Consider the following 42,469-nt stretch of genomic DNA (forward strand, 5'->3'; position numbering starts at 1 on the left):
ATAATGGTTATTGTATTAAGTAACTGATACATAAATACAAAATAAAAAGGGGTTGACTTAACATAATAATAGACTTTTTTATATATAAATATTTTGAAAATATTTAAGAAATTATTTGAAGTTTTTTAAGAAAAATGAAGATTTTTGTTATGTAAAATTTATAAAGTTTACTATATAATTGTATGAGGAGGTTGATATGAAAAATTTTTTTAACAAAATAAAGTCGTGGATTACAAGAAGTAAAAAGAATAAAATAATTTCTATATTAATTTTGATTTTAATTTTATTCGGAATTTTTAAACTGATTTCATCTTTATCTCATAAAAATGATTCAAATTTAGTATCTAATAATCAAATTGTGGAATTAAAAAAGGGAGATGTCACAAATTCTGTAACAGAAAAAGGTGAAGTTGTTCCTTCGAATTCTGTTGAGGTTTTTGCGGAAAAATCTCTTCCAGTTACTAATGTAAATGTAAAGGTTGGAGATAAAGTGAAAAAAGGAGATGTGCTTTGCGAGCTTGATTCATCTTCTTTGGAACAACAAATAAAATCAAGAAAAGCGCAAAAGTCTGCCACAGATAAAAGTGTTTCTGCACAAATTTCTGCTGCCAAAAAAAGGCTTTCTGAAGCTATTAGTGGAAGAGATTCTGGTAAAAATTCTGCAATAGTTGCAGCGGAAACTTCCCTTACTCAAGCTATGGATCAATATCTTGCTGCACAAAAAGCTTATGATGATTTCAAAAGAAGTATTGATGAGAGGTATAATGAAGGGATTGTCGCAGAGAGAAATACTAGAGAAAATTTGGCATATCAAGAAAAGACAAATGATTTAAAATACAAACAACTGAAGGAAGACATGAATAGAAATATAGAAAAGATTTCTGAGAATAGATCTCTTGCTAGTGAAAGTGCAAGAGATAAAAATTACTTACAAGATAAATTAGATGATTTAAAAAGAGAACTTACTGAAATTGGACTTGAAATTGGTAAGGAGCAAAATGAGATAGCAGATTTGCAAAGCTCTTTAGTTTCTACTTCTGAAACTGAACATAGAATTAATAGTGATAGTGGCGTTGATACTGAGGATAAAAAGAATGAAACATCAGATAATAAGGAAAAAAGAGATAAGGTTAATGAAAAAATAAAAAAATCTAGGAAAAGGATAGATGATTTAACCAGAAATCAAAATGAGATAGAATTGGAAATTTCCAATGTTACAGAAGAACTTGGAAATGCAAGATCAGATGAAGAAAAGTATAAGTCAGAAGCTGATGCAATTGAAAAGGAACTCGAAGAACAAAATAAACAAGTTGAAGGTACAAAACTTGAAGTTGAAAAAACTAAAGATGATATTTATCAAGACGCAGACAAAGTTTTAAAAGCACAAAAGGCACGAGATGATCAGTTGAAGACTCTTGAACAAAATGTGGAAACTGCAAAAAATAATTATGATGATGCAAAGAAAAATCTAGAGTCTACAAAGGTTCAAGTTGAAAATGAAATTTCGAGTCTTTCAGACAACTTAAAAACTGCTAAGGCAAGTGCAAATAATGTGGATAATGTGGAAATAGAAAATTTGACAGAAGAACTTGAAAAGGTTTTAATAAAAGCACCAGCAGATGGGACAGTTACTAAAGTTGAAGCAAAAGAAGGTCAAGTTCCTACGGCTTCAGTTGCAAAAATTGAAACTATTGATACTTTGAGAATTGAATCACAGGTAAAAGAATATGACAAAAATAACATTAAAGTTGGCACAGAGGTTGAAATAACTTCTGATTCTGCAATGGGAGAAACTTTTAAAGGAAAAGTAATTTCTATTGACCCTGTTCCAAAAGAGGAATCGCCTGAAAGCAAGTCCACAGAAGTGTATTATAAAACTGTGATAGAAATAGATGAAAATAGTTCAGAAAAATTTTCGCCAGGTATGACACTTAGAGTAAAATATATTTTAAGTCAAAAGAAAGACACTTTTAAAGTTCCAACTGATGCAATTTTTGAAAGAGATGGAAAAGATTATATTCTTGTACTAAAAGATGCAGGAAAAGATAATTACGAAATTCAAAAAATTCAGGTAAAAAAAGGTATTGCTAATGATGTTGAAACTGCAATTACTTCTGATAAATTAAAAGATGGAATTAAAGTATTGTCAAATGCTGGAGGTTATGGAGAAGGAAGTATTATAAAGATAGATGACACTCCACAAGAAGAGGCTTCAGATGAAAAGTAATCTTATAAAAATGGAAGGGATAAAAAAGTCTTTTAATATTGGGAAAGAAAATGAACTTGAGATTTTACATGGAATAGATTTTGATGTAAGGGAGGGGGAATTTGTTTCAGTAGTTGGTCAGTCCGGTTCGGGCAAATCAACTCTTATGAATATAATTGGACTTTTGGACAGACAGACTTCTGGTTTTTATGAATTAAATGGTGTGGATATTTCAAAATTAAAAGATAGTGAGCTTTCCACTTATAGATCTAAAAAAATTGGTTTTGTATTTCAAAATTTTAATTTAATACCTAGATCTAATGCCCTAAAAAATGTTGAACTTCCAATGACCTATGCAGGAGTAGAAAAGAAGGAAAGAACGGAGCGTGCTGAGAAACTTCTTGAAATTGTGGAAATGAAAGATAGAATGAATCACCTTCCAAATGAACTTTCTGGTGGACAAAAACAGAGGGTTGCGATAGCAAGGAGCATGGCAAATAATCCTGATATTATTTTGGCTGATGAACCAACGGGAGCTCTCGATTCAAAGACTGGCAGAAATGTAATGGATCTTTTTCACAAGTTAAATGAAGTTGAAAAAAGGACCATTGTAATTATTACACACAATCTTGAACTTGCAGAAGAAGCCACAAGAATTTACAAAATGACTGATGGAAGAGTGGAGGAGATTTAATGGATTTGTCTGAAACTATAAAACTTTCTTTAGAAGGATTGAAAGCAAATAAACTTAGATCTTTTCTCACAATGCTTGGGATAATTATCGGAATAGGTTCTGTAATTGGAATAACGACTATTGGGGATTCTCTTACAAAATCTGTAAATAAAGCTTTTGACATGATAGCAAATACTGCTGTTCAATTGTATGTGACGCCAAGGGATTCTGATTATGACACAGGGGAATTAAGTGAGCGTGATTATTTTACAGAAAATATTATAAATTATTGTGAATCGCAAAAGGGAAATAGAATTGAAAAACTTTTGTATCATGGTGCAAGTGGTCAAGGATATGTTAAAGAAGGTAGAGAAAAGGAAAGAGTTGAAGTAAACTCAACTTCGGAAGATGAAAAATCTATTTTTAAAATTAATATGATTGCAGGTAGATTTTTAAATGATGAAGATGTGGCAAGAGGTAAATCTGTTGCAGTAATATCTGATAAAGTTTTGGAAAAAATCTATAAAGTTCCTGCACCACAGGTCTTAGGTCGAGAGGTTAACATTGAGATGGGCGATAAGCTCATGGTTGCTACAATAATTGGAGTGTATGAGTACGAAGAAATGCAAGTTATGGGTAAGTCTTTAAATGGAAGCACAACTTCTTTATATATTCCAAGGACAACTGGGGACAGAGAACTTCTAAGTGAACCAAGAGTTTGCTATTATGATATGGCAATAACACTTAAAAATCCAGATACAATAGAAGAAGATGCACAAGCCTTATGTGACGAGTTAAATCAAAAGTTTTATTCAGATAATCCTCGTGCAGAAGTAAAATATTATTCAGCAAAGAGCGAAATTAGTAGTATGAATAATGCAATGAGTTCAATTCAAGTTGCAATTGGAGCAATTGCTGCAATTTCACTATTAGTTGGTGGAATTGGTGTAATGAATATTCTCCTTGTATCTGTAACTGAAAGGACGAAGGAAATAGGAATAAGAAAGGCACTTGGGGCAACGAGAAGTGATATACGAAAGCAATTTATAATTGAATCTATTATAATTTGTATAATCGGAGGATTTTTTGGAATAGTTTTGGGAACAGTTATAGGTTTAATTGGTTCAAATCTTTTGAATGCTATGACGCTACCTTCTGTAAAATCAATAATTATTGCAGTAGGATTTTCTATGCTAATAGGAATTTTCTTTGGATATTATCCTGCAAATAAAGCTGCAAAAATGAATCCAATAGATGCCCTTAGGTATGAATAAAATAAAAATTAAAAAATGTAGATAAGAGATGCAAGATTAGTGTAAGGATAACTTGCATCTTTTTTTTATAAAAGTGATTGGATAATAAATCTTACTTTACATTAAATATATATAAAATTTACTTTTGAATGCAATAATTTTGCAGAAGGAGTGAAAGGATGAGTAAAAAAATAAAATATATTTGTAACGGGGCGTTAATTTTAATTTTAATTTTTATTTTTATTTTTTGGAAAGATGTAGACTTTGGAGATACAGTTATAGTTCAAAACGCAGTTTCTTATGAGAAGGGTAAGGTTATAAAAGTTTTAGATGAAGATACAGTTGAGAGTTATCCAAATTTAAAGACTGGATCCCAAAAAGTTTTGGTTGAAATGAAAAATAAAAGGTTTGATAAACCAATAACTATAGAAAATAATTTATTTTCGGAACATTCTGTGTACTTAAAGGAAGGTTCTAAGGTAATAGTTTATGTGGACGAACCAAAGGGGATTGAGCCATATTATACAATTTATAATTACGACAGGTCTGTCCCAATAGCTATTATGTTAATTTTATTTTTAATAATGTTATATGCAATTGGAAAGTCAAAGGGGATAAAATCTGCGGCATCACTTTTTATAAGTTTATATTTAATGTTTTGTTTTATGATCCCTCTAATATATTTGGGACATTCGCCAGTATGGGTTACAATATTAACCTGTGTCTTGGGAAGTATTTATTCGGTTGTAATACTTCAAGGTTACACATTAATTGGACTTGTAAACTTAATAAGTGTGTCAGTTGGATTTATATCTGCTGCAATATGTTTTTATATTTCATCTTATTTCACGCATTTAAGCGGATATAATTTAGCTGATGTAGAAGGACTTTTACTTATAAATTCAAAAACAGGATTACAAATATATCCTCTTATGTTTGCAGGTGTTGCCATAGCAGCCTATGGAGCTTGTAAGGACGTTTCCGTTTCAATATCTTCCGCACTTCATGAGATATATGTAAAAAATCCTAAAATAACAAAAATAGAACTTTTTAAATCTGGGATGGTAATAGGAAAGGATATTATAGGTACTATGGTCGATACTTTGGTATTTGCATTTTTGGGAAGCTCCATAGCTACAGTTTTAGTTTTAATATCCTATGGAGTTGATTTTAATCAATTAGTTAGTTCAGATTTTTTTGCTGTTGAACTTGTCAATTCGCTCATAGGTACAGCAGTAGTAATTATAATGGTTCCAGTTAGTGCTTATCTATCAGGAGTAATCTATAAAAAAGAAAAAATCAAATTAAAAAGAAGATAAATTTACAAAATCTTTAAGAATACATTACAGATTATATTCTTTGACTTTACAATATTGTGAAATAATAATTCTAACTGAAGAGGAGGTATATAATGAAAAGGAGATTCAGTTTATTTTTAGCTATACTAATGTTAGTTTCAGTATTTTCACCATTAGGATTGGGATTTGAAGGTAATGAAATTAGATTTAGTACAAATGTCGTAGAAGCGGCAGAAGATGATGCTCAATCAAATGAAGCAACACCAAAAGAAGAAGTTAATAATGCATCAGAGGAAGTGACACCAGATGTGGACAATGGAACACCTTCTACAGAGGATAAAGATGTACAACCAGAAGTAGATCTAAAAGATCAAAATATTATTTTAACAAATGATATATTGACTATAGGAAAAGATGGCACAGAAAGAAACTTCACATGGTATGCAAATACAAAAGAAAAAGGAAAATTTGAGTTTGCAAAACTAAATGCAGAAAAAGATTTTAAAGATGCAACAGTTCTTGATGCAACAGTTATTGAAGAAACAAATAAGGACGGTTTTTCAAGTAATTCAGTTACACTTGAAGGATTAAAACCAGACACTGAATATATGTATAGATTCTCTAATGGAGATACAGTTTCTGAAGTTAAAACTTTTAAAACTGGTGGAAAAGGAGATTTTAGTTTCTTTGCAGCAGGAGACCCTCAAATAGGGGCTGGTTTTGAAGACGAAGATGAAAAAGGTTGGGACAAAACACTAAAGCTTTTACCAGAATTAGATCCTAGTGCATCATTCTTACTCTCACTTGGAGATCAAGTAAATATTTCAGACAATGAAAGACAATATGATGCTTACATTAATAGAGATGGATTCAATGGATTAACTCTTGCACCAATAATAGGAAACCATGATTCAGGAAATCATGCTTACACAGAACATTTTAAAGTTCCAAACGTGCAAGATGAAGGGACAACAAAGGCGGGAAGCAATTATTATTATGTATATAACAATACACTTTTTATTTGCTTAAATACAAACAAAGCTGATTTTGCTGAACACAAGGCTACAATTGAAAAAGCAATTGCAGAAAATCCGAATGTAAAATGGAGAGTAGTGACATTCCACCAACCACCATATACAGTGGCAACACATGCTTTAGATAAAGATGTTTTAAACATTAGAGCAAATTTAGTTCCAATCTTAAAAGAAAATAAAATTGACCTTGTATTAAATGGACATGACCACGTTTATACAAGAACTCATGTAATGGATGGAACAAAACCAATAATTGAATGGGAAAATGGAGAAGAAGGAAAAGCACCAAGTGAATATGTAAATCCAAAGGGAATTATATATGTTACAACAAACTCTGCATCAGGTTCTAAATTTTATAATATAAAGAATGAAGATTTTGAATATTCAGCAGTAAAGAACCAAGAAAAAATTCCAAACATTTCAAATGTAAAAGTTACAGATAATTCAATTGAAGTTACAACTTATAGAACTAGCGACAAATCTGTTGTAGATAGTTTTAAAATTGTAAAAGAAGATAAAAAAGAAAATCAAGACAAACCAGTTATTCCAACACCAGTTGAACCTGAAAAAGACAATAAAGATGACAAAGAAGAATCATCTTCAAATGTAAGAAGACACAGAAGCCACAGCCATACAAAAACATACCCTGTATATACGTCAAAGTCTAGTAATTTTACAAAGGAAGATGCCTTGAAGAAAGGTGAAGAAATTGCAAATAAAAATTTAGCAAAGAATTCTGGAAAAGCTACTGATATTGATGGACATTGGGCTAAAGATTCAATAAATTACGCACTTGAAAATAATTTAATTGACTTAATAGGAAATGAATTTAAACCAAATAAAAATGCTACAAGATATAATGTAGTAAAGGCATTGGGAAGATTCAAAAAAATTGATGTGGAAAAATATAAAGGCAAGTCTTTGAAAGATGTTGATGCAAATTCAGAAGAATCTGCTTATGTAAATTGGGCAATCGAAAATGGTATTATAGTAGGCTATGAAGATAATACTTTTGGAGGAGATAGAGAGATAACTCGTGAAGAAATTGCGAGAATACTAAATTTATTTGCTGAAAAATTTGATATAAAAGTAAAGAATCTAGAAGCTCCTAAATTTAAGGATCAAAATAAGATTTCTGACTGGGCATCAAAAGATGTAAAAGAAGCAACAGAAAAGGGTCTATTAGTTGGACGTGATGATGGAACTTTTGGACCTAAAGATAATTTAACTAGGGCAGAAGTCGCTCAAATGATTGTAAACATGATTAAGTAAAATCATAAGTTAAAGTAAATCTCAGTGTAAGAGCTGAGGTTTATTTTTATCTAATTTTTTATTGAAAAACAATAAAAAATTATTGAAAATCATTAAATGAAGTTTTATAATTAAGGCAAAAGGAGGTTCTTATGAAAAATTTTAGAGTAAAATTTATTGGTACGCTTTTAATTGTTGCTGTGATTGTTTTATCCTTTGCATCTTATGGAATTTTTAAATTTTCAAATATAATGACTAAAATGTATCCTATGTTTTTAAATATGAAATATCCAATGTTATTTTTGTGTGAAAGTATTGTTGTAGTTTTAATTTTTGCAATTTTATTTGGAATTTTTGCACTTAAAAAATATGGCGATGGAAAAGTCTTTGGAAGAGAAATGTTATTTGATCTTCAAGTTATCGCTCTTTCCTTTATAGGGATTTGTTTAATTTCTATTTTGTGCATAATTTATACTGATTTTAATTTAGATGGATCTATCACAAACTTGATTTTTATTGGAATTTCTATTTTGTCTATGTTAATTGCACAAATTTTTCTTCTACTTTCAGATCTTATTAAAGAGGGCATTGATTTGAAAGTAGAAAATGACCTTACGATTTGAGGTAGAGTATGGGAAAAATAATTGTGGATTTAGACATTGAACTTGCAAAAAATAAGATGACTCTCACAGAACTTTCTGAAAAAGTTGGAATAACTATTGCCAACCTTTCTATTTTAAAGACTAATAAGGCAAAGGCTATAAGATTTTCAACTCTTTCAGAAATTTGTAGGGTGCTAAATTGTGATGTTGGAGATATTTTGAGATATGTAGGTGATGAAGATGAGCGATAAAAAATTTAAAAAAGTGTTAACCTTTATGTTTGGAATTTTTATAATAGCTATTTTGATTTTATTTTTTGTATCTGACAGGCGAGATCAATCTGTAAAAGAAGTGGAAAATGAATTTGGAATAGAAATTCCAAAGGGTGTTAAAAGAGAAAGAGAACTTTATAAAGAACTGGATTTTCACGGAGATGGAGAAGCTGCGATTTTATTTAGCGCAGGAGAAAGTGATATTAAAGCTGTAGAAAAGGAGTTAAAGGATTATAGGGTCATAAATGATAAAGATAAAGAGGCTGCCATAGAAACTTGTTACATAAAAGTTTGTAAAAGAGGCTTTGATCCTTTGGTGAGTTTGGATAATAAAAAATATTTTAAAGAAACTTCTAATTATAAATTTGAAAATGTATATGGAAATTTTATCGCCATTATAATTGATGAAGAAAAAAATGAAATTTTATTTTTAAAATGGGATACATGACTTTAGTAAAAGACTTTGCAAAAAAGCGAAGTCTTTTGTTTTTTAGATTTTACTTTAGATGAAAGTCTTTGTTAAAAAATAAATCTATGTTTTAAAAAGTTTACTAGGGGTAGCTTTTATATAAGTGGAAATTTTACTAATTAAATAGAATTTAAAGGAGAATATTATGGCTAAACCAAAAATTAATCTTGATAAAAAATATGGGCTTTTTATTGGCGGAGAATTTGTTGAAGGAGAAACTGGAGAAACTCTAGATGTATATTGCCCTGCTGATGGAAACCTTCTTTCTAGCATAACACAAGCTAGTGAAAAAGATGTTGATAAAGCCGTTGAAGCTGCATGGGAAGGTTTCAAAGAATATAAAAAAACAAATAAATATGAGAGGGCAGAAATTTTAAATAAAATTGCAGACATCATTGACGAAAACGCAGATCACCTTGCAATGGTAGAAACTTTAGATAATGGTAAACCAATTAGGGAAACTAAAAATATAGATATACCACTTGCATCTGAACATTTTAGATATTTTGCTGGAGCAATTTTGGCGGAAGAGGGAAGTGCCAACGCTATTGATGAAAATACTCTTTCAATAGTTCTTCGTGAACCACTTGGTGTTGTTGGACAAATTATTCCATGGAACTTTCCATTTTTAATGGCAGCTTGGAAACTTTCACCAGCACTTGCAGCAGGGGATGCTGTTGTGATTAAACCATCTTCTACAACTTCTCTTTCTCTTCTAGAACTTATGAAACTTATTAAAGATGTTGTGCCAAAGGGAGTTATAAATGTAGTAACTGGTTCAGGCTCTAAGTCTGGTGAATATTTACAACACCATGAAGGACTTTCAAAACTTGCTTTTACTGGGTCAACAGAAGTTGGATATAAAATAGCAGAAGCTGCGGCAGAAAAATTAATTCCAGCTACTTTAGAACTTGGTGGCAAGTCAGCAAATATTTTCTTTGACGATTGTGATATGGATCTTGCCATAGAAGGTCTTGCAATGGGAATCTTATTTAATCAAGGACAAGTATGTTGTGCAGGTTCAAGAGTTTTTGTTCACGAAAATATTTACGATGAATTTGTAGAAAAGGCAATTGCAAAGTTTGAAGAAGTTAAAGTTGGACTTCCTTGGGAAGAAGACACTCAAATTGGTGCACAAGTAAATAAATCTCAAATTGAAAAAGTCTTGGGCTATGTTGAAATTGCAAAAAAAGAAGGTGCAACAATTGCTGTTGGTGGAGAAAAAGCTACGAAGAATGGAACAGAAAATGGATATTTCACAATGCCAACTCTTATAACAAATGCTAAAAATGATATGAAAGTTGCAACGGACGAAATCTTTGGACCAGTTGCAGTTGTAATTAAATTTAAAGATGAAGATGAAGTAATAAAACTTGCCAACGATTCTCAATATGGTCTTGCAGGTGCAGTTTGGACAAAGGACATAAATAAAGCACTTAGAGTTGCAAGAGGAATTGAAACAGGAAGAGTTTGGGTTAACACTTATAATCAACTTCCAGCAGGTGCACCTTTTGGTGGATATAAGAAATCTGGTATAGGAAGAGAAAATCACAAGATGATGCTAGATGCTTATTCACAAGTTAAAAATATTTTTATAGATACTTCTGAAAAATCTTCAGGCTTGTATTGATTAAAATTTAAAATAAGATTTTTAGGAGGCTTCACATTTAAGTGGAGTCTTTTTTGATGGAAATACTTTTATTTAATAATGTAGAGAAGTACAAAAAGAAAAGCAAGTGTGATAAAATTAATATAATAAATAAAATAATTATAGGAGTGATGTCATGAGTATAGTGAAACCTTCAACGCTTCCAGGATTTATGGAACTTCTTCCAAAGGATCAAATTCTTTTTAATGAGATGAAAGATATTATAAGAAAGAATTTTGAAAAGCACGGTTTCTTACCAATAGATACGCCAGTTATAGAAAAATCTGAAGTTCTTCTTGCAAAGGGCGGCGGCGAAACTGAAAAGCAAATTTATAGATTTAATAAGGGCGACACAGACATGAGTCTTAGATTTGATCTTACAGTTCCTCTAGCGAGATACACTGTGGAACACATGAATGACCTTTCCTTTCCTTTTAAGAGATACCAAATAGGAAAAGTATATAGAGGGGAAAAAGCTCAAAAAGGACGCTTTAGAGAGTTTTATCAATGTGATATTGACACAATTGGAATGGGGGAACTATCTCTTGTAAATGATGCTGAGTTTCCTGTAGTAATTTATCATACTTTTAAGGAACTTGGCTTTGCAGATTTTACAATTCACTTAAATAACAGAAAAATTTTAAAGGGATTTTTTGCATCTCTTGGAATTGAAGATTCTATGAATGTTTTGAGAATTGTGGATAAGATTGATAAAATTGGTGAAGAAAATGTACTATCAGAACTTTCTGAACTTGGATTGGAAAAAGATTTTGGAGAAAAAATTTTAGATTTTATAAAAATCAAAGGCAGTACAGATGAAATAATTGAGCAATTAAATGATTTAAATATTGAAAATGAAATATTTCAAGAGGGTCTTAATGAAATAACACAGGTTATAGGATACATGAGAGATTTTGGGATTGATGAAAATTGTTTTGATATAGATCTTAAGATTGCAAGAGGACTTGACTATTACACAGGCACAGTTTATGAAACAACTCTAGACAATTATCCAAAGATTGGTTCAGTTTGTTCTGGCGGAAGATATGAAGATCTTGCAAGTTATTACACAGACAAAGCTCTTCCAGGTGTGGGGATTTCCATTGGGCTTTCAAGATTATTTTATCAATTAAATGAGGCAAATATTATTTCTAGTGAAGAAAAGTCTTTAATAGATCTTTTGATTATTCCTATGGATGATTGCGTATCTGAAGGAATAAAATTATTGAGTGAGCTTAGAGAAAAGGGACTCAAAGTTTCTGTTTATACTGAGTTTGCAAAATTAAAGAAGAAATTTAAATATGCTGATCAAACTAAAGTTGATTATGTAATTGTCCTTGGCGAAGAAGAAGTGAAAAATAGAAGATATAGTTTAAAAAATATGAAAACAGGAGAACAAGTAGAAGTATCCTTTGAAGAGTTAGTAGAAAAATTTAATGGGTGAGTGCGACTCCTTTGAAAAAGCTTCCTATTCAGTCGCTTTTTCTGCAGTCGCATGCAATAAGGTTCTTCAACAGTTCAGCCATCGCTATGCTTGGCTTCACTGTGAAGACCACTCCAATCGCGACTTGTCACGATTGTCGTTACCATTAAAAATATGAAAACAGGAGAACAAGTAGAAGTATCTTTTGAGAAGTTGGTAGAAAAGTTTAGATAATAAATATTAAATGACTTATAAATACTTTGTTTAGTTGTTTATAAGTCATTTTTTGTTGCACTTTTTTTTATTTAAGATTAAAATAGGATAGAAGTTTGAAGAAATGAGATGAGATTTTGAAAAGAGAAGATATAAGAAATATAGCAATTATTGCACACGTTGACCATGGGAAGACTACACTTGTGGATGCACTTTTAAGACAATCTGGGATTTTTAGAGATAACCAACAAGTAAGTGATAGAGTAATGGACTCTAATGATATTGAAAGAGAAAGAGGAATTACAATTTTATCAAAAAATACTGCTGTAAATCACAATGGAGTAAAAATAAACATTATTGACACTCCAGGGCACGCAGATTTTGGTGGAGAAGTAGAACGTGTTTTAAAGATGGTAAATGGAGTTGTACTTTTAGTTGACGCTTTTGAAGGACCAATGCCACAAACAAAATTTGTTCTTAAAAAAAGTTTTGAACTTAATTTGCCTGTAATTGTATGTATAAATAAAGTGGACAGACCTGAAGCTAGACCACTTGAAGTTGTAGATGAAGTTTTGGATTTATTTATTGAACTTGGAGCTGATGACGATATTCTTGAATGTCCTTTTGTATTTGCATCAGCAAAACAAGGAATTGCATCATTAGATTTAGATGATGAAATGACTTCAATGGATCCACTTTTTGAAACAATTATAAAATACATTCCTGCACCAGAAAATAAGGACGACCTGCCTTTTAAACTTTTAATTTCTACAATTGATTACAATGAATATGTTGGTAGAATTGGAATTGGAAAAATTGAACAGGGAATAATTGAACAAAACGATAAGCTTGTTAGAGTTAACAAACAAAAACCTGACTTTCAAGAAAATATAAAAATTGCACAAGTTTATGAATTTGAGGGATTAAATAGAGTAGAAGTTGATTCGTCAAGATCTGGTTCAATTGTAGCCGTAACAGGAATTGAAGATATAAATATTGGAGATACAATTACGTCTACTGAAGATACAGAAGCTCTTGAGTTTGTAAAGATTTCTGAGCCTACAATTTCAATGAATTTTTCTGTAAATGATTCACCTTTTGCTGGAAGAGTTGGAAAGTTTTTAACTTCTAGACAGATAAAGGCTAGGTTGAATAGAGAACTTCAAACTGATGTTGGACTTAGAGTTGAAGAAACTGATACAACAGATTCCTTTAAGGTCAGTGGAAGAGGGGAACTTCACCTTTCCGTTTTAATAGAAAATATGAGACGTGAGGGATATGAGTTTCAAGTTTCAAAGCCACAAGTTTTGTATAAATATGACGAAAATGGAAAAAAATTAGAGCCAACTGAAAGGGTAACTATTGATGTGGATAGTGTCTATGCAGGGTCTGTAATTGAAAAACTTGGCAGAAGAAAGGGAGAACTTGTAAATATTATTGAACCTAATGGTGGATATCAAAGACTTGAATTTATAATTCCTTCAAGAGGTCTTATTGGTTATAGAACAGAATTTATGACTGATACTAAGGGAAGTGGAATTTTAAATTCTATTTTTGAAAGCTATGTACCATATAAAGGAGAAATACCTAGAAGAGTAAATGCTTCGATTGTTTCCTTTGACAAAGGTGTTGCGTCAACTTATGGTCTAAATAATGCACAAGAGCGTGGCACACTTTTTGTTGAGCCAGGCGAAGATGTCTATGAAGGACAAGTTGTTGGAGAATCTCCAAAGGGAATTGAAATTGAAGTTTCTGTTACAAAATCAAAGAAACAAACAAATGTAAGAGCATCAGGATCAGATGAAGCACTTAGACTTTCTCCTGTAAAGAAGATGAGCCTTGAAGAAGCTCTTGAATTTATTGAAGATGATGAACTAATAGAAATAACTCCTAATGAATTTAGACTTAGAAAGAAAATTTTAGATTCTCAACAAAGATACAAATCAAAGAAAAATAAATAAAATTAATAGAGGTGCTCTATGATCAATACCTATTTGGGAATGTTTAAAGACTTTGCACAAATTTATTCATTTTTATTTATAGCAAATGTCTTAATTTCTGCTTTTATAATTTTATATGACAACAAAAAACCGACGTCCACACTTTTATGGGTGATGGCAATAAATTTTCTTCCCATAATTGGTTTTGTCCTCTATCTATTTTTGGGACAAGATATTTCTAAATCAAAAATATTTGAAGGAAAGACTAGAGCTGATAAAATTTTAGAGAAAGAATCTACAAGTCAGCTTAGAGAAATGGAAAATGATGAGTTTGTGTATTCCAACAAAAGAACAGAAGAGTATGTGGACATGATTGAAATGTTCAATAGGGCTGAAGAGGAGATACTTTATACAGACAATAAAGTAAAAGTTTTTAACAATGGAAAAGATAAGTTTGAAGAACTTTTTAGCGATTTAAAAAAAGCTAAGCATACAATTTATGTTCAATATTATATTTATAAGTCCGATAAACTTTCAACAGAGTTTACAAATATTTTGATTGAAAAAGCAAAAGAGGGCCTTGATGTCTATTTGTTAATAGATGGTATGGGCATTAGGAAGATGAAGCTAAGTGATAAAAACAGAATTATCAAAGCAGGAATAAAGTTTGGTATATTTTTTCCAGGTTATATCGACAAAATAAACACTCACATGAATTATAGAAATCACAGAAAAATTGTTGTAATAGACAAAAGGATTGGGTATGTAGGTGGTTTTAATGTTGGTGATGAATATGTGTCAAAGGGCAAGATGGGATTTTGGAGAGATACTCATTTAAAAATAGAAGGGCCAGCTGTAAACGGTTTGGCATGGAGGTTCTTTTTAGATTTTAAATTTGCATCAGAGGATTATACTAAGGGATTTACAACTGAGTTATTTCCTGAAATAGAAGATGGAGTGGACATAAATATTGTAACTAGTGGTCCAGATACAAAGGCAGATTCTATTAGAAATGGTTACGAAAAATTAATTACATCTGCAAAAAAGGAAATTTATATTCAGACACCTTATTTCGTGCCAGATGAGGGACTTTTAAAAGCATTAAAAGTTGCAGCATTAAGTGGAGTAAAGGTTAATATAATGTTTCCCAAAAAGAGGGATCACCCCTTTGTGCATTGGGCATCTCTTTCATTTTTAGGAGAACTTATAAAATGGGGAGTAAATGTATATACTTATGAAGGTGGATTTCTTCACACAAAAATAGTTATATCAGATGATTATCTTTCAAGTGTTGGAACTGCAAATTTTGACATAAGAAGTTTTGAACTAAATTTTGAAGTAAATGCTTTTTTATATGACGAAGAGTTAAATAAAAAGTTGAAAGACGATTTTATAGAAGATTTGAAAAGCTGTACAAAAATTACTCCAGAGCTTTATGAAAAAAGATCCAAATTTGTGAGATTTAGAGAATCTATGTCAAGGCTTTTGTCGCCAATCTTGTAAAATGAATTTAGAAATAAATAGAAAAAATATAAAGAATGTAATAATAAAAGTAGAAGATGGTATAATAAAAGTATCTGCTCCATATAAAATAAGCGACAGAGAGATAAAGAGAATTGTTGAAAAAAATAGAGATAAAGTTGAGAGATTGAAAATAAAAGATAAACACAAAAATAGATACAAAAATCTTTTATTTGGCGAAAAAATAGAAGCAAGTTCAGAAATAGAACTTGAAAAAGTTTATAGAAGAAATCTTGAAAAAGTTTTAGATGATATTTTTTATAAATATGAAAAAATTACTGGACTTTCTCCAACTTCAGTAGAAATAAGGAAAATGAAAATAAGATGGGGCACTTGTTATCCAGATAAAAAAGCTATAAAAATAAATTTAAAATTGGCAGAAAGACCAATAGAACAAATAGAAGCAGTAGTTCTTCATGAACTTATACATTTAAAATATTTTTACCACGACGAAAATTTTATAAAAGAGTGTGAAAAATATTTGCCAAATTATAAAGAGTTGGAAAGAGAATTAAAATCATAGGTGAGATAATGAAAAAATTTCTAAAAATAATAGGTATTGTAGTATTAATACTTGTATTAATGAATCTATTTAATATTTCTATATTTATAGGAAATCAAAAAGTAGATAGACATCTCATACTACAAGGTATAAGAAATTTCAATTTGGGAGATTTCTTTGACAAAATTTCAAAATTTATAAAAGAAATATCAAATGGAATAAGAAAAGCTGTAAATAGCTTGTAGAGTTTTAATTCTATTTTTGAAGTAAATAAGAGGAATTTTAGCACGCTTTGGCGTGCTTTTTTTAAATTTATTATTCGGAATTATTTTACAACAGATAGTGTGATATAATTATTTTAGGGTGAGAAAATGGATTTAAAATTTATTATTCTTGGATGTGTTATTCCAGGTCTTATGACAGGGGTTGGAGCAATCCCTATATTTTTTGCAAAAGATATAAGTCAAAAGGCTTTAGATGTGCTTCTTGCTGCTGCAGCTGGGGTAATGCTTGCGGCAACTTGTTTCTCTCTTGTACTTCCAAGTCTTGAAGTAGGAGAGGGAAGAGTGGGAGTCCTTGTTACAGGACTTGGGCTTTTTTGCGGAGCATTAATGCTCGATTTGATTGACAGATATGCACCACATGAGCATTTAATAGATAAAAGACAAGAAGGAAAGAATACAAAAAATATTTCAAAGATTTGGCTTTTTGTAATTGCAATTGCCATTCACAATTTTCCAGAGGGACTTGCAACAGGAGTTGGATTTGGAGGAGATAATGCGTCTAATGGTCTTTCTGTTGCTTTTGGTATTGCTCTTCAAAATATGCCAGAAGGACTTGCAGTTGCACTTGCTCTTGTGAGAGAAGGATATTCTCGCAAGAAAGGTTTTTGGATAGCCACACTTACAGGACTAGTTGAACCAATAGGAGCTTTTTTGGGGGTTTGGCTTGTTTCAATTTTTTCTTCGACTCTCGGATTTATACTTGCACTTGCCGCAGGAGCGATGCTTTTTGTAATAAGTGATGAAATAATTCCAGAAACACATTCAAATGGATATGAAAGACCTGCAACTTATGGAATAGTTTTAGGTTTTATCTTGATGATGTTTTTAGATTCTTTAATTTAATATTTATAATTAACTTGTTGCATTGCAGCAAGTTTTTTGTATTGCAATAAAAAATGCACTGCAAAAACAGTGCAAATTAATTATTTTTTATTGCAATATTTATTTCGAAGGAATTTTCATCTAAAAATTCTTCACGCATATCAACATATTCTGAAAAATAAATTTCTGTATTTTCGTCAAAATTATAAATTGGATGAACTCCGTCTGCAAATTTTAAGTTGCTATTTTTTCTCACATTGTCATAGGAAAATAATTCGCCAACTGCGTGATACTTCAAAATAATTATATTATTAAGCTTTTTTATGTAGCTTGGCTTTTTGTAATCAATTGACATTTCAGAAAGCATGGAAGTCAAGCTTTCTGTTAATTCAAATTCTATTTCTTTTAAATTTTCCATAAAAATTTCTGTCTTGTAATTATTTACATTTATAATATAAGAGTCAAAATTAAAAATCATTTTGCACCTCACTTGTGATAAGGGTGGTTATTTATTATTCTAAAGGCTCTGTAAATTTGTTCCATTAAAATTACACGCATAAGTTTGTGAGGGAAAGTCATCTTTGAAAAGCTAAGTTTGTAGTCAGATTTTTCTAAAACTTCATCTGAAAGGCCAAGGCTTCCTCCAATTATAAAGGTAATATTTGAATAGCCATCTATCATTAAACTATTTATTTTATCGGCAAATTCAACTGAGTCAATACTCTTTCCCTTTATATCAAGGGCAATGACATAGGCATCATCTTTTATTTTTGATAAAATTTTTTCGCCTTCAATATTTTTTACTTTTTCTATGTCCTTTTTGGATAAATTTTCAGGACATGGCTCGTCATTAATTTCAAAAATGCTTAAATCAGCATAGGATTTAAGCATTTTCTTGTATTCATTTATTGAATCTTTAAAATAATTCTCCTTGATTTTGCCAAGCACAATTAAATTGACATTAATCATTTTAATTTTTTAACTTCTTCAAGAGCTTTGTCAAAGTTTACTTCGTCTGTAACTTCAGGAACATATTCAACATATTGAACTTTTCCTTCTCTATCGACTATTACAACGCCACGAGCAAGAAGTTGCAATTCATCAATTAAGAAACCATATTTTTTTCCAAATTCTTTATATCTGTAGTCAGAAATAATATCTGCATTGTCAATTCCCTTTACTGAGCAAAATCTTTCTTGTGCGAAAGGAAGGTCCACAGTTACAGTTACAATTTTAATATCATCAGATAATTTTGTGGCTTCTTCGTTAAAAGTAGTGGCTTGAATTGCACATACAGGTGTATCAATAGATGGTGCAACAGAATAAACTACAATTTTGCCTTTAAGATCAGCTGAATTAAAATCAGAAAGGTCTTTATTGACAGCTTTAAATTCAGGAGCAACATCTCCAACTTTAATTTCTTTACCAGCTAAATTTACTTTATTTCCGCCAAATGTTATATTCATTTTAATTCCTCCTAAAATTATTTTTGTTTTAATTTACACTATATTTATATCCAATTATTTATAATCTTAACAAGTGATTGCAATAAAATGCCATCTTAATTAAAATATAAGTAAGAAAACTTTTGTTAGTTAAAGGGATAAAAGAAGGAGGGAAATATGAAAAAGTATTTAAAAGCCTTGTTATTAATTTTTATGGCAGGAATAATTTTTACAGCCTGCACAGGTAAGGATGAAGGTCTTCCAGACAAAAAAATTTATAATGTAAAGTGGACTTTGGAAAGTATGATAAATACAGATGATGGAGTAGAATTAAGCAATGACATGGCTCTTAAATTTGACAAGAAAAATTTTGTCATGACTGATATAAACAGTGCCTATGACTATACTGGCACTTATAAATTAAAAAAGGTTGGCGCAGGCTATGAAGTTATTATGAAGTTTGATGACTTTGAAGAACCTGCCATTGGTGCCTATGATATGAAAACTCAGATGGACAAAGACCCTGTACCAAACCTGGTTTTTGATTTTATGGAAAGGACCTATTCCTTTATTGGTGAAGAAAAAAATTAAATGAGTCAGGAGTTTATTTTGAAAAAATATATATCTTTTATAATATCATTATTTTATTTTCCAACTTTAAACCTAATTTGTATAAAAATTTTTGAACACATAAATGAGAGACTTCAAGCGACTTTTGATATAAAATATATGATCATTTTAGATGGTGTGAAAATTTTAATGATTTTGTTTTTGGGTTTTATGCTCGCCTATTATACTAATTTCTCATCCAAACTATCTAAAAAGACTCTTGGAATATTTTTATTAATTGAAATTTTTATACTTGTAATCTATGTATTCATAAAAAAATATTGTTTGCAAGAAAATTTTGTTTACCTTTATGATTTTAATGCCTTGTATTTTTTCTTGCTTATAGGAGAAAATATTTTTTTACTTTTACATCAAAATCATGAATCAAAATCATGAATTATAGTAAAAATTTATACTTTATTATTTAAGGAGGGACAATAATGTGTAGAACACTAAAAAAATCTATATTAATTCTAATGTTTTGTTTTTTGTTACTAGGAAGAACTTTTGCGGCTTCTGGTTATGAGACACAACAAAACTCTTATTTTAAAACTGTGACTGGAGAAGTCATTCCGTTGAATGTAAAAGTTAAAGAGGTCAAATTACCTGTTCTCAATTCAGTCTCAAACAACTCAATTGACGATAGTGCATTTGTTGAATACGAAGTTTATTTACCATCTAAAGTAATAATGGAGGGGTATAGTGGAAGCCTATCAGATGATACAACTAATGGGTATGTTAAAGCGTGGGCTCGATTAAATTATAAACATAGAAATGGAAAATATTTACTTACATCAGTAGAAGGAAACTGGAGAATTATTGATAGATTAAACAATATTTCTATTAAGAATACAGAACTTCTTATTGCATGTAATTCATACCCACCTGATAATCAACGATCTCGCTTTGGGGTTTCAGTGCCTTTTAATGTAAATACAGGATTTTCTGAGTACGCAGATTCCAATTCCCCATTTGTTGCAATTGGAGCGAATACATTTGTAGATGTATATTCTAATGAATATATTTTTAAGGGAAACTTAATGCTGCATATTCCAATAGCTATTAAGTCAGCGATTGATCCGAGTTCATTTGCTAGAGCATATTAATTTATAAACTATTATATAAAATTAAAAAAACGCATTAAAACATGTAAATATGGTGGTTTTGTTATTAGTTTTACTTTTTGTTAGAAATCACTAGTTAAGAAATAGACTATGTTAATAAAAGGTAGGCAGAAAAAATGTACTTTAGGAAAATCAGAACAAGAATTAGGCACTTTTGAAAAAATATTGAAAAATATATTTTAATAAAAAAGTTGATGTGTAGAATAGATTTACCTATCTTGCACATCAGCTTTTTTTAAAATTAAAATTTACGATAAAAAGGCTCTTCTCAGAATGAAAAGAGCCTTAATTTGTCTTAAATTCTTAATTATTTGTATAAAATCTTTTTTACATTAACTTTGAAACATTTCTTGCATAAGCAATTGGGTCTTCTATGTCTAGACCTGCAACAAGTCTTGCTCCGTCGTATAAGAGTTTTGTGTAAGTCTTGAATTCTTCTGAAGCTTGGTCCATTTCCTTTAGCTTCTTAAGGGCAGGGTGGTTTGGATTTACTTCTAGAACCTTGTCTGCCTTGAAGCCCTGGTTGTTTGGCATGTTTTTAAGAGTTTTTTCCATTTCAATGGAGATTTCCCCCTTGCTTGAAAGGTAGGCTGCATCATCTTTTAGATTTGGATTTTCTCTAATTGATGAGACTTCTCCTTCCAAGATTTCCTTCATCTTCTTCACATAGTCTTTAAGAGTTTTTTCGTCTTCTTCTTTTACATCTTCTGTTTCAGAAATTGACTTAAACTTCTTGTCGTCATATTCTTCTAACATCTTAATGACAAATTCGTCAATTGGGTCTGTTAGGGCAAGAACTTCTATGTCCTTATCAATAAAGTGCTTGATTTGTGGTAGGTCCTTAATAGCTTCGATTGAGGATCCATTTGCATAGTAGATAAAGTCTTGGTCTGGCTTCATTTCTTTTCTGTATTCATTGAAAGTTGCATCTTCTCTTTTTGTTGTAGCAAAAATAAATAGGTCTTTTAATTTATCTTTGTCAGCACCATAATTTTCATAAGCGCCTGACTTTAGGCTAACTCCAAAGTTTTTAAAGAATTCTCTGTATTTTTCCCTGTCATTTTTAAGGATTTTTGCAAGTTCATCAAGGATTTTCTTTTCTATATTTTTCTTAATTAATTGCAATTCACGAGTTTTTTGTAGCATTTCACGAGAAATATTTAGAGAAATATCTTCAGAGTCAACTACACCTTTTACGAAGTTCAAATAGTTCGGCAAGAGTTCTTCGCACTTATCCATAATCAAAACTCCATTGGAATAAAGTTCAAGTCCGCCCTTTCTATCTGGATTAAAGAAGTCAAAAGGTCTTCTTGATGGAATGTATAGAATTGATTTAAAGGAAATTGCGCCTTCAACGCTCACATGGATGTGTGCAAGAGGATCTTCAAACCCAAAATGTCTTTGTCTAAAGAAGTTGTTGTAGTCTTCTTCTGTGAGTTCGTTTTTATTTTTTCTCCACATTGGGACAGAAGAATTTAGCACATCGTCTTCTCTATAAGATTCAAATTTTGGATCTTCTTCAGTGGAATCATCGCTTGGTTTTTTCTTTTCAACTTCCATTTTAATTGGGTAGCTGATGTAGTTGGAGTAGTGGCTCACAAGATCTCTTATTTCATATTCATCAAGGTATTTATCATAGTTTTCATCTTCGCTATTTTCTTTTAAGTGAAGAGTTATAATTGTTCCATGAGAATCTTTTTTTGCATCTTCTATTGAATAACCTTCTGCACCCTGGGACTTAAATAGATGAGCTATATCATCTTTATAAGATTTAGATAAAACAGAAATTTCATCGGCAACCATAAATGCAGAGTAGAAGCCTACCCCAAATTGTCCAATGATTTCGTGATTATCTTCTTTTTCGTTTAATTTTTTAAAATCTAAAGAACCGGATTTTGCAATTGTACCCAAATTTTCTACGAGTTCGTCTTCGCTCATTCCAATACCATTATCTTCAATTGTTAAAGTTCTATTTTCTTTATCAGGAGTGATTCTTATAAAATAGTCTTCGTGATTAAATTTTACATTTTTGTCATTAAGTGCAATGTAATACATTTTGTCCATTGCATCACTCGCATTTGAAATTAACTCTCTCAAAAATATTTCTTTATTTGTGTAAATGGAATTTATCATTAAATCCATTAATCTTTCTGTTTGTGCATTGTATTTTTTATTTTTCATAGTATTATCACCTTTCTCATTAGCACTCGAAGCACTCTATTGCTAATAATATATCTTTTTGTTTCATTAGTCAAATTTTATTTTTAAAATATTTTAAGTTAGTTTTGAAAAATAAAATTCTCTAATAAAGAGCCTTAGAAAGTCTAAGTTTAGACAAAAAATTAAATAAATTTCCATAATAAATAAAAATATAAGCTGCAATTGTTTTCAAATTTTTTTAGTTGATGTATAATATATTTGATATTTTTGATTGGAGGGGAAGATGTATAAAGAAGTAGAAAATGGAAATAGAATAAAAATAATTACAGGACATTTTGGAAGCGGAAAGACAGAATTTGCGATTAATTACTGCCTCTATTTGAAAAAATATTTTGAAAAAGTTGCAGCAGTTGACTTGGATATTATAAATACATATTTCAGAATTAGAGAAAAAATGGATTTTTTAGATGAAAGAGGTGTGGAATCATTTTCATCTAATATGAGAGAAAAGAATTCTCTAGATATCCCAGCAGTTGATGCTGCAATTTTAAAACCTTTAGAAAATAAAGATTATAGAGCCGTTTTAGATGTTGGAGGAAATCCTAAGGGTTCGCTTTCTCTTGGAAGGTATAGAGATATTTTGAAAAGAGAAGGGTATGATCATTATTTTGTAATAAATAGAAATAGACCTGAAACAAAAGATTTTGAGTCGGTAAGAGATTTTATTGGACAAGTAGAAGGTCATTCACAGACAAAAGTCACTGGAATAATTAATACCACACATTTTTTAAAGGAAACTACAGTAGATGACATTTTATATGGCGATGAACTTGCAAGAGAAGTTTCAAAAAAATTAAATCTTCCTTATGTATATGCAGTATGCCTTAAAAGTATAGAAAAGGAAGTTAGAGATTTAAATTTAGAAGCAGAAGTTTTTCCAATAGATTTATTTTTTAGAGAAGATTGGATGTTATAGGAGGTAAATTATGGCTAATGGCAGAGTTGAATTTGAAAAAGACAGATGTAAAGGTTGTGGACTATGCGTAACAGTGTGTCCAAAGGATGTTATTGAACTTGATAGAGAAACTATTAATGCAAAGGGATATGCACCAGCAATGGCAAAAAGACCAGAAGATTGTATAGCTTGTCAAAATTGTGCAATAACTTGTCCAGATTCAATAATAACAGTTTATAAAATTTCTTAAGGGGTGTTTACATGACAAAAGTACTTATGAAGGGAAACGAAGCAGTTGGTGCAGCAGCAATAGAAGCTGGATGTAAATATTTTTTCGGATATCCTATTACTCCGCAATCTGAAATTCCTGAATATTTATCAAGGGAACTTCCAAAGGTTGATGGATGTTTTTTGCAAGCTGAATCAGAAGTTGCAGCTATAAATATGCTTTACGGAGCAGCCGGAGCAGGAGCAAGAGTTATGACTTCTTCTTCATCTCCAGGAGTTTCGCTTATGCAAGAAGGTATTTCTTACATGGCAGGAGCTGAACTTCCTTGTGTAATTGTAAATATGATGAGAGGAGGTCCAGGACTTGGATCAATTCAGCCTTCTCAAACAGATTATTTCCAATCAACAAGGGGTGGAGGTAATGGAGATTATAGAACTATAACTTTGGCACCTTCTTCAGTTCAAGAACTTGTAAATTTAATAGAACTTGGTTTTGATTTGGCGGACAAGTATAGAAATCCTGTCGTAATAATGAGTGATGGTGTTCTAGGACAAATGATGGAGCCAGTTGAATTTGGAATGCAAGAAAAAATGACTCTCCCAGAAAAAACTTGGGCAACAAGAGGGAAGGGCAAAAATAATGGAGAAAGAAATATTATAAATTCAATTTATCTTTCTGCCGATGAACTTGAAGAACACAACAAACATTTAATAGAAAAATATAGAGAAATTACAGAAAATGAAATTAGAGTAGAAGCTTATGGTATAGAAGATGCAGATCTTGTTATAAGTGCCTATGGAACTACTGCTAGAATTGCAAAAAGTGCAATAGAACATTTGAGAGAAGAAGGGTATAAAGTTGGTCTTATTCGTCCAATAACTTGTTGGCCATATCCTTATGATGCCTTTAAAGATATTAATCCAAATTGTAAAGACATATTAGTTTGTGAAATGAATCAAGGACAAATGACTGATGATGTTAAAATTGCAGTTGAAGGAAGACAAAATGTTCACTTCTTTGGAAGACAAGGTGGAGTTATTCCAAATGTAGAAGAAATAAAAGAAGCTGCTCTTAATGTTTTAGGAGGTCTTAAATAATGGAAAAAACTAATGAAAAAGTTTTATATAAATATTCAGAAGGTTTGACTAGAAATGAAACACATTACTGTCCAGGATGTACCCATGGAGTAATTCATAAACTTGTGGCAGAATCGCTAGTTGAACTTGGAGTTTTAGATGATGCAATTGGAGTTGCACCAGTAGGATGTGCAGTTCTTGCATATAAATATTTTAATTGTGACATGCATGAAGCAGCACATGGAAGAGCACCAGCAGTTGCAACTGGAATAAAAAGAGTGCATCCAAATAATCTTGTGTTTACTTATCAAGGGGATGGTGATTTGGCATCAATTGGTACCGCAGAAATTGTACAAGCAGCACATAGAGGAGAAAATATTTCAACAATTTTTGTAAACAATGCAATTTATGGAATGACTGGTGGACAAATGGCGCCAACAACATTAGTTGGGCAAGTTACAACTACTTCTCCTTATGGTAGAGATGAAAATTGGTGCGGAAAGCCACTAAAAGTTTCTGAAATGCTTGCTACAATTGACGGAGCAAAATTTGTTGAAAGAGTTTCAGTTGACACTCCAGCAAATATTAGAAAAGCAAAAAAAGCAATAAAAGAATGTTTCAAGCATCAACTTGAAGGTAAAGGCTTTGGAATAGTAGAAGTATTGTCATCTTGTCCAACGAACTGGGGACTACCTCCAGCAGATGCGCTTGCATGGTTAAGAGATAATATGATTCCATACTATCCACTAGGAAATTTTAGGAGGGAAGACTAATGGCTACAAGAGATATTATTGCCGCTGGATTTGGTGGACAAGGTATTATGGCAATGGGGCAACTTATAACTTATTCAGGGATGCTTGAAAACAAATTTGTATCATGGCTTCCAAGTTATGGACCAGAAATGCGTGGAGGATCAGCAAATTGTTCTGTTGTAGTTTCAGATGAACCAGTTGGATCTCCCGTTATTTCACAAGCAACAGATGTAATCGTAATGAACGAACCATCACTAGAAAAATTTGAAGAGTTTGTTGCACCAGGAGGAAATTTATTTTTAAATTCATCACTTATAAAATCTTTTCCAAAAAGAAATGACATAAATGTATTTTCTATACCAGTAAATGATCTTGCAATAGAACTTGGAAATGCAAAAGTTGCAAATATGGTAATGCTTGGAGCATTTTTACAAGTTACAAACACTGTAAAAACAGAATCGGTAATAAAAGCTTTTACCAAAGTTTATGGAGATGCAAAGAAAAAACTTCTTCCTATAAATGAAAGAGCAATTGCAACTGGACAAGATGCAATAAAAGAAGCAGGTTGTGTAGGTGGAATTTGTCAAATAATGCCAGAAAAAACTAATGCCGAAGTCACAAGTAATTATTCAAGACAAAGTGCTGCAAATATTGAACTTAGTGGAACTGATTTAGAAAATATTGAATACTTAAAGACAATTAAAAAATATTCTGAAGAAGATGATGAAAAAATCTTTGAAAATGAAGTGACAATTGTAGATGAAGCCCTTTTTGTAGAAGAAGAATCAATTAAATTCTGTGATAAAGCTGCTGAAATATTAAATGGTGACGATGCAGGAGAAATTTTTGCATCACTTTCACAACAATCAGAAGAGCACATATCTTATCTAAAGGGTCTAAAGGAAAATATAAAATCAAAGGACAATACATCTTTTGCAGATAAAGTCAAAGCAAAATTCACAAAAAGAGAAGATTACGATTGGGGCAAAGTTGATTCAGAAAAGGCAAGATTAGCACTAAATGTATTTGCAATTGCAAAGGACATAAAAAATCAATCGATAGCTTTTTATAATAAAGCAAAAGAAAATACAAAAGATGAAAATGCAAGAAAACTATATGATGAACTTGAATATTGGGAAAATTTTCAATTAGAACAAGTAACAGGTCAGTATGAAATTTATAAAGATGAATGGTGCTCTGACCAAATGTTTTCAAAAATGTAAGATTTGTAAAAGTAAAAAATTAAGAAGCATCAAAGTAGGTGCTTCTTTTTTACTTTATAAAACATCCACAAAGATTTTATTCTCTTAAGATCTTTATAATGTTTAAAATTTACTTGTAGAAATTTATTGAGGGATATATTTTTTGTTTTCATCGCCAAGTGTATATTGGGCTAGAGTAGATATAACTGTATAAACCAAAATAGATGCTAGATTTGCAGTTACAGAATCGTGGTCAAACCTTGGAGAAACTTCTGCAATGTCAAAACTCATTGGCTTTCCTGTTGAAAAAATGTGTTTTAAAAGCAAAATTACTTTTTCTGGATCGACACCAAGTGGTTGTGGTGCAGAAACTCCTGGTGCAAAACTAGATGTAAAACAGTCCATGCAGATTGTAATATAAAGGTAGTCTTCCTTTTTTATATACTCATCGAGATTATTTACAATGTCAAAAAAGTTTTCGCTAATCATATCTTTGCCAAGGACATAGTTCACGCCAAGTTCATCAGCAGTTCTAAAAAGTGCAAGTGTGTTAGAGTGTTTTTGAATCCCCATTACATAGTAGGCATATTCCGTTCCCTTTTCACGAGTATAGTTTGAAATTTGTCTAAACATTGTTCCACTTGTTCCAGTTCCCTTTTCATAAGGTCTTAAATCAAAGTGTGCATCAAAGTTTAATATTCCAAGTTTGTTATCTTCTTTGTCATCTAGAAAGGTTGAAAGTCCCTTGTAGTGACCAAAGGCAGTTTCGTGACCGCCTCCAAGAACAATTGGAAATAAATTTAAATCTAGAATTTTTTTTACAGCTTTTGCAAGCTCGTCTTGACTTGCCTCAAGAGTTGTATATTTACTTGTGACATTTCCACAGTCAAAGATTTTTACTTCTTTTGAGAATTGACATGGAAGTTTTGCAAGTTCTTTTCTTATAGCAGAAGGACCCGCAGCTGCACCAAATCTACCTTTATTAAGTTCAATTCCTTGGTCTGATTCAAACCCTAAGATGCCAAAGGCAAGTTTTCCATCAAAAGGAGTTAGATCTTCATCGTTTAAATCAAGACCTTTAACCCATTGATGCCATCTAAAACTTTCATAGTCATTTTCATCATCAATTCTACCTGACCATATTCCCATTTCTTGTGGGCTGTAATAATTTATCATTTTACACCTCAATTTACTTTGTTCTTTGGAGTTTTTCCATTTTTAAAATCAATCAAATTGTCCTTTGCATTTTTGCCCATCTCAAGCCTTGCTTCAAAAGTTGCATTGCCCAGATGGGGTGCAAGAATTACATTGTCGAGGGCCAAGAGTTTTTCATTAACTTTTGGTTCTTTTTCATATACATCAAGAGCGGCACCTGCGATTTTATTTTCTATTAGTGCATCAGCAAGGGCATCTTCGTCAACAATTGGACCTCTGGACGCATTTATTAATATAGCACTTTTTTTCATCATTTCAAGTTCTTTTTTGGAAATCATGTGGCGAAGTTCAGGCACAAAAGCAGTGTGTAAACTTAAGAAGTCAGAATTTTTTATTACATCATCTTTTTCCATGTATTTAAGAACAAATTCTTTTTCAAAATCTTCTTTTCTAGTGCGAGAATAATAAATTACATTCATTTCAAAAGCCTTTGCTCTTTTTGCAAGATTTTTTCCAATATTTCCAAGACCAATTATGCCAAGAGTTTTATCTTTAAGTTCACTTCCAAGATAAAAAGTTGGACGCCAGCCGTAAAACTTTCCTTCTCTTGTAACCTTATCGCCAGATACAATACGTCTTGCAGAAGCAAGCATTAGTCCAAAAGTAAGCTCTGCAGTAGAAATAGCAGATGCAGGAGCAGGTGCATTTGTAACAACAATTCCTTTTTCTCTTGCATAATTTATGTCAATATTATCAAAACCAGCTCCGTAGTTTGCAATTATTTTCAAATTATCTGATGCATCAATTACATCTTTATCGATTTTATCAGATAGAGGACATAAAAGAGCATCTTTACCCTTAATTTTCTCAATTATTTCTTCCCTAGTAAGAGGAATATTTGAATTGTGATAAGTTATATCAAAATTCTTATTTAGTTCATTATAAATATCTTCTGGAATATTGCTTGTAATTAATAGTTTCATAAAATCACCTCATTAATTTTATTTTAACACATAGATAAAAAATAGTATAAGAGAAAAGAAAAAAGCAACAGGAAAACGTATTGAAAGAAAAGATAGTATGTTATATAATTAAAACAAACAATATTAATTTTTTATGAAGGAGGGTAGTTGTTAAGATTAAATTATGTAAGTTATTTAGAGTAATTTTTATTTATGATGGAGGTAGTATATGAAAAAAATTATTTCAATATTAATAATATTAATAGGAACTTTAAATATAGTATGCGCAGAATCTGAGCATGGAGAATTTATAGATGACTTCTATGATATCACCATTGAGTGCGATTTAGAAGAAAGAAACAATATTAGTCCTAAGAAAAGCTTTATAACTGGAACTGATGAATATGATACGACCGTTAAAGCTTTATTTCCTGATTTGGCAAGAGCTTACTCGGGCTTTAATATAAATCCATTCACTAAAAGAATAAGTGCTTGGGCAACTACAGCAGCACCGAGTGAATATGAAGTAAGTGTAAGAGGAGATATGTATAAAAATTCTAGGCACTATAATGGTGCTGCTTCCACAAGGGGTTACGGGAAAGTTAATTCATCAACACCTCCGATTAAATATAGGAAAGGAGATAGTTATGAGTTCAGAAGCTTTCATAACTGTTGGAATTCAGCAGGAGTTAAAGTATATAGTGAAAGCTTATATATAACTAAAGGCATATAATCATGAGTTTAAAAGGAACTATTAACATTTGTTTTTCAGATTCGTTAAAAGAAGTTTTAAATGATTTTAATAAAAAATTACAAGTGGTGTCTATCCCAATGATTTTTGACATAGGTAATTTAAAAGAGTTAGAAAGTCTTGAAATACCTAAATACTTAAGTTATTCAGATGTCAATTTAATTGAGATAGAAAATAGTTTAAAGAAAATTAATAAGATAATAGAGATTTCTACTTTTGAAAATTTTGTAGTTTGGTATTCTGAAGATTCAAATGAATATTGTGGCATGTTGTATTTTTTTTATAAAATGAGAGAAAAGAATGATAAGAATATTTATTTAATTAATTGTAGTCAAAAATTATATTTAAATAATTCTCTTGTTGATATAAAAAACACTTCAGAAATAAGAAAAGAATTAATTCCTTTAATTAAAAAAGAAGTTAAGTGGATAAGTTATGCTGATAAACAAAATTACATAAATGAATTTGAATTAAATTTTGCTTTATCAGCTTCTGTTAGAATATACGTTAATGATAAAATAATGACAGTAACTTATTTGAAATTGAGTGAATTGATTTATAATAATTTAGAATGGGGAAATTCATTAGATTATAACATATCTTTAGTAGTTGATAGATTTTCTTTTAGTTATAATGTTGTAACTTACATAATTAAACGCCTTTTGGATAATAGAAATATAAAAATAGAAAATGGCGTGATTATAAGTTGAAAATTAATTATAAAAATAAAAAATTTAAAATAGTTAGTATATTCTTAATTATTGTTACTATTGTAATATTTTTAAGGATTAAAAAAAATGAGACTGTAAATTATGAATATACTAATATTCAATTGTTTGGCTTAGAAGATAATAATCGCACCATAATATTAAATGATAAACAAAATATGGCTGATAATGAAATTAAATTAAATATTAGTTTTTCTACTACTCAAGATTTATTATTCAATACAGTACTAATTAATAACTTTAAAAATGTGGATTTTTCCTTTAATAGCATGAAAAGCTCTAGTTTACAGAAAATAAAATTCCCAAAAACAAAGGAGAAGTCGGTTGATGTTGTTTTAAGAACGGAAAATAAAGACTTGAGGTTAAATGATTATATTTTGATTTTTGTGGAAACTAAAAATGATATAATTGATATTATAAAGCATAAGAGATTTACGATTAAAAATAATGTAGAAAAATTAGATGAAGTAATAGAGCCAGTATATATAAAAAATATATATGAAGAAATAAAACATTTTGACTCAAAAGATATAGAAAACTTATCATTGTTAGATTATAAGTTTTCTGAACTTGAAAGATATTTTAGTGAGAATGAATATAAAAAAACATATATTTATATTGATATAGAAAAGAGTTAAGAAACTCACCCTATTTTGAGAAATTTATAGAAGATATTAATTCTAAAAAGAGTATACCTGTTAGTTTAGTAATATTTTATATGAAAGAGAACAATTGCCAAATAATAGATGGAAGTGTATCATTTATAAACACAGAATTGAATAAAAAGATTTTGATAGAGAATCCTAATTTATATAGTGTACATACAAACGAAGGTTTTCGAATTATGGCTATGTTCTATCCTTTAGAGGAATCTGATGATAAATTATATACTTATAAGATGTCGATTTGGGACACCTTGTTTTATTCTAAAGTTTTTGGACAAAATTAATTGGTAGGTTAAGATTTGAAACGTATATATTAAAAAATTAAATACTTTATATTTATGGAGCTAAAAAGTTTTTAGCTTCATTTTTGATTATGTGATAAAATTTAATTTGGAATTTAAAAAATTCTATATTTTTATATAAATTTAAAAGTTAAGAGGTGATTAAGTGGAGAATAATGAAAACAAATTAGGGACTATGTCCATTCCAAAGCTTTTATTTCAAGTATCTTTTCCTATTGTAATTTCTATGTTTATACAGTCAATGTATAACTTGGTGGACTCATACTACATAGGAAAAATTAATGAGGAGGCATTTACGGCGATTTCAATTGCCTTTCCAATTCAAAATATAATGATAGGAATTGGAGTTGGGACGGGAGTTGGCATGAATTCTCTTTTATCTAGATATTTAGGTGAAAAAAATTATGAAAAGTCTAATAACACAGCGGAAGTAGGTTTTTTTCTTGCTATAATGTATGGAATTATTTTACTTATACTCTCGAGATTTTTGCCACGACCTTTTTTATCTGCACAGACGGATAACGTAGAAATAATTAGTTATGGAATAGAATATTTGCAGATTGTAATGGGACTTTCTATGGGAGTATTTATACAGATTTTTCTTGAAAGAGCTCTTCAATCTACTGGAAGAACTATTTTTACAATGTTGACGCAACTTATTGGAGCTATACTAAATATAATTTTGGATCCTATTTTTATTTTTGGGTATTTTGGACTTCCTGCCATGGGTGTTAAGGGTGCCGCAATTGCAACTGTAATTGGACAAATAATTGGTGCAATTTGTGGATCTATTTTTGAATATAAATTTAATAAAGAAATTGAAATTAAAAAACCTGTATATGATCCCAAAATTATAAAGGAAATTTATAGAGTCGGAGTTCCTTCTATGATAACTATAATCATTCAATCTTTTACTATTTATATATTAAATAAGATGCTATCAGGAATCTCTACATCGGCTATTGCTGCTCTAGGTGCGTATTTTAAAATTCAGTCTTTTGTATTTATGCCAATATTTGGGCTAAATAATGGAGTTGTTCCTATAATTGCATATAATTATGGGGCAAAGAAAAAAGATAGAATTTTAAAAACGATAAAGCTTGCCTTTATAAGTGTGACTGTGATGATGTTGGTTGTTTCGGGAATTGTAATGTTTTTTCCAGAAGAACTTCTATCAATATTTTCCGCATCAGATAAGATGTTAGAAATTGGAGTACCAATGCTTAAAATTTGTGCTCTTTCATACATCTTTGCAGGAATATCAATAGTAGGTACAAGCGTGTTTCAAGCTTTAGGAAATGGAATTTTGGCACTTTTTGATTCAATTCTAAGGCAAATTATAGTTTTACTTCCAGTAGCTTATATTGCAATAAAATATTTTACTGTAAATGAAATTTGGTGGGGATATGTAATTGCAGAGTTTGCATCAGTGCTTTTTGTAATTTATTTTATGAACACCTTTGTGAAGAAAAAGTTGGAATTTATTTGAGCCTTAGATGGCTTAAATGTTGAAAATTTTTTGATTTTGATGTATTATGAATTTAATTTAAATAATCCTAGGAGGAAATATAATGGCTAAAGCAAAATTTGAAAGAAATAAACCACATGTAAACATTGGAACAATAGGTCACGTTGACCACGGCAAGACAACATTAACAGCAGCAATTACACTAGTAATGAATAAAAGATATGGCGGAGGAGAATTCGTAGACTACGCACACATAGACAAGGCTCCAGAAGAAAGAGAAAGAGGAATCACAATTTCAACTTCTCACGTAGAATACGAAACAGAAAACAGACACTACGCACACGTAGACTGCCCAGGACACGCTGACTATGTTAAGAACATGATCACAGGAGCAGCACAAATGGACGGAGCAATCCTAGTAGTATCAGCAGCAGATGGTCCAATGCCACAAACAAGAGAACACATACTATTAGCAAGACAAGTAGGCGTTCCAAAAATTTGTGTATTCCTAAACAAAGAAGACCAAGTAGATGATCCAGAACTAATCGAATTAGTAGAAATGGAAGTAAGAGATTTACTATCAGAATACGATTTTGACGGAGATAACACACCAATCGTAGTAGGAAGTGCACTAAAAGCCCTAGACGATCCAGACGGAGAATGGGGAGATAAAGTAGCAAAACTAATGGAAGAAGTAGACGCATACATTCCAACACCAACAAGAGATACAGATAACCCATTCCTAATGCCAATCGAAGACATCTTCTCAATCACAGGAAGAGGAACAGTAGCAACAGGAAGAGTAGAACAAGGAGTAGTAAAAGTAGGGGACACAGTAGAAGTAGTAGGTCTAACAGACGAAAAAAGACAAGTAGTAGTAACTGGAGTAGAAATGTTCAGAAAACAACTTGACCAAGCAGAAGCAGGAGACAACATAGGAGCCCTACTAAGAGGAGTACAAAGAGAAGAAATCCAAAGAGGACAAGTATTAGCAGCACCAGGAACAATACACCCACACACAAAATTTGAAGCAGAAGTATATGTATTGACAAAAGAAGAAGGAGGAAGACACACACCATTCTTCAACGGATACAGACCACAATTCTACTTCAGAACAACAGACGTAACAGGAGATATCCAATTAGCAGAAGGCGTAGAAATGGTAATGCCAGGAGATAACTCAACGTTCACAGTAACACTAATCACACCAATCGCAATGGACGAAGGATTAAGATTTGCCATTCGTGAAGGTGGAAGAACAGTAGCATCTGGTGTTGTATCTAAAATTATTGACTAATTCTTTAAGATTAAAAATTTAAAAGTAATACAAATAGGAGCAGGTTTAGACTTGCTCTTATTTTTTTGGTTCTACAATATTCTATTAAGGGATGTTTTTTTTATCAATCAATAGATATTATAGAAACTATTTCAACCAGTAAATTTTCTTTTAAAAACTCTATATGTTAGAATAAACTACGGAGGATTTATGAGCATATATAAAGGACTTAATAAATATAAAATTAGAATTTTTGTTGTCATACTTCTTACTTTTGGCAATGCTCTTGGAGAGTTATTTCTGCCAAAACTTATGAGTCTTGTTATTGATAAGGGTGTGGCTTATGGAGATACCAATTATATTTTGAAAATTGGTGCGTTAATGATTTTAGTAGTTATTTTAACAGTTATATGTAGAGCTTCTGCAGCATATCATTCTTCGAAGACTACAATGGCATTTTCAAGAGATCTTAGATACAAATTATTTAGAAAAATTAATTACTTCAGTTTTGATGATGTTGAACACTTTTCTATTTCTTCTTTAATTACTAGGACCACAGACGATGTGAATCAAGTGGAACAAATGGTTTTAATGGGACTTAGGCCTCTTGTGAGAGGTCCGCTTATGTTTGTTGGTGGTCTTATTATGGCCCTTTCTACTAATTTAAAACTTTCTGTTGTTTTTCCCATAACTATTCCCTTTATTGCTATTGGTCTTTACATTGTTATAAAAAGGGGATTACCTTATTTTCCAATTTTGCAAAAAAGACTAGATAATTTAAATGAGCTTTTTAGAAGAAGAATTACAGGACTTCGTGTTATAAGAGCATTTTCGAAAGATGAACATGAAGAAAGAATTTTTGAAAATGCTAATAGAGATTACAAAGACATGGCTACTAAAGTAAATAAGTTGATGGTAAATGTGAGACCGCTTCTTGCTATTATTTTAAATCTTGCTATTGTTGCTATTATGTTTTTTGGTGCAAAGTTAATTGATATTAGAGAAATGGGAGTTGGAGAGCTCATGGCATATATTCAGTACATTACTCAAGTTCTTACTGCAATGATTATGATGAGTTTTCTTCTTTCAATGGTGCCTAGGACTGTTGCGTCTATGAATAGGATAAATGAAGTCTTGGAATATGATTCTACAAGAACTGGTGGAGATAAAAAGCTAGAAGGTGGAATTTATGAGATTAGGGCAAAAAATCTTTCTTTTGCATATCCAGATGCAAGTTTAAATTCTTTAAAAGATATAAATTTTGAAGTCAAAAGCGGTGAAACTCTTGGGATAATTGGAGGTACTGGTTCGGGTAAGTCTACGTTATTAAGGCTTATTTTACAATTTTATGAGCCAGGGGATAAAGAACTTTTTATCAATGGAATAGATATTAAGGACTTAAATAATTATGATGTGAGAGATAAAATTTCCTATGTGCCACAGGAAAATTTTTTCTTTTCAAAAACTGTTTCTGAAAATTTATCTTATGCCAATGAAAAATCAGAGAAAGATCTCATGAAAGAATCCCTTTTGAAAGCAAAAGCAATGGATTTTTTGGGAGATGATCCATTAGATAAAAAAGTTTCTCGGGGTGGAAAGAATCTATCTGGTGGTCAAAGACAGCGTCTTGCAATTGCAAGGGCACTTACAAGGGATGCATCAGTTTATCTTTTTGATGATTCTTTTTCTGCCTTAGATTACAAAACTGACTATGAACTTAGACAAGTTTTAAGAGAAGATTTGAAAAGTAAAATTGTTATAGTTGTTGCACAAAGAGTTGCTACAATTTTGAATGCTGATAAAATTCTTGTGTTAGAAGATGGAGAAGTTGCAGGCTATGGGGATCACAATTATCTTATGAAGAACAATAAAATTTATAGAGAGATTGCGATAAGTCAGGGGCAAGATTATGAATAAGAAAAATAGTACGCTTTCTAGGATATTTGGATATTTAAAAAGTTACAAGTTATTTCTTCTTGTTGCAATTTTCTTGACAATAGGGACTTCTATATTTGAAATTATTTCTCCAAGATTAATGGGAAATATAACTACGAGAATTTTTGAAAATTTAAAAAATAACACTGGCGTTGACTTTGATTATGTTATAAGAATTTGTATAATTTTGGGGTGCTTATATTTTATTCAAGGAGCTTTCGAATTTTTTAGGGGCAGGATTCTTGTTGATATTACACAAAATTTAATTGAGAGAATAAGAAGAGAAATGTCAGAGAAGGTAAAGTATATTCCAACGGCTTTTTTTGATAAAAATAAAACAGGGGATCTATTATCTAGGATGACTAACGATGTTGAAACTCTTGGCAAGAATTTGCAGCAGACAATTTCATCTCTTTTGTCTTCTGTGGTATTAATTGTGGGAATACTTACAGTGATGATAAGAATTTCTAAAATACTAACTTTGGTATTTTTATTTACCCTTCCAATGACCTATTTTTCTACAAAGTTTATATCAAAAAAATCTCAAGGTTATTTTAGAAAGAAGTCAAAGGGAATAGGTTCAATGGTGAGCTTTGTTGAGGAAAATTTTTCTGGATCCGAACTTATAAAGGCGTTTAATTATGAAAAGAGAGCGGAAGATGAATTTTTAGAAATTAATGAAAATTTATATGAAGTTAGCTATAAAGCATCCTTTATGACAGGGATTATGCTTCCAATTATGACTTTTATTTCTAACCTAGGCTATGTAATGTTATCAATTGTTGGTGGATTTTTGGTATTATCGGGTAAATTATTTGTAGGTGACATTCAAGCGGTGATTCAGTATGTGAGAAAGCTTGCAAATCCCATAGAGCAACTTGCGGAAATGGCTTCTATTTTTCAAGCATCAATTGCTTCAGCAGAAAGAATTTTTGAATTTTTAGATCAAGAGCCAGAAGAAGAAATAGTAAGAACTGAAATTAGAAAACCAGTTGAGAAAATAGAGTTTAAAAATGTCTATTTTTCTTATGACAAAGTAAATTCTGTTATAAATAATTTAAACTTGGAAGTTGAAAAAAACAAAACTGTTGCCATAGTTGGATCTACTGGTGCAGGAAAGACAACTATTGTAAATCTACTCATGAGGTTTTATGATATTGATAGAGGTTCTATAAAGATAAATGATGTAGACATAAAAGATGTATCAAGAAAAAATTTGCGTTCTCTTTTTGGCATGGTACTTCAAGATTCTTGGCTATTTAGAGGAACAATTTATGAAAATATTTTGTATGGTCGTGAGGATGCAACTAAGGAGGAAGTAATTGATGCGGCGAAAAAAGTCTATTGCCACTCTTTTATAGAAAAGCTTCCAGATGGGTACGATACAATTTTAAATGAAGATGCATCTAATATTTCTAAAGGTCAAAGACAGCTTCTTACAATTGCAAGAGCACTACTTTCTGATCCGGAAATTTTAATATTAGATGAAGCTACATCATCTGTTGATACTAGAACAGAATCTCTTATACAAAAGGCCATGAAGAATTTGCTTAATGAGAGGACAAATTTTGTAATTGCACACAGACTTTCTACTATTGTTAATTCCGATATGATTTTGGTCTTAGATAAGGGAGATATTGTAGAAAAAGGAACTCATAAAGAGTTAATTGCAAAAAATGGAATCTATGCAGAGCTTTACAATTCACAATTTAAGGATTAGGAGGAATTATGAAGGATTTTATTTTTAATGTAGACACAAAGATACTTTTTGGAAAAGATCAAATGAAAAATTTGGCAAGTGAGATAAAAAAATATGGCAGTAGAGTTTTGCTTGCCTATGGGGGAGGTTCAATAAAAAGGAATGGACTTTATGATGAAATAATAAAAATATTTGAAGAAAATAATATTTTTTATAAGGAACTTTCAGGCATTGAGCCAAATCCAAGAGTTGAATCTGCAAGAGAAGGTGTAAAAATTGTAAAAGAAAATAAGCTTGACTTTATCCTTGCAGTTGGTGGTGGATCTGTAATAGATTTATCAAAACTTGTTGCTGGTGCCGTATTTATTGATGGCGATCCATGGGATATTGTAATTAGAAGAGAAAAGATAAATAAAGCACTTCCAATAGGAACAATATTGACACTTGCAGCCACAGGCTCAGAAATGGACAAAGGTGGAGTAATAACAAATCCAGAAACTACGCAAAAACTTGCTTTTGGCTCAGAATATACTCTTCCAAAATTTTCCATACTAAATCCAGAAGTAACTTATTCAGTAAATGCAAAACATACTGCGGCAGGTGTTGCAGACATAATGAGTCACACTATGGAAAATTATTTCACACTAGATGATGGAGCATATATGCAAAATAAACTTTCTGAGGGAATTTTAAAAACTTGCATACACTATGGACCAATTGCCATGAAAGAGCCAGAAAATTATGATGCGAGGGCAAATATTATGTGGGCATCAACTTGGGCAATTAATGGGCTTCTTTCAACAGGAAAGGAAACACCTTGGTCAGTTCACCCAATGGAACACGAACTTTCTGCATTTTATGATATAACTCATGGAATTGGACTTGCAATTTTAACTCCAAGATTTTTAAATCACATATTAAGCGATGAAACAGTTGATATGATTAGAGCTTTTGGAATAAATGTATTTGGAATAAAGGAAACAGAAAATAAATTTAACGATGCAAAAAGAGCAATTTCTGCACTTCATATGTTCTTTGAACAAGATATGATGATTCCAATGACACTTGGAGAAGTGGGAATAGACGATGAAAAGTTAGAAGAGATGGCAGATAGAGCAGCAAAGCACGCTGGTGGCTCAATAAAAGGTGTTGTAGAACTTAAAAAAGAAGACATTTTAGAAATTTATAAAGCTTCTTTATAATGTAATTTAGACAAAATATATAAAAATAGGGACGGGGAATAAAAACCTCGTCCTTTTTTAAAAGTTTATAAAAATTTTGAATTTATTAAGCTTCTACTGAGTTTTCCCATAATCCATGAATATTACAATAACTTAGTGCGTAAACTTCTCCACCCTTGTCAGTTTTAACAGCAGTTTCTACACAAGGAACAGTTTCGATTTCGCCTTCGCCATGAGCATTAAATTCATAAGAACCGACTTCTGTTGGGAATTTTTCTCCTTCAGGTTTGAAGAATACTTTAATCCATGCAATGTGGTGTTCCAAAGTGTTTGGATGTTCAATTTCTTCACCAACAATTGTTTTGATTTTTAGAAGCCCTTCTTCTTTTTCTACGTGAATTACAGGAACGTGTTTTTCTGTTTTAAAATCAGCAGTTTGTACTGTTTCAGTTAATTTCATTTTTATTACCCCCAAAGTAAATATTTTTGCTATATAAAGTTATTACCCTAAATTAAATAAATTAACACATATATTTAAAAGAAAGACAAAGAAATTTATTTCTAGTATAATAAGAAAGAGGTGTTAAATGAAGGAAATAAAACTTATCGCAACTACAAATATTGGGCTGGAGGCAGTTACTAAGAGAGAACTAATTGATCTTGGATACGATAATTTGAAGGTGAGTGATGGAAAGATTGAAATAAATTGTGGGCTAGAGGATATTCCTATTTTAAATTTAAGACTTAGAACGGCAGAGAGAGTTTTACTTTTAATTGATTCTTTTAAGGCGGAAACTTTTGAAGAACTCTTTGATAAAGTTTTTGAAATAAGATGGTGGGATTATATAAGCGAAAGCGACAATTTTATAATACAGGGCAGAAGTAGGAAGTCGAAATTATTTTCTATTTCAGACTGTCAAAGAATTACTGAAAAAGCAATTATAGAAAAATTAAAGATGAAGTATAAAGTTGCTTGGTTTGAAAAAAGTGGCCCTAGAGTTAAGGTAGAAGTATCTCTTTTAAATGATATTGCAGAAATCACAATGGACACATCAGGAAATGGGCTTCACAAAAGAGGGTATAGAGAGGTAAATTATAAAGCACCACTTTCAGAAACAATTGCGGCAAGTCTTGTAAAACTTTCTTTTTGGAATAAAGATAGGGTTCTTGCAGATCCATTCTGTGGTTCAGGCACTATTCTCATAGAAGCTGCAATGGTAGAAAAAAACATTGCACCTGGACTTATGAGGGATTTTGATTTTGAAAATTTTAAGTTTTTAAATCCAGAAATTTTTAAAGAGGAAAAGAAAAAATGTTATAGCGAAATAAAATATGACGAAAAGCTTGAAATTTTAGCATCAGATGTATCTCATAAGGCAATCCAAATTGCAAGGACAAATGCAGAGATACTTGGACTAGATGAAGATATCTCTTTTTTTCAAAAGGACATAAGGGATTTGGATCTTCCTGATGATTATGGAGTTCTAATAACAAATCCTCCTTATGGAGAGAGAATTGGAAAAGAAGATGTAGATGAATTAAATAGGGAACTGGGGAAACTTGCTAAAAGTCTAGATACTTGGTCTTTTTATATAATCACAGGAAATGAAAATTTTGAGAAAAATTTTGGGAAAAGAGCAGACAGAAATAGAAAACTCTACAATGGAAGACTGAAAACTTATTACTATCAATACTATGGTCCAAAACCAAAAAGATAGTAATTGTTAAGTTAAAAACAATTTGCTATACTGTAAATAATATGGTGAAAGAGGATGACGCATTGACAAATTATTTAAATGAAGACAAGATAGATGACAAAATTGATTTTCAAGTTTTAAATGCAATTGCAGATTTAGTCCGAGTTCTTGATTACAATGAAAAAGTTATCTTTGTAAATAAAGCTATGGAAGATCTTTTGGGTTATGACAGGGACAAAAAAGTTTGTGTAATTGGAGAGGATCTTTTTGATCCTGAAATAACTAGGCGTGCTCTTTTAAGTGGTGAAGTCATTCAAAGAGAAGAAAATATTGGAAGTATGATTTTTTCTGTAAAATGCTCTCCAATAATAAATAAACATGGGCAAATCTTGGGAGTTGTAGAGGTCTTTAGAAATGTCACAATGGCGAGAAAACTCCAAAAAGAAATAATCGAAAAAAATAGATTTATGACAAGTGAAACTATTGCTGCATCTATAATTCAACAGACAGTTCTCCCCAAAAAAGGATTTATAAAAAATTTAAAAATAAATTATGTTTACAATCCTTCTACAATTTTAAGTGGAGATATGTTTGATGTATTTGAAATTGACAACGAAAATATTGCGGTTTATATAGCTGATTCAGTGGGACATGGATTTGCGGCATCTATGGTAACCATGTTTATAAAATCTGTTATAAGAACTCTTGAGGACAGTACGCTTATTTCTCCAAAGAAAACTCTTGAAGAAATTTCAGAAAGATTTACAAGTTTAAGACTTGAAATAGAAAATTATTTTACTTGTTTTTATGGTGTTTATAATAGGAAAGAAGATAAATTTGTATTTTCAAATGCAGGTCATTTGCCAATGCCAATGAGAGTAAGAGATAGAGAATTTAAAAGTTTGGAAGCAGAAGGTTATCCTATCTCGAGATTTTTTGCGAATCCTAATTATGAAGAAAATGAAATAAAACTTTTTTCTGGCGATTATCTTTTATTTATGACAGATGGTGTAGTGGAAGCTAGAAATTCAGATAAGGAAGTCTTTGGATATGATAGAGTTCGTGAAATTATTTCCAATAATAATAGTGATATTTTAGAAATTTTAGAAAGTAAGCTTATTGAATTTAACGAAGGAACTCAAAAAGATGATATATCAATGTTACTTGTAAATGTGTGGTAAAAAAGCTGATTAAAAAAGGTCGGCTAAAATAAATTGTTTATGAAATATTTCAGGCAAATTTTTTATTAAGGTAAATCTTGCCTGTTTTTTATTTTTTGAAATAAAATTTTATAAATTTATCTAAGTAATGTTACAGAATTATTAAATTTTCTAAACTTTTGTAAAATGCTAAAAAATTTTTTATTATTGGGTATAATAGTACTGAGAAAAATATTTTAAATTAATTTATTATAAGGAGGAGAGTTTATGAACAATAAAAAATTACTTAGTCTAGCACTTGCTGGGGTAATGATAACAGCAATGCCATTTAATGTTTTTGCAGACGAAAAGGAAGGAGCACCAGAGGATAAAACTATAGTAGAAGAATCAGCTGGAGAAACAGCAACTGGAGAAGAAAATCCATCTGTCTCAGATACTGAAAAAGTAACAGTAACATTTGATTCAGACGGAGGAAGTGAAGTAGCAGTTCAAACAATTGAAAAAGGAAAGACTGCAAAAACTCCAGT

The 42,469-nt window shown here is 30.9% G+C and carries 40 protein-coding genes; 33 read left to right on the forward strand and 7 right to left on the reverse strand.

Annotation, left to right across the window (positions count from 1 at the left end; all coding sequences use genetic code 11):
* Nucleotides 1–196: 196 nt before the first annotated feature.
* From RH95_RS07195 to RH95_RS07265, 15 genes are all read left to right on the forward strand, one after another.
* Nucleotides 197–2,227, forward strand: a complete 2,031-nt coding sequence (locus RH95_RS07195; protein ID WP_010247288.1) for a biotin/lipoyl-containing protein — start codon at nt 197–199, stop codon at nt 2,225–2,227.
* The gene (locus RH95_RS07200) at nt 2,217–2,900 is read left to right on the forward strand and encodes an ABC transporter ATP-binding protein (RefSeq protein ID WP_010247290.1); all 684 of its coding nucleotides are present in this window, start codon (nt 2,217–2,219) and stop codon (nt 2,898–2,900) included. Before RH95_RS07195 ends, RH95_RS07200 begins: the two co-directional genes overlap by 11 nt.
* A complete protein-coding gene (locus RH95_RS07205) occupies nt 2,900–4,153 on the forward strand; it encodes an ABC transporter permease (protein ID WP_010247293.1) in 1,254 nt (417 codons plus the stop codon). Before RH95_RS07200 ends, RH95_RS07205 begins: the two co-directional genes overlap by 1 nt.
* A 158-nt stretch (nt 4,154–4,311) precedes the next feature.
* Nucleotides 4,312–5,451 (forward strand): YibE/F family protein, encoded by a 1,140-nt coding sequence (locus tag RH95_RS07210; RefSeq protein WP_010247296.1) that lies wholly within the window; start codon nt 4,312–4,314, stop codon nt 5,449–5,451.
* 92 nt (nt 5,452–5,543) lie between these two features.
* Entirely contained in the window at nt 5,544–7,736 is a 2,193-nt protein-coding gene (locus RH95_RS09235; RefSeq protein WP_010247299.1) for an S-layer homology domain-containing protein, read from the forward strand.
* 131 nt (nt 7,737–7,867) lie between these two features.
* Nucleotides 7,868–8,338: a DUF2975 domain-containing protein gene (locus tag RH95_RS07220; protein ID WP_010247302.1), complete on the forward strand. Its 471-nt coding sequence runs from the start codon at nt 7,868–7,870 to the stop codon at nt 8,336–8,338.
* Between the two features lie 8 nt (nt 8,339–8,346).
* Nucleotides 8,347–8,568 carry a helix-turn-helix domain-containing protein gene (locus RH95_RS07225; RefSeq protein WP_010247304.1) on the forward strand — a complete coding sequence of 74 codons (222 nt, stop codon included), beginning with the start codon at nt 8,347–8,349 and terminating at the stop codon, nt 8,566–8,568.
* Nucleotides 8,558–9,037 (forward strand): hypothetical protein, encoded by a 480-nt coding sequence (locus RH95_RS07230; RefSeq protein WP_010247308.1) that lies wholly within the window; start codon nt 8,558–8,560, stop codon nt 9,035–9,037. The genes RH95_RS07225 and RH95_RS07230 overlap by 11 nt, the downstream gene beginning before the upstream one ends.
* A 166-nt stretch (nt 9,038–9,203) precedes the next feature.
* Complete coding sequence (locus RH95_RS07235) at nt 9,204–10,688, forward strand: aldehyde dehydrogenase family protein (protein WP_010247312.1); 1,485 nt, start codon at nt 9,204–9,206, stop codon at nt 10,686–10,688.
* A gap of 154 nt (nt 10,689–10,842) precedes the next feature.
* A complete protein-coding gene (gene hisS, locus RH95_RS07240; protein ID WP_010247315.1) occupies nt 10,843–12,150 on the forward strand; it encodes a histidine--tRNA ligase in 1,308 nt (435 codons plus the stop codon).
* Between the two features lie 329 nt (nt 12,151–12,479).
* Entirely contained in the window at nt 12,480–14,303 is a 1,824-nt protein-coding gene (gene typA / locus RH95_RS07245) for a translational GTPase TypA (RefSeq protein WP_010247318.1), read from the forward strand.
* A gap of 18 nt (nt 14,304–14,321) precedes the next feature.
* The gene (gene cls / locus RH95_RS07250; RefSeq protein WP_010247320.1) at nt 14,322–15,785 is read left to right on the forward strand and encodes a cardiolipin synthase; all 1,464 of its coding nucleotides are present in this window, start codon (nt 14,322–14,324) and stop codon (nt 15,783–15,785) included.
* A 1-nt stretch (nt 15,786) separates the two neighbouring features.
* Nucleotides 15,787–16,326, forward strand: coding sequence for a M48 family metallopeptidase (locus RH95_RS07255; protein ID WP_010247322.1), 540 nt, complete (start codon nt 15,787–15,789; stop codon nt 16,324–16,326).
* Between the two features lie 8 nt (nt 16,327–16,334).
* Nucleotides 16,335–16,550, forward strand: coding sequence for a hypothetical protein (locus tag RH95_RS07260; RefSeq protein ID WP_010247324.1), 216 nt, complete (start codon nt 16,335–16,337; stop codon nt 16,548–16,550).
* A 126-nt stretch (nt 16,551–16,676) separates the two neighbouring features.
* Complete coding sequence (locus RH95_RS07265) at nt 16,677–17,432, forward strand: ZIP family metal transporter (protein WP_010247326.1); 756 nt, start codon at nt 16,677–16,679, stop codon at nt 17,430–17,432.
* Nucleotides 17,433–17,508: 76 nt separating this feature from the next.
* Here the strand turns inward: RH95_RS07265 and RH95_RS07270 are convergent, their stop codons facing one another.
* The 3 genes from RH95_RS07270 to tpx are packed head-to-tail and all read right to left on the reverse strand — an operon-like array spanning nt 17,509 to nt 18,877.
* Entirely contained in the window at nt 17,509–17,889 is a 381-nt protein-coding gene (locus RH95_RS07270) for a hypothetical protein (RefSeq protein ID WP_010247328.1), read from the reverse strand.
* Nucleotides 17,890–17,897: 8 nt separating this feature from the next.
* A complete protein-coding gene (gene rlmH, locus RH95_RS07275; RefSeq protein WP_010247330.1) occupies nt 17,898–18,380 on the reverse strand; it encodes a 23S rRNA (pseudouridine(1915)-N(3))-methyltransferase RlmH in 483 nt (160 codons plus the stop codon).
* Complete coding sequence (gene tpx, locus RH95_RS07280) at nt 18,377–18,877, reverse strand: thiol peroxidase (protein ID WP_010247332.1); 501 nt, start codon at nt 18,875–18,877, stop codon at nt 18,377–18,379. The genes rlmH and tpx overlap by 4 nt, the downstream gene beginning before the upstream one ends.
* Before the next feature lie 156 nt (nt 18,878–19,033).
* Between tpx and RH95_RS07285 the strand changes: the two genes are divergently transcribed.
* Complete coding sequence (locus RH95_RS07285) at nt 19,034–19,447, forward strand: hypothetical protein (RefSeq protein WP_010247335.1); 414 nt, start codon at nt 19,034–19,036, stop codon at nt 19,445–19,447.
* A 458-nt stretch (nt 19,448–19,905) separates the two neighbouring features.
* Nucleotides 19,906–20,571 (forward strand): hypothetical protein, encoded by a 666-nt coding sequence (locus tag RH95_RS07295; RefSeq protein ID WP_010247338.1) that lies wholly within the window; start codon nt 19,906–19,908, stop codon nt 20,569–20,571.
* A 345-nt stretch (nt 20,572–20,916) separates the two neighbouring features.
* Here RH95_RS07295 and htpG read toward each other — a convergent pair whose 3' ends face one another.
* A complete protein-coding gene (gene htpG / locus RH95_RS07300) occupies nt 20,917–22,770 on the reverse strand; it encodes a molecular chaperone HtpG (protein WP_010247341.1) in 1,854 nt (617 codons plus the stop codon).
* Between the two features lie 262 nt (nt 22,771–23,032).
* On the opposite strand from htpG, the gene RH95_RS07305 reads away from it, so the two are divergent.
* The 5 genes from RH95_RS07305 to RH95_RS07325 are packed head-to-tail and all read left to right on the forward strand — an operon-like array spanning nt 23,033 to nt 26,984.
* The gene (locus RH95_RS07305) at nt 23,033–23,725 is read left to right on the forward strand and encodes an ATP-binding protein (protein ID WP_010247343.1); all 693 of its coding nucleotides are present in this window, start codon (nt 23,033–23,035) and stop codon (nt 23,723–23,725) included.
* A 10-nt stretch (nt 23,726–23,735) separates the two neighbouring features.
* On the forward strand, nt 23,736–23,954 hold the full coding sequence (locus RH95_RS07310) for a 4Fe-4S dicluster domain-containing protein (protein WP_010247346.1): 219 nt from the start codon (nt 23,736–23,738) through the stop codon (nt 23,952–23,954).
* Nucleotides 23,955–23,965: 11 nt separating this feature from the next.
* Complete coding sequence (locus tag RH95_RS07315; protein ID WP_010247350.1) at nt 23,966–25,030, forward strand: 3-methyl-2-oxobutanoate dehydrogenase subunit VorB; 1,065 nt, start codon at nt 23,966–23,968, stop codon at nt 25,028–25,030.
* A complete protein-coding gene (locus RH95_RS07320) occupies nt 25,030–25,782 on the forward strand; it encodes a thiamine pyrophosphate-dependent enzyme (RefSeq protein WP_010247354.1) in 753 nt (250 codons plus the stop codon). The genes RH95_RS07315 and RH95_RS07320 overlap by 1 nt, the downstream gene beginning before the upstream one ends.
* Nucleotides 25,782–26,984 (forward strand): 2-oxoacid:acceptor oxidoreductase family protein, encoded by a 1,203-nt coding sequence (locus RH95_RS07325; protein WP_010247355.1) that lies wholly within the window; start codon nt 25,782–25,784, stop codon nt 26,982–26,984. Before RH95_RS07320 ends, RH95_RS07325 begins: the two co-directional genes overlap by 1 nt.
* Before the next feature lie 123 nt (nt 26,985–27,107).
* Here RH95_RS07325 and hutG read toward each other — a convergent pair whose 3' ends face one another.
* Together hutG and RH95_RS07335 are read right to left on the reverse strand one after the other, a co-directional pair.
* Nucleotides 27,108–28,139, reverse strand: coding sequence for a formimidoylglutamase (gene hutG, locus RH95_RS07330; RefSeq protein ID WP_010247358.1), 1,032 nt, complete (start codon nt 28,137–28,139; stop codon nt 27,108–27,110).
* Between the two features lie 8 nt (nt 28,140–28,147).
* Entirely contained in the window at nt 28,148–29,101 is a 954-nt protein-coding gene (locus RH95_RS07335; protein WP_010247361.1) for a 2-hydroxyacid dehydrogenase family protein, read from the reverse strand.
* Between the two features lie 208 nt (nt 29,102–29,309).
* Here RH95_RS07335 and RH95_RS07340 point away from each other — a divergent pair, with 208 nt between their 5' ends.
* The 8 genes from RH95_RS07340 (at nt 29,310) to RH95_RS07380 (ending at nt 39,106) form a co-directional block, all read left to right on the forward strand.
* A complete protein-coding gene (locus tag RH95_RS07340; RefSeq protein ID WP_010247364.1) occupies nt 29,310–29,813 on the forward strand; it encodes a hypothetical protein in 504 nt (167 codons plus the stop codon).
* Nucleotides 29,814–29,815: 2 nt separating this feature from the next.
* Complete coding sequence (locus RH95_RS07345) at nt 29,816–30,541, forward strand: DUF1835 domain-containing protein (RefSeq protein ID WP_010247367.1); 726 nt, start codon at nt 29,816–29,818, stop codon at nt 30,539–30,541.
* A gap of 176 nt (nt 30,542–30,717) precedes the next feature.
* Complete coding sequence (locus RH95_RS07350; RefSeq protein WP_158309967.1) at nt 30,718–31,197, forward strand: hypothetical protein; 480 nt, start codon at nt 30,718–30,720, stop codon at nt 31,195–31,197.
* Nucleotides 31,198–31,671: 474 nt separating this feature from the next.
* Nucleotides 31,672–33,015, forward strand: a complete 1,344-nt coding sequence (locus RH95_RS07360; protein WP_010247374.1) for an MATE family efflux transporter — start codon at nt 31,672–31,674, stop codon at nt 33,013–33,015.
* A gap of 82 nt (nt 33,016–33,097) precedes the next feature.
* Nucleotides 33,098–34,291 carry an elongation factor Tu gene (gene tuf / locus RH95_RS07365; RefSeq protein WP_010244938.1) on the forward strand — a complete coding sequence of 398 codons (1,194 nt, stop codon included), beginning with the start codon at nt 33,098–33,100 and terminating at the stop codon, nt 34,289–34,291.
* Between the two features lie 189 nt (nt 34,292–34,480).
* Nucleotides 34,481–36,187, forward strand: coding sequence for an ABC transporter ATP-binding protein (locus tag RH95_RS07370; protein ID WP_010247377.1), 1,707 nt, complete (start codon nt 34,481–34,483; stop codon nt 36,185–36,187).
* Nucleotides 36,180–37,925, forward strand: a complete 1,746-nt coding sequence (locus RH95_RS07375; RefSeq protein ID WP_010247382.1) for an ABC transporter ATP-binding protein — start codon at nt 36,180–36,182, stop codon at nt 37,923–37,925. Before RH95_RS07370 ends, RH95_RS07375 begins: the two co-directional genes overlap by 8 nt.
* An 8-nt stretch (nt 37,926–37,933) precedes the next feature.
* Nucleotides 37,934–39,106 carry an iron-containing alcohol dehydrogenase gene (locus RH95_RS07380; RefSeq protein ID WP_010247383.1) on the forward strand — a complete coding sequence of 391 codons (1,173 nt, stop codon included), beginning with the start codon at nt 37,934–37,936 and terminating at the stop codon, nt 39,104–39,106.
* Between the two features lie 85 nt (nt 39,107–39,191).
* On the opposite strand, the gene RH95_RS07385 is transcribed toward RH95_RS07380, so the two are convergent.
* On the reverse strand, nt 39,192–39,545 hold the full coding sequence (locus RH95_RS07385) for a class II SORL domain-containing protein (protein WP_010247387.1): 354 nt from the start codon (nt 39,543–39,545) through the stop codon (nt 39,192–39,194).
* A gap of 127 nt (nt 39,546–39,672) precedes the next feature.
* Here RH95_RS07385 and RH95_RS07390 point away from each other — a divergent pair, with 127 nt between their 5' ends.
* From RH95_RS07390 to RH95_RS07400, 3 genes are all read left to right on the forward strand, one after another.
* Entirely contained in the window at nt 39,673–40,803 is a 1,131-nt protein-coding gene (locus tag RH95_RS07390; RefSeq protein ID WP_010247389.1) for a THUMP domain-containing class I SAM-dependent RNA methyltransferase, read from the forward strand.
* Nucleotides 40,804–40,865: 62 nt separating this feature from the next.
* Nucleotides 40,866–41,963: a PP2C family protein-serine/threonine phosphatase gene (locus RH95_RS07395; protein ID WP_010247393.1), complete on the forward strand. Its 1,098-nt coding sequence runs from the start codon at nt 40,866–40,868 to the stop codon at nt 41,961–41,963.
* 246 nt (nt 41,964–42,209) lie between these two features.
* On the forward strand, nt 42,210–42,469 hold a 260-nt coding region (locus RH95_RS07400; RefSeq protein ID WP_010247396.1), incomplete at its 3' end, for a hypothetical protein.

Source organism: Peptoniphilus rhinitidis 1-13 (assembly GCF_000246925.1).
GTDB lineage: Bacteria > Bacillota > Clostridia > Tissierellales > Peptoniphilaceae > Peptoniphilus_A > Peptoniphilus_A lacydonensis.

Bases quoted from the DNA above. Each gene is read 5' to 3' on its own strand.
- RH95_RS07350 (WP_158309967.1), top strand. From the start codon at position 30,718: ATGGCTGATAATGAAATTAAATTAAATATTAGTTTTTCTACTACTCAA.
- RH95_RS07390 (WP_010247389.1), top strand. From the start codon at position 39,673: ATGAAGGAAATAAAACTTATCGCAACTACAAATATTGGGCTGGAGGCA.
- RH95_RS07335 (WP_010247361.1), bottom strand. From the start codon at position 29,101: ATGAAACTATTAATTACAAGCAATATTCCAGAAGATATTTATAATGAA.
- RH95_RS07235 (WP_010247312.1), top strand. From the start codon at position 9,204: ATGGCTAAACCAAAAATTAATCTTGATAAAAAATATGGGCTTTTTATT.
- RH95_RS07225 (WP_010247304.1), top strand. From the start codon at position 8,347: ATGGGAAAAATAATTGTGGATTTAGACATTGAACTTGCAAAAAATAAG.
- cls (WP_010247320.1), top strand. From the start codon at position 14,322: ATGATCAATACCTATTTGGGAATGTTTAAAGACTTTGCACAAATTTAT.
- RH95_RS07210 (WP_010247296.1), top strand. From the start codon at position 4,312: ATGAGTAAAAAAATAAAATATATTTGTAACGGGGCGTTAATTTTAATT.
- RH95_RS07230 (WP_010247308.1), top strand. From the start codon at position 8,558: ATGAGCGATAAAAAATTTAAAAAAGTGTTAACCTTTATGTTTGGAATT.
- RH95_RS07220 (WP_010247302.1), top strand. From the start codon at position 7,868: ATGAAAAATTTTAGAGTAAAATTTATTGGTACGCTTTTAATTGTTGCT.
- RH95_RS07345 (WP_010247367.1), top strand. From the start codon at position 29,816: ATGAGTTTAAAAGGAACTATTAACATTTGTTTTTCAGATTCGTTAAAA.
- hisS (WP_010247315.1), top strand. From the start codon at position 10,843: ATGAGTATAGTGAAACCTTCAACGCTTCCAGGATTTATGGAACTTCTT.
- tuf (WP_010244938.1), top strand. From the start codon at position 33,098: ATGGCTAAAGCAAAATTTGAAAGAAATAAACCACATGTAAACATTGGA.
- RH95_RS07265 (WP_010247326.1), top strand. From the start codon at position 16,677: ATGGATTTAAAATTTATTATTCTTGGATGTGTTATTCCAGGTCTTATG.
- RH95_RS07375 (WP_010247382.1), top strand. From the start codon at position 36,180: ATGAATAAGAAAAATAGTACGCTTTCTAGGATATTTGGATATTTAAAA.
- RH95_RS07305 (WP_010247343.1), top strand. From the start codon at position 23,033: ATGTATAAAGAAGTAGAAAATGGAAATAGAATAAAAATAATTACAGGA.
- RH95_RS07255 (WP_010247322.1), top strand. From the start codon at position 15,787: ATGAATTTAGAAATAAATAGAAAAAATATAAAGAATGTAATAATAAAA.
- tpx (WP_010247332.1), bottom strand. From the start codon at position 18,877: ATGAATATAACATTTGGCGGAAATAAAGTAAATTTAGCTGGTAAAGAA.
- RH95_RS07315 (WP_010247350.1), top strand. From the start codon at position 23,966: ATGACAAAAGTACTTATGAAGGGAAACGAAGCAGTTGGTGCAGCAGCA.
- RH95_RS07340 (WP_010247364.1), top strand. From the start codon at position 29,310: ATGAAAAAAATTATTTCAATATTAATAATATTAATAGGAACTTTAAAT.
- hutG (WP_010247358.1), bottom strand. From the start codon at position 28,139: ATGATAAATTATTACAGCCCACAAGAAATGGGAATATGGTCAGGTAGA.
- RH95_RS07295 (WP_010247338.1), top strand. From the start codon at position 19,906: ATGTGTAGAACACTAAAAAAATCTATATTAATTCTAATGTTTTGTTTT.
- RH95_RS07285 (WP_010247335.1), top strand. From the start codon at position 19,034: ATGAAAAAGTATTTAAAAGCCTTGTTATTAATTTTTATGGCAGGAATA.
- RH95_RS09235 (WP_010247299.1), top strand. From the start codon at position 5,544: ATGAAAAGGAGATTCAGTTTATTTTTAGCTATACTAATGTTAGTTTCA.
- RH95_RS07270 (WP_010247328.1), bottom strand. From the start codon at position 17,889: ATGATTTTTAATTTTGACTCTTATATTATAAATGTAAATAATTACAAG.
- RH95_RS07260 (WP_010247324.1), top strand. From the start codon at position 16,335: ATGAAAAAATTTCTAAAAATAATAGGTATTGTAGTATTAATACTTGTA.
- htpG (WP_010247341.1), bottom strand. From the start codon at position 22,770: ATGAAAAATAAAAAATACAATGCACAAACAGAAAGATTAATGGATTTA.
- RH95_RS07200 (WP_010247290.1), top strand. From the start codon at position 2,217: ATGAAAAGTAATCTTATAAAAATGGAAGGGATAAAAAAGTCTTTTAAT.
- RH95_RS07195 (WP_010247288.1), top strand. From the start codon at position 197: ATGAAAAATTTTTTTAACAAAATAAAGTCGTGGATTACAAGAAGTAAA.
- RH95_RS07320 (WP_010247354.1), top strand. From the start codon at position 25,030: ATGGAAAAAACTAATGAAAAAGTTTTATATAAATATTCAGAAGGTTTG.
- RH95_RS07385 (WP_010247387.1), bottom strand. From the start codon at position 39,545: ATGAAATTAACTGAAACAGTACAAACTGCTGATTTTAAAACAGAAAAA.
- RH95_RS07325 (WP_010247355.1), top strand. From the start codon at position 25,782: ATGGCTACAAGAGATATTATTGCCGCTGGATTTGGTGGACAAGGTATT.
- RH95_RS07370 (WP_010247377.1), top strand. From the start codon at position 34,481: ATGAGCATATATAAAGGACTTAATAAATATAAAATTAGAATTTTTGTT.
- RH95_RS07205 (WP_010247293.1), top strand. From the start codon at position 2,900: ATGGATTTGTCTGAAACTATAAAACTTTCTTTAGAAGGATTGAAAGCA.
- RH95_RS07380 (WP_010247383.1), top strand. From the start codon at position 37,934: ATGAAGGATTTTATTTTTAATGTAGACACAAAGATACTTTTTGGAAAA.
- rlmH (WP_010247330.1), bottom strand. From the start codon at position 18,380: ATGATTAATGTCAATTTAATTGTGCTTGGCAAAATCAAGGAGAATTAT.
- RH95_RS07310 (WP_010247346.1), top strand. From the start codon at position 23,736: ATGGCTAATGGCAGAGTTGAATTTGAAAAAGACAGATGTAAAGGTTGT.